This window comes from Mycobacterium sp. 1245111.1 (assembly GCF_001673405.1).
Taxonomy (GTDB): Bacteria; Actinomycetota; Actinomycetes; order Mycobacteriales; family Mycobacteriaceae; genus Mycobacterium.
On sequence record NZ_LZLV01000136.1, the window covers coordinates 56,230 to 113,262 of the forward strand.

General features: G+C 65.4%; 59 protein-coding genes (2 of these 59 cut by a window edge). 29 read left to right on the forward strand and 30 right to left on the reverse strand.

Annotation, left to right across the window (positions count from 1 at the left end):
* Window positions 1-547: the 5' portion of a TetR/AcrR family transcriptional regulator gene (locus tag A5658_RS21320; RefSeq protein ID WP_231997404.1), read on the reverse strand. Its footprint begins 143 nt before the window's first position; 547 of the gene's 690 nt are visible here — the first part of the coding sequence; the start codon lies at window positions 545-547; its stop codon lies beyond the left edge, outside the window.
* On the opposite strand from A5658_RS21320, the gene A5658_RS21325 reads away from it, so the two are divergent.
* The 5 genes from A5658_RS21325 to A5658_RS21345 all read left to right on the forward strand — a co-directional run bounded on the left by A5658_RS21325 (window position 518) and on the right by A5658_RS21345 (window position 5,144).
* Entirely contained in the window at window positions 518-1,405 is an 888-nt protein-coding gene (locus A5658_RS21325; RefSeq protein WP_067339809.1) for an NAD(P)-dependent oxidoreductase, read from the forward strand. The two genes, A5658_RS21320 and A5658_RS21325, sit on opposite strands and share 30 nt — an antisense overlap.
* 184 nt (window positions 1,406-1,589) lie before the next feature.
* Window positions 1,590-2,681 (forward strand): amidohydrolase family protein, encoded by a 1,092-nt coding sequence (locus A5658_RS21330; RefSeq protein ID WP_067339811.1) that lies wholly within the window; start codon window positions 1,590-1,592, stop codon window positions 2,679-2,681.
* 21 nt (window positions 2,682-2,702) lie between these two features.
* Window positions 2,703-3,848 (forward strand): amidohydrolase family protein, encoded by a 1,146-nt coding sequence (locus A5658_RS21335; protein ID WP_067339814.1) that lies wholly within the window; start codon window positions 2,703-2,705, stop codon window positions 3,846-3,848.
* 1 nt (window position 3,849) lies between these two features.
* Window positions 3,850-4,263 carry a Rieske 2Fe-2S domain-containing protein gene (locus tag A5658_RS21340; protein ID WP_231997405.1) on the forward strand — a complete coding sequence of 138 codons (414 nt, stop codon included), beginning with the start codon at window positions 3,850-3,852 and terminating at the stop codon, window positions 4,261-4,263.
* A 14-nt stretch (window positions 4,264-4,277) separates the two neighbouring features.
* Window positions 4,278-5,144 (forward strand): alpha/beta fold hydrolase, encoded by an 867-nt coding sequence (locus A5658_RS21345; RefSeq protein WP_067339817.1) that lies wholly within the window; start codon window positions 4,278-4,280, stop codon window positions 5,142-5,144.
* 5 nt (window positions 5,145-5,149) lie between these two features.
* Here the strand turns inward: A5658_RS21345 and A5658_RS21350 are convergent, their stop codons facing one another.
* A complete protein-coding gene (locus tag A5658_RS21350; protein WP_067339819.1) occupies window positions 5,150-5,617 on the reverse strand; it encodes a hypothetical protein in 468 nt (155 codons plus the stop codon).
* 27 nt (window positions 5,618-5,644) lie between these two features.
* Between A5658_RS21350 and A5658_RS21355 the strand changes: the two genes are divergently transcribed.
* The 9 genes from A5658_RS21355 to A5658_RS21395 all read left to right on the forward strand — a co-directional run bounded on the left by A5658_RS21355 (window position 5,645) and on the right by A5658_RS21395 (window position 13,368).
* Window positions 5,645-6,925, forward strand: coding sequence for an NADH-ubiquinone oxidoreductase-F iron-sulfur binding region domain-containing protein (locus tag A5658_RS21355; protein WP_067339822.1), 1,281 nt, complete (start codon window positions 5,645-5,647; stop codon window positions 6,923-6,925).
* Entirely contained in the window at window positions 6,922-7,218 is a 297-nt protein-coding gene (locus tag A5658_RS21360; protein WP_067339824.1) for a ferredoxin, read from the forward strand. Before A5658_RS21355 ends, A5658_RS21360 begins: the two co-directional genes overlap by 4 nt.
* Window positions 7,200-8,861: an OB-fold domain-containing protein gene (locus tag A5658_RS21365; RefSeq protein ID WP_231997406.1), complete on the forward strand. Its 1,662-nt coding sequence runs from the start codon at window positions 7,200-7,202 to the stop codon at window positions 8,859-8,861. Before A5658_RS21360 ends, A5658_RS21365 begins: the two co-directional genes overlap by 19 nt.
* A 57-nt stretch (window positions 8,862-8,918) precedes the next feature.
* Entirely contained in the window at window positions 8,919-9,782 is an 864-nt protein-coding gene (locus A5658_RS21370; protein ID WP_067340152.1) for an alpha/beta hydrolase, read from the forward strand.
* Window positions 9,783-10,601: an NAD(P)-dependent oxidoreductase gene (locus tag A5658_RS21375; RefSeq protein WP_067339827.1), complete on the forward strand. Its 819-nt coding sequence runs from the start codon at window positions 9,783-9,785 to the stop codon at window positions 10,599-10,601.
* Window positions 10,598-11,389, forward strand: a complete 792-nt coding sequence (locus A5658_RS21380) for an NAD(P)-dependent oxidoreductase (protein WP_082993338.1) — start codon at window positions 10,598-10,600, stop codon at window positions 11,387-11,389. The genes A5658_RS21375 and A5658_RS21380 overlap by 4 nt, the downstream gene beginning before the upstream one ends.
* 99 nt (window positions 11,390-11,488) lie before the next feature.
* Window positions 11,489-12,694, forward strand: a complete 1,206-nt coding sequence (locus tag A5658_RS21385) for a cytochrome P450 (RefSeq protein ID WP_067339832.1) — start codon at window positions 11,489-11,491, stop codon at window positions 12,692-12,694.
* A gap of 10 nt (window positions 12,695-12,704) precedes the next feature.
* Entirely contained in the window at window positions 12,705-12,902 is a 198-nt protein-coding gene (locus tag A5658_RS21390) for a ferredoxin (protein WP_067339834.1), read from the forward strand.
* A 97-nt stretch (window positions 12,903-12,999) separates the two neighbouring features.
* A complete protein-coding gene (locus tag A5658_RS21395; protein ID WP_067339837.1) occupies window positions 13,000-13,368 on the forward strand; it encodes a hypothetical protein in 369 nt (122 codons plus the stop codon).
* A 17-nt stretch (window positions 13,369-13,385) separates the two neighbouring features.
* On the opposite strand, the gene A5658_RS21400 is transcribed toward A5658_RS21395, so the two are convergent.
* The 12 genes from A5658_RS21400 to A5658_RS21455 form a co-directional block, all read right to left on the reverse strand.
* A complete protein-coding gene (locus A5658_RS21400; protein ID WP_156751589.1) occupies window positions 13,386-13,721 on the reverse strand; it encodes a DUF1330 domain-containing protein in 336 nt (111 codons plus the stop codon).
* Window positions 13,688-13,876 carry a ferredoxin gene (locus A5658_RS21405; protein ID WP_067339842.1) on the reverse strand — a complete coding sequence of 63 codons (189 nt, stop codon included), beginning with the start codon at window positions 13,874-13,876 and terminating at the stop codon, window positions 13,688-13,690. Before A5658_RS21405 ends, A5658_RS21400 begins: the two co-directional genes overlap by 34 nt.
* A complete protein-coding gene (locus A5658_RS21410; protein WP_369830554.1) occupies window positions 13,873-15,153 on the reverse strand; it encodes a cytochrome P450 in 1,281 nt (426 codons plus the stop codon). The genes A5658_RS21405 and A5658_RS21410 overlap by 4 nt, the downstream gene beginning before the upstream one ends.
* 108 nt (window positions 15,154-15,261) lie before the next feature.
* Window positions 15,262-15,768 carry a hypothetical protein gene (locus A5658_RS21415; protein ID WP_067339847.1) on the reverse strand — a complete coding sequence of 169 codons (507 nt, stop codon included), beginning with the start codon at window positions 15,766-15,768 and terminating at the stop codon, window positions 15,262-15,264.
* Complete coding sequence (locus A5658_RS21420; protein WP_067339848.1) at window positions 15,765-16,370, reverse strand: TetR/AcrR family transcriptional regulator; 606 nt, start codon at window positions 16,368-16,370, stop codon at window positions 15,765-15,767. The genes A5658_RS21415 and A5658_RS21420 overlap by 4 nt, the downstream gene beginning before the upstream one ends.
* Before the next feature lie 97 nt (window positions 16,371-16,467).
* Window positions 16,468-17,616 carry an acyl-CoA dehydrogenase family protein gene (locus A5658_RS21425; protein WP_067339850.1) on the reverse strand — a complete coding sequence of 383 codons (1,149 nt, stop codon included), beginning with the start codon at window positions 17,614-17,616 and terminating at the stop codon, window positions 16,468-16,470.
* An 11-nt stretch (window positions 17,617-17,627) separates the two neighbouring features.
* Window positions 17,628-18,785 (reverse strand): thiolase family protein, encoded by a 1,158-nt coding sequence (locus A5658_RS21430; protein WP_067339853.1) that lies wholly within the window; start codon window positions 18,783-18,785, stop codon window positions 17,628-17,630.
* Window positions 18,778-19,587, reverse strand: coding sequence for an enoyl-CoA hydratase/isomerase family protein (locus tag A5658_RS21435; protein WP_067339855.1), 810 nt, complete (start codon window positions 19,585-19,587; stop codon window positions 18,778-18,780). The genes A5658_RS21430 and A5658_RS21435 overlap by 8 nt, the downstream gene beginning before the upstream one ends.
* Window positions 19,584-20,801, reverse strand: a complete 1,218-nt coding sequence (locus A5658_RS28965) for a CaiB/BaiF CoA-transferase family protein (RefSeq protein ID WP_067339857.1) — start codon at window positions 20,799-20,801, stop codon at window positions 19,584-19,586. Before A5658_RS28965 ends, A5658_RS21435 begins: the two co-directional genes overlap by 4 nt.
* The gene (locus A5658_RS21445; protein WP_067339860.1) at window positions 20,801-21,559 is read right to left on the reverse strand and encodes an SDR family NAD(P)-dependent oxidoreductase; all 759 of its coding nucleotides are present in this window, start codon (window positions 21,557-21,559) and stop codon (window positions 20,801-20,803) included. The genes A5658_RS28965 and A5658_RS21445 overlap by 1 nt, the downstream gene beginning before the upstream one ends.
* On the reverse strand, window positions 21,559-22,725 hold the full coding sequence (locus tag A5658_RS21450) for an acyl-CoA dehydrogenase family protein (RefSeq protein ID WP_067340154.1): 1,167 nt from the start codon (window positions 22,723-22,725) through the stop codon (window positions 21,559-21,561). Before A5658_RS21450 ends, A5658_RS21445 begins: the two co-directional genes overlap by 1 nt.
* A gap of 66 nt (window positions 22,726-22,791) precedes the next feature.
* Window positions 22,792-24,084, reverse strand: coding sequence for an amidohydrolase family protein (locus A5658_RS21455; RefSeq protein WP_067339862.1), 1,293 nt, complete (start codon window positions 24,082-24,084; stop codon window positions 22,792-22,794).
* A 331-nt stretch (window positions 24,085-24,415) separates the two neighbouring features.
* Here A5658_RS21455 and A5658_RS21460 point away from each other — a divergent pair, with 331 nt between their 5' ends.
* The 7 genes from A5658_RS21460 (at window position 24,416) to A5658_RS21490 (ending at window position 30,178) form a co-directional block, all read left to right on the forward strand.
* A complete protein-coding gene (locus A5658_RS21460) occupies window positions 24,416-24,985 on the forward strand; it encodes a carboxymuconolactone decarboxylase family protein (RefSeq protein ID WP_067339864.1) in 570 nt (189 codons plus the stop codon).
* 33 nt (window positions 24,986-25,018) lie between these two features.
* Window positions 25,019-26,296: an aromatic ring-hydroxylating dioxygenase subunit alpha gene (locus A5658_RS21465; RefSeq protein ID WP_067339866.1), complete on the forward strand. Its 1,278-nt coding sequence runs from the start codon at window positions 25,019-25,021 to the stop codon at window positions 26,294-26,296.
* Window positions 26,280-26,603, forward strand: a complete 324-nt coding sequence (locus tag A5658_RS21470) for a hypothetical protein (RefSeq protein ID WP_067339869.1) — start codon at window positions 26,280-26,282, stop codon at window positions 26,601-26,603. Before A5658_RS21465 ends, A5658_RS21470 begins: the two co-directional genes overlap by 17 nt.
* A 3-nt stretch (window positions 26,604-26,606) precedes the next feature.
* Complete coding sequence (locus A5658_RS21475; RefSeq protein WP_067339871.1) at window positions 26,607-27,821, forward strand: amidohydrolase family protein; 1,215 nt, start codon at window positions 26,607-26,609, stop codon at window positions 27,819-27,821.
* Window positions 27,805-28,224 carry a nuclear transport factor 2 family protein gene (locus A5658_RS21480; RefSeq protein ID WP_067339874.1) on the forward strand — a complete coding sequence of 140 codons (420 nt, stop codon included), beginning with the start codon at window positions 27,805-27,807 and terminating at the stop codon, window positions 28,222-28,224. Before A5658_RS21475 ends, A5658_RS21480 begins: the two co-directional genes overlap by 17 nt.
* Before the next feature lie 71 nt (window positions 28,225-28,295).
* A complete protein-coding gene (locus tag A5658_RS21485; protein ID WP_067339877.1) occupies window positions 28,296-29,384 on the forward strand; it encodes an acyl-CoA dehydrogenase family protein in 1,089 nt (362 codons plus the stop codon).
* A 50-nt stretch (window positions 29,385-29,434) separates the two neighbouring features.
* Window positions 29,435-30,178 carry an acyl-CoA dehydrogenase family protein gene (locus A5658_RS21490; RefSeq protein ID WP_082993353.1) on the forward strand — a complete coding sequence of 248 codons (744 nt, stop codon included), beginning with the start codon at window positions 29,435-29,437 and terminating at the stop codon, window positions 30,176-30,178.
* 11 nt (window positions 30,179-30,189) lie between these two features.
* On the opposite strand, the gene A5658_RS21495 is transcribed toward A5658_RS21490, so the two are convergent.
* The gene (locus A5658_RS21495; RefSeq protein ID WP_067339882.1) at window positions 30,190-31,365 is read right to left on the reverse strand and encodes an acyl-CoA dehydrogenase family protein; all 1,176 of its coding nucleotides are present in this window, start codon (window positions 31,363-31,365) and stop codon (window positions 30,190-30,192) included.
* A gap of 180 nt (window positions 31,366-31,545) precedes the next feature.
* Here A5658_RS21495 and A5658_RS21500 point away from each other — a divergent pair, with 180 nt between their 5' ends.
* From A5658_RS21500 to A5658_RS21520, 5 genes are all read left to right on the forward strand, one after another.
* On the forward strand, window positions 31,546-32,199 hold the full coding sequence (locus A5658_RS21500; RefSeq protein WP_067339884.1) for a TetR/AcrR family transcriptional regulator: 654 nt from the start codon (window positions 31,546-31,548) through the stop codon (window positions 32,197-32,199).
* A gap of 53 nt (window positions 32,200-32,252) precedes the next feature.
* A complete protein-coding gene (locus A5658_RS21505) occupies window positions 32,253-33,092 on the forward strand; it encodes an acyl-CoA thioesterase II (protein WP_067339887.1) in 840 nt (279 codons plus the stop codon).
* 179 nt (window positions 33,093-33,271) lie between these two features.
* Window positions 33,272-34,471 (forward strand): cytochrome P450, encoded by a 1,200-nt coding sequence (locus tag A5658_RS21510; RefSeq protein ID WP_067340157.1) that lies wholly within the window; start codon window positions 33,272-33,274, stop codon window positions 34,469-34,471.
* Window positions 34,472-34,500: 29 nt separating this feature from the next.
* Window positions 34,501-35,340 (forward strand): mycofactocin-coupled SDR family oxidoreductase, encoded by an 840-nt coding sequence (locus A5658_RS21515; protein WP_067339889.1) that lies wholly within the window; start codon window positions 34,501-34,503, stop codon window positions 35,338-35,340.
* Window positions 35,341-35,368: 28 nt separating this feature from the next.
* Window positions 35,369-36,181 carry an SDR family NAD(P)-dependent oxidoreductase gene (locus A5658_RS21520; RefSeq protein ID WP_067339891.1) on the forward strand — a complete coding sequence of 271 codons (813 nt, stop codon included), beginning with the start codon at window positions 35,369-35,371 and terminating at the stop codon, window positions 36,179-36,181.
* On the opposite strand, the gene A5658_RS21525 is transcribed toward A5658_RS21520, so the two are convergent.
* From A5658_RS21525 to A5658_RS21560, 8 genes are all read right to left on the reverse strand, one after another.
* Window positions 36,182-38,587: a CaiB/BaiF CoA-transferase family protein gene (locus tag A5658_RS21525; protein ID WP_067339893.1), complete on the reverse strand. Its 2,406-nt coding sequence runs from the start codon at window positions 38,585-38,587 to the stop codon at window positions 36,182-36,184.
* Between the two features lie 3 nt (window positions 38,588-38,590).
* Complete coding sequence (locus A5658_RS21530; protein ID WP_067339895.1) at window positions 38,591-39,721, reverse strand: Xaa-Pro peptidase family protein; 1,131 nt, start codon at window positions 39,719-39,721, stop codon at window positions 38,591-38,593.
* 2 nt (window positions 39,722-39,723) lie between these two features.
* Window positions 39,724-40,962, reverse strand: coding sequence for a Xaa-Pro peptidase family protein (locus tag A5658_RS21535; protein ID WP_067339898.1), 1,239 nt, complete (start codon window positions 40,960-40,962; stop codon window positions 39,724-39,726).
* Between the two features lie 9 nt (window positions 40,963-40,971).
* A complete protein-coding gene (locus A5658_RS21540; RefSeq protein ID WP_197503184.1) occupies window positions 40,972-42,033 on the reverse strand; it encodes an amidohydrolase family protein in 1,062 nt (353 codons plus the stop codon).
* Window positions 42,034-42,208: 175 nt separating this feature from the next.
* Window positions 42,209-43,447: a cytochrome P450 gene (locus tag A5658_RS21545; protein WP_067339902.1), complete on the reverse strand. Its 1,239-nt coding sequence runs from the start codon at window positions 43,445-43,447 to the stop codon at window positions 42,209-42,211.
* A gap of 3 nt (window positions 43,448-43,450) precedes the next feature.
* Window positions 43,451-43,645 (reverse strand): ferredoxin, encoded by a 195-nt coding sequence (locus tag A5658_RS21550; RefSeq protein WP_067339904.1) that lies wholly within the window; start codon window positions 43,643-43,645, stop codon window positions 43,451-43,453.
* Window positions 43,646-43,654: 9 nt separating this feature from the next.
* Window positions 43,655-44,308 carry a TetR/AcrR family transcriptional regulator gene (locus A5658_RS21555; protein ID WP_067339906.1) on the reverse strand — a complete coding sequence of 218 codons (654 nt, stop codon included), beginning with the start codon at window positions 44,306-44,308 and terminating at the stop codon, window positions 43,655-43,657.
* 44 nt (window positions 44,309-44,352) lie between these two features.
* Complete coding sequence (locus A5658_RS21560) at window positions 44,353-45,168, reverse strand: SDR family NAD(P)-dependent oxidoreductase (RefSeq protein ID WP_067339908.1); 816 nt, start codon at window positions 45,166-45,168, stop codon at window positions 44,353-44,355.
* Window positions 45,169-45,405: 237 nt separating this feature from the next.
* Here A5658_RS21560 and pstS (A5658_RS21565) point away from each other — a divergent pair, with 237 nt between their 5' ends.
* Genes pstS (A5658_RS21565) through pstA form a run of 3 tightly spaced genes read left to right on the forward strand, consistent with a single transcriptional unit; the run spans window position 45,406 to window position 48,408 of the window.
* Window positions 45,406-46,521: a phosphate ABC transporter substrate-binding protein PstS gene (gene pstS / locus A5658_RS21565; protein WP_067339910.1), complete on the forward strand. Its 1,116-nt coding sequence runs from the start codon at window positions 45,406-45,408 to the stop codon at window positions 46,519-46,521.
* A gap of 10 nt (window positions 46,522-46,531) precedes the next feature.
* Window positions 46,532-47,506: a phosphate ABC transporter permease subunit PstC gene (gene pstC / locus A5658_RS21570; protein ID WP_067339912.1), complete on the forward strand. Its 975-nt coding sequence runs from the start codon at window positions 46,532-46,534 to the stop codon at window positions 47,504-47,506.
* Window positions 47,503-48,408 (forward strand): phosphate ABC transporter permease PstA, encoded by a 906-nt coding sequence (gene pstA / locus A5658_RS21575; RefSeq protein WP_067339915.1) that lies wholly within the window; start codon window positions 47,503-47,505, stop codon window positions 48,406-48,408. The genes pstC and pstA overlap by 4 nt, the downstream gene beginning before the upstream one ends.
* Here pstA and A5658_RS21580 read toward each other — a convergent pair.
* The 7 genes from A5658_RS21580 to A5658_RS21610 form a co-directional block, all read right to left on the reverse strand.
* Window positions 48,405-50,318 (reverse strand): serine/threonine-protein kinase PknD, encoded by a 1,914-nt coding sequence (locus tag A5658_RS21580; RefSeq protein WP_067339916.1) that lies wholly within the window; start codon window positions 50,316-50,318, stop codon window positions 48,405-48,407. The genes pstA and A5658_RS21580 overlap by 4 nt on opposite strands.
* The gene (pstS, locus tag A5658_RS21585; RefSeq protein ID WP_067339918.1) at window positions 50,318-51,454 is read right to left on the reverse strand and encodes a phosphate ABC transporter substrate-binding protein PstS; all 1,137 of its coding nucleotides are present in this window, start codon (window positions 51,452-51,454) and stop codon (window positions 50,318-50,320) included. The genes A5658_RS21580 and pstS (A5658_RS21585) overlap by 1 nt, the downstream gene beginning before the upstream one ends.
* 73 nt (window positions 51,455-51,527) lie before the next feature.
* Window positions 51,528-52,358: an alpha/beta fold hydrolase gene (locus A5658_RS21590; protein ID WP_067339920.1), complete on the reverse strand. Its 831-nt coding sequence runs from the start codon at window positions 52,356-52,358 to the stop codon at window positions 51,528-51,530.
* The gene (locus A5658_RS21595) at window positions 52,355-53,344 is read right to left on the reverse strand and encodes a cyclase family protein (RefSeq protein ID WP_067339922.1); all 990 of its coding nucleotides are present in this window, start codon (window positions 53,342-53,344) and stop codon (window positions 52,355-52,357) included. Before A5658_RS21595 ends, A5658_RS21590 begins: the two co-directional genes overlap by 4 nt.
* Complete coding sequence (locus A5658_RS21600) at window positions 53,344-54,162, reverse strand: coniferyl-alcohol dehydrogenase (RefSeq protein ID WP_067339924.1); 819 nt, start codon at window positions 54,160-54,162, stop codon at window positions 53,344-53,346. Before A5658_RS21600 ends, A5658_RS21595 begins: the two co-directional genes overlap by 1 nt.
* A 3-nt stretch (window positions 54,163-54,165) precedes the next feature.
* Entirely contained in the window at window positions 54,166-55,470 is a 1,305-nt protein-coding gene (locus A5658_RS21605; RefSeq protein WP_067339926.1) for an LLM class flavin-dependent oxidoreductase, read from the reverse strand.
* Window positions 55,467-57,033: the 3' portion of an FAD-binding protein gene (locus A5658_RS21610; protein ID WP_067339928.1), read on the reverse strand. It continues 161 nt past the right edge of the window; the window shows 1,567 of its 1,728 coding nt (coding positions 162-1,728); the start codon falls outside the window, past its right edge; the stop codon is at window positions 55,467-55,469. The genes A5658_RS21605 and A5658_RS21610 overlap by 4 nt, the downstream gene beginning before the upstream one ends.

Consider the following 57,033-nt stretch of genomic DNA (forward strand, 5'->3'; position numbering starts at 1 on the left):
GATCGACGTCACCCAGTTCGATCTCACCCGCAGCCTCGTGGCGTCGCAACACATCGACGATCTGGCGATGGCGTGATGACCAGCCAAAAGTCTCTGCGCTAATCGAGAATTCAGAAAATTTTGGCGATTCGGCCATAGCGATGCGATGCAACCGCACAATGTCGGGATCCAAGGCGCGCCGGAGCGCGCCCCGACCTATCGCCAGCAGCGCGGCTTCGAGATCGTGGCCGTCGACATCCGGAATCCAATCCCGTTCAACGCTGCGACTCAGCGCCCACGGGATGACGTCAAGGAACACCGCCCGCTTGTCGGGGAATCGCGCATAGAGCGTCCGCTTGGTGATACCCGCCGCATCGGCGATCATTTCCATGGTCGCCCGGTCGTAACCGTGATCGAGAAAAGTCGCGACGGCCGCCTCTCGCAGCTTTAGCTCCAGTTGCTCGGCCTGGGCACGCGTCGGTCGCCCACGCCGCGCTGTCGTCATGGACGAAATTATACTTGAGGGTATATTTCTCCCATGGACATTGGGTTTATAGGCTTGGGCCACATGGGTTTTCCGATGGCACGGCGCTTGCTCGACGCGGGCCACCATCTCACCGCTTTCGACACCCGCGACGAAGCCCTCGATCGACTGGTCACCTACGGCGCCCACCCGGCGTCCTCGCCCGCCGAGGTTGCCGGTCGTGCCGAAACCGTGTTGGCCAGCCTGCCGTCCCCGCAGGTGGCGCTGGAGGTGGCCACCGGAATGCAGGGCGATCGCATCCGCCGCTATGTGGACCTTTCGACGATCGGCAGTTCCACGGCAGCGCGCATCCATGATCTGCTCGCCGCGCGCAATATCGTCACGATGGACAGCCCGGTCAGCGGCGGTGTCGGTGGAGCCGAAGCGGGGACCCTCGCGTTGATGGTGTCGGGACCCCGCGCGGAGTTCGAGATGCTGCTGCCGGTGCTCGAAACCTTGGGCAGGCCAATGCACGTCGGCGAGCAGCCCGGATCGGCGCAGACGATGAAGTTGATGAACAACATCCTGGCGGCCACCGTTTTAGTGGCGACGTCGGAAGTCGTTGTGATGGGCGCGAAATCGGGTCTCGACCCCGAGGTGATGATCGACGTACTCAACGCCGGCTCGGGTGCGACGAGTGCTAGCCGCGACAAGTTCCCGCGGGCGATCCTTCCGCGCACATTCGACTATGGGTTTGCGACCGGGCTGATGGTCAAGGACGTCCGGCTCTACCTCGACGAGGCGAAGGCACTTGAGGTGCCGGTCGAGATCGCCGAGGCCGTGGCGCGGCTCTGGGAGACCACCCTGAACGACGAGGGCGCCGACTCCGATTTCACCTCCGCGATCAAACCGATCGAGCGGGTCGCCGGCGTCATTGTCGGCCGCGGCGAGGTGGGAGAATGATATTATCGCTGAAGAAGAACAGCAATTACATCGATAGGGTCCGATTATGGCCGCTATCAGGCGCAATGAATAATCGAAATGCTTACGGGAACCCTGTTGATTAGCGGTGAACCGGGATGTTAGTTTGGCTATCAGACTGCTCACAGCCTCGATGCAGTCAGCCGATTCGCGGAGGGTGGTTTAGGTGATCGAGCACCCGGACGGGACGCGCACGCCCCTGATCGACGCCAGCGTGCACATCTTCTTCTCGTCCAACAAGGAACTGCGCTCGGTCCTACGGGAGCCGTACAAGAGTCGCGGCTTCCCGGACTACGAGATGGACTGGTATGGCGCCCCGGGCGGCGAGTACGCGCCCAAAACCCGGGGGCCGGAGCGGCAGTACCCCGGCTCGGACCCGGATTTCGTTGGCAATGAACTTTTTTCGAATCGCGGCGTCGACATTGCCGTTCTGCATCCGATGGCGCGCGGCATCATGCCGGACCGTCATCTGGGCACCGCGCTGCACGCCGCCCACAACGAAATGATGGTGTCGAAGTGGTTGGAGCACAGCCAGTTCGGCGACCAGTTCCGCGGCACCATCCGGATCAACCCTGACGACATCGCGGGATCGCTCAAAGAGATCGAGAAATGGCGCTCACACCCCCGCGTCGTCCAGATCGGTGTCCCACTGCAATCGCGGGAGGTCTACGGTAAGCCGCAGTTCTGGCCGCTGTGGGAAGCCGCGGCCGACGCCGGCCTACCGGTGGCCGCGCACATCGAGGTCGGATCGGGTATCGCCAATCCGCCGACCCCGAACGGCAATACCCGCGTCTACGAGCACTACGTCAGCTTTATGGCGCTGAACTACCTGTATCACCAGATGAACATGATCGCCGAGGGCGTGTTCGAACGCTTCCCGGACCTGAAGTTCGTCTGGGGCGACGGGGCCGCCGATTTCATCACGCCGTTCATCTGGCGGATGGACACCTTCGGCCGGCCGCACCTCGAGCAGACGCCGTGGGCACCCAAAATCCCGAGCGATTATCTGCCCGGCCACATCTACTTCGTGCAGGGCAGCCTCGACGGACCCGGCGACACGGACTTCGCCGGTGAATGGTTCGGCTTCACCGGCAAGGACGACATGGTGATGTTCGGCTCGAGCTACCCGCACTGGCAGCTCGGCGACATCACCAAGCTGCCCAAGGCACTGTCCCCCGAGCAGCGGGAGAAGTTGTGCTGGCGCAACGCGGCAGAGCTCTATGGCATAGACATCGCCGTCGGCTCAGGCGCACAGTAGAGCTAGAGCGAGGAGATCGAAATGACGCTGACCCATTCACAAGAGCGCGTTCCGGCCGCAGAGCGTATCGCAGTGCGGTGCGTCGACTCGGATGTCCATCCGGTGCCTCGGCGCGGCGAGCTGGTGCAGTACATCCCCGAGCCGTGGCGCAGCAAATACTTCCTCAATCGCGAGGTCGGCGAGCAGATTTACTACGACGCCCCCGACTATGCGCACGCCTACGCGATGCGCACCGACGCCTTCCCACCGGACGGCGAATTCGCCGGCAGCGACCCGGACATGGCGTTCCGGCAACTGATCATGGAAGCGGGCTCCGACATCGGCATTCTGGAACCCGGCGCCTACCCGGCGCGAATCCCCGAGGCGCAGCACGCGATGTCAGCGGCCTTGAACGACTGGCAGGCCCACCACTGGCTCGACAGCCACAACAACTGGCACGAGCGCTGGCGCGGTTCGATCTGCGCCGCGATCGAGGAGCCCGAGGAGTCGGCTCGCGAGATCGAGAAGTGGGCCGGACACCCCTACATGGCGCAGATCCTGATCAAGGCCGAGCCGCGACCGCCGTGGGGTAACCCGAAGTACGACCCGATCTGGGCCGCCGCCACCAAGCATGACTTGCCCGTGAGCTGCCACCTGTCCCGCAGCCAATTCGACGAGCTGCCGGCCCCGCCGGTGGGATACCCGAGCTACAACCACGACTTCATGGTCACCTACTCGCTGCTGGCGGCCAACCAGGTGATGAGCCTGATCTTCGACGGAACCTTCGACCGCTTCCCGACGCTGCGGATCGTCTTCGTCGAGCACGCGTTCACCTGGATTCTGCCGCTGATGTGGCGGATGGACGCGATCTACGACGCCCGCAAGTCGTGGCTGGACATCAAGCGCAAGCCGTCGGAGTACGTCAAGGAACACATCAAGTTCACCACGCAGCCGCTCGATTACCCGGAAGACAAGACGGAGCTGACCCGGGCGCTGGAGTGGATGGAGTGCGAGAAGATCCTGTTGTTCTCCTCGGACTACCCGCACTGGACCTTCGACGACCCGCGCTGGCTGGTCAAGCATCTGCCCAAGCATGCCCGGGATGCCGTGATGTACAAGAACGGCATTGCGACATACCACCTTCCGGAGACGGTTCCCGTCCTTGAGGGCCAAGTCCGGGTGCTCTGAATTGCCGGAAGAAGTCACCCGGCCCCAAATCCCGCACGATCAACCCCGTCTCGCCCAGGGCCGCGAGCACGTCGTTGCCACCGTCGACGAGATCCCTTCGGGCAAGCACAAACTCGTCCCGATCGGCCGCCATGGTGTCGGAGTGTACAACGTCAACGGCACGTTCTATGCGATCGCCAATTACTGCCCGCACCAAGGCGGTCCGCTGTGCTCGGGGCGCGCCCGGGGGCGAACCGTCGTCGACGAGACCGCGCCCGGTGATGCCGTGATGGTGCGCGACAAGGAATACATCTACTGCCCTTGGCATCAATGGGGTTTCGAGTTGGCGACCGGCACGACCGCGGTCAAGCCGGAGTGGAGCATCCGCACCTATCCGGTGCGTGTCGTCGGTAACGACGTCCTGGTGCAGGCCTGACAACGGGAGAATCGGTGTCTTCTATCGAGATTAACGGTGGCAATGTCGTCTACGAAATCCTCGGTGATTCAGGCGATCTCATCGCGTTGACGCCAGGTGGCCGGTTCAGCAAGGAGATCCCCGGGCTGCGTCCGCTGGCCGAGGCACTGGCCGCCGGCGGGTACCGGGTGTTGCTGTGGGACCGGCCCAACTGCGGCGCGTCCGATGTGCAGTTCTACGGGCAGAGCGAATCGCACATGCGCGCCGAGACCCTGCACGAGCTGGTGACCGGGCTGGGCTTCGACCGGTGCATCCTGGCCGGCGGGTCCGGTGGCGCACGGGATTCCATGCTGACCACGATGCTCTACCCCGAACTGGTAGAGAAGCTGGTGGTGTGGAACATCGTCGGCGGCATCTACGGCACCTTCGTGCTCGGCTCCTACTACATCGTGCCCAGCATTCTCGCCGTGCGCGGCAGCGGGATGGCCGGCGTGGCCAAGGTCCAGGAATGGCAGGAGCGCATCGCCGAGAATGCGGCGAACGAAAAGCGGATCCTCGACTTCGACTCCGACGAGTTCCTCAAGCTGATGCTGCGCTGGCTCAACGCCTTCGTTTCCAAACCGGGGCAGACGATTCCGGGTGTCGACGACGAGATGTTCGATCGGATCAAGGTCCCCACCTTGATCATTCGTGGCGGCGAGAACGACATGGACCACCCGAAGCGGACCTCGCTGGAGGTCAGCTGCTTGATCAAGGGATCCAAGCTCATCGACCCGCCGTGGCCGGAGGACGCCTGGGAGCGTGCATCCGAAGCCCGGGCGCAGGGCAAAGTGAAGCACTTCAACATGTTTGACACCTGGGTGCAAGCCGCCCCGGCGATCCTGAAGTTCCTGGGATCCTGATGCGGCTACACCGTGTGGATGCGGACCTCGCAGTTCAGCGACGCCTCCAACGCCGTATGGATCCGGCTTTCCGGGATGCGATCGAGATCGTCTTCACGCAAAGTCACATCGACGATGTCGAAGCCGTCGTCACCGGGTGTCCGAACGATGTCGCCGGTGAGACCGAACCCCGCCAGCACGCCGTGCGCGTCGTCATCGGTGCCCCGGCTGACGAAAGTGACCACACCCGGGACCGGGGCGGTCGGAAAAGCCTTGCTACACAGCTCAATCGCCACCGCCTGGGCGGAGCCAGCGTCGGCGGAGCCGATCAACAACTCCACCTCACGACGGCCGGCGGGCATGGCCCCGAGGTCTTTCTCGATGACCCCGCCGCGCCCGACGCTCTCGAGGAGCACCGCCATGCCGTCGGTTAGCTGCGCAGGCGTCAGGACGTTGTCCGGGTCGACGTTGACGCGCACAACTGCGGTTCGCATGTCCGCAAGCCTAACGGGGGTCAACTGATGGAGACCAGCGCGGCACCAGCGATCAGCATCGGCACGTCGCCCGGCTTGACGCCCAGGCTGTTGATCCGGGGTGGTCGGGAAGACAGCACTGCCTACGTCGGGTATCAGCCCTTGGCGAACGCCGACCAACTGCTCGGCGAGGTCGGGTCAAGTGGACTGCTCGGTCGGGGCGGGGCGGGCTTCCCGTTCGCGGTCAAGGCACGCGCGGTCCGCGACAACGGACGCGCCGCCGGTGGCGCCGTCGTCGTCGCCAACGGCGAAGAGGGAGAACCGGCTTCGATCAAGGACCGGTGGTTGCTGCGGCACCGCCCGCATCTAATCCTCGACGGTCTGCGGCTGGCCGCGTCGATGGTGGACGCCGACCGGGCCTACGTCTATGTGTCCGACGCGGAGTCGGCGCGCAGTGTGCAAGACGCGCTGGCCGAGCTGGGCCCCGACGCCCTCGGCATGCTGGAAGTGCACGTGCATAACGTCGAGCCGGGCTATGTCGCCGGTGAGGAAACGGCCGCCGTCCGCGCGCTCAACGGTGGGCCGGTCAAACCAATGGACAAGCCGCCGAGGCCTTTTCAGGAAGGCGTCGGCGGCCTGCCAACGCTGGTGAGCAATGTGGAGACGCTGGCCGGCCTGCCGTTCGTCCAGCGGCATGGGGCCGCGGAGTTCCGCACGCTGGGCACATCGTCGTCGCCGGGCAGCTTCCTGGTGACGGTGACCGGCGCCGGGCGCGGACCAGGGCTCTACGAGGTGCCGCACGGCCTGGCGTTTACTGAACTTCTTGCTCTGCATGGTGTTTCGTCCGAGCACGTACGAGGTGTGCTGATGGGCGGCTACTTCGCAGGCCTGCTCGACCGCGCCGTCCTGGACGCCACGCTGGACCACGAGACGCTGGGCAGCCTCGGCAGCGGCCTGGGCAACGGCGCGATCACGGTGATCACCGACGACTGCCCGCTCGCTGTCGCGGCATCCGTGCTGGCGTACTTCGACCGCGAGAATGCCGGCCAGTGCGGCTCCTGTTTCAACGGGACCGCGGCGATGGCAGCCGTCGCCGGGGCCCTGCGCGACGGGGTCGCTACCGAGGAGGACGTGGCCCGGCTGCGGCGGTGGTCGGTCGTGCTGCGTGGGCGCGGCGCATGCGCGACGCTGGATGCCGCCACCAATATCGCAGCTAGCCTACTGGCGAAGTTTCCCGACCTCGTCCAAGCTCACCTCGACAGTGGCTGTCAGACATGCCAATTGGGCGCCTTCCGGGCCGACCGCCCCTATCAGGTGGAGGCGTTGTGAAAATTCGTCTGGACCGCACGATCTGCGACGGCTTCGGGCTGTGCGCCAAACACGCGCCGGAGTACTTCTCTCTCGACGATTGGGGATACGCGTCACTGGAAGGCGGCGGCGAGGTCGCCGAGGGCGACCGCGATGCCGTGATGCGGGCGCTGCTGGATTGCCCCGTGCACGCGATCACCGAGTGGGGCGAACACCGTGAGGCCACCCCGCATGAGCGGTCGGTCGGTGCCGACGACGCCGCGGAACACTTGAAGACCGAAGCGAACGAAGCAGAGTGGGGGTTCACCCGTTGACCGGCCGTCCGCTGCCGTTGATCACCGATGACAACGAGTTCTTCTGGAAATCGGGCGCCGACGGCAAGCTGCGTTTGCAGGAGTGCAGCGATTGCTCGGCGCTGATCCACCCACCCGCGCCCGTCTGCCGATACTGCCGCTCACACCACCTCGGTGTGCGGGCGGTGTCGGGTCGCGCGACGCTGGCCGGGTTCACCGTCAACGAGCGATTCAGCCTGCCCGGGCTTCCGGCGCCCTACGTCGTCGCCCAGGTCGCCATTGCCGAGGATCCCCGAGTTCGGTTGACCACCAACATCATCGACTGCGACCCCGAGGAGTTGGAGTTAGGCCAGCAGGTCGAGGTTGTCTTCGAGCACGACGACGACGTCTGGCTGCCGCTGTTCCGCCTCGTCGACGGCGCGGAGCCCGCTGCGTTGCCGGTCGACGAGATCGCACCGGAGCGCTTCGGTGAATACGTGCGGCCGATGGTCACCACCGAGAAATTCGAAGACAAGGTCGCCCTGACCGGAATCGGTATGTCGGAGATCGGCCGGCGGTTGATGGTGCCACCGCTGTCGCTGACGATCGCGGCCTGCGAAGCGGCGATCGCCGACGCCGGCCTGACCATCGACGACATCGACGGCCTCTCAACGTATCCCGGTGGCGGCTTTTTCGGTGGCTTCACCGAAGGCGGGGTCACGGCGCTGGAAGCCGCGATGGGCATCCGCCCGGCGTGGCACAACGGGGGCATGGAGACCTTCGGCCCCGGCGGCTCGGTGATCGCCGCGATGCTCGCCGTCGCCGGTGGTTTGGCCCGGCACGTGTTGTGCTTCCGGACACTGTGGGAAGCCACCTTCAACGAGCAGATGAAGCAGGGCAAGATCGTCCCGTCCGGCGGTCGCCGAGCCGACTGGCTGCTGCCGTTCGGTGCCACCTCCGCGGCACACACGTTGGCGCAGAACGCCCAACGTCACTTCCACCGCTACGGCACGACCAAGGAGACGCTGGGCTGGATCGCGTTGAACCAGCGCGCCAACGCCCAACTCAACCCGACAGCGGTGTACCGGACGCCGATGACCATGGACGACTATCTCAACGCGCGTCCCATCACCTCACCGTTCGGGCTTTACGACTGCGACGTGCCCTGTGATGGTGCCATCGCGGTGATCGTGTCCGCCGTCGACGCCGCGCAGGACACCGCCAAGCCACCGGTGTACGTCGAGGCCGTCGGGACCCAGATCATCGAGCGGATCGATTGGGACCAAAGCACATTGACCCACGAGCCGCAGGTACTCGGGCAGGCAGCGCACCTGTGGACACGTACCTCGCTGAAACCACAGGACGTCGACGTCGCCGAGCTGTACGACGGGTTCACGATGAACTGCCTGTCCTGGATCGAAGCGCTGGGATTCTGCGGTATCGGCGAGGCGCGCGACTTTCTCGACGGGGGTAAGAACATTTCGCGTGACGGTCAGCTGCCGCTGAACACCCACGGCGGTCAGCTGTCGCACGGCCGCACTCATGGCATGGGCCTGATGCACGAGGCCATCACGCAGTTGCGCGGCGAAGCCGGCGACCGCCAAGTCACCGACGCCCGTGTCGGCGTGGTCAGCAGTGGCGGCCTGACACCGAGCGGAGTACTGCTCTTGCGGGCCGATCGGTGACCCGCCGGCGATCCGACCGTGCGCCGCATGAGCGGCGCCGGTGAGGAGGAGCGGCGTATGACGCGGGTACAACCGCGGCTCGTCATCGTCGACGGCGTGCCGATGTCGGCGTTGGTCGCCGAGGCGCCGGACCCGCGGGCAGTCATCGTCGCCATTCACGGGGGCGGCACCACCGCACTGTATTTCGATTGCCCCGGCCATCCGGAGTTGTCGCTGTTGCGCACGGGAGCGCAGCACGGGTACACCGTGGTGGCGATCGACCGGCCCGGCTACGGCAGCTCCGCCGCCTACCCCGATGCGGTGGCCGAACCCGGGCAACGGGTTCGGTTGGCCTATGGCGTGGTCGATCGGGTGCTGGGCGAAAACCCCCGCGGCGCCGGGCTTTTCCTGATGGCTCACTCGGGCGGCTGCGAGCTCGCGATGCGGATGTCCACCGATGCGCAGCGCACCGACCTGATCGGCATGGAGCTGTCCGGCACCGGCCGGCGCTATCACCCGGCGGCACGCGAAATCCTGAAGAAGGCCACCCGCGAGCACCGTCCGTCAGGGATGCGTGAGCTGTTGTGGCATCCCCCGGAATTGTATCCGCCCGAAATGCTCAGCGGCGCAACTGTTTACCCCGGGGCTCCCCCCTACGAGGATCAGATGGTGTCCAACTGGGCGCGTCAGGACTTCCCGGCTCTGGCCCCGGGCGTGCGGATTCCCGTGCAGTTCAGCATTGCCGAGCACGAGAAAGTCTGGCAGTGCGATGCGGCGGCTCAGACCGAGATCGTCTCGATGTTCGCCAATGCGCCAACGTTTCAGGTCAACGAACAGCCCGGGGCCGGGCACAACATCAGCGTCGGCCACACGGCCGCCGCGTACCACGCAACGGTGTTTTCCTTCGCCGACGCGTGCGTGAGCGCATTGGAGACACGCTAAATGGACGTCGGATTCATCGGCCTTGGCAGCCAGGGCGGACCGATGGCGGGACGCATCCTCGAAGCCGGTTTCCCGACCACCCTATGGGCCCGGCGGCCGGCGTCTCTGGAACCGTTCGCCGACACCGCCGCCAAGGTGGCCGGATCACCGGCAGAACTCGGCGCCGCCAGCGACCTCGTCTGCCTGTGTGTGGTCGGCGACGCCGACGTGGAGCAAGTCGTCACCGGCGACAACGGCGTACTGGCCGGGCTCAAACCAGGTGGTGTGATCGCCATCCACAGCACAGTTCACCCCAAAACCTGCCACGAATTGGCAGAAAGAGCTGCGGCACAGGGTGTCTCGGTGGTCGACGCGCCAGTCAGCGGTGGCGCACCGGCGGTCGCCGAGGGGCGGCTATTGGTGATGGTCGGCGGTGACGACGACGTGGTCGAACGGTGCCGCCCGGTATTCGCGAGCTATGCCGACCCGATCGTGCACCTGGGCGCGCTGGGGTCCGGGCAGACCACCAAGCTGCTGAACAACCTGCTGTTCACCGCGAACCTGGGCACCGCGGCCACCACGCTGGCGCTCGGCGAGGCGCTCGGCGTCTTACCCGAACGCCTCACCGAGGTCATCTCCCGGGGCAGCGGAAACAGCTTCGCGCTCAACGTACTTGGCGGTGACACCGCCGGCTTGGCCCGGCTTGCCGACATGGCCGGCAGCCTGCTGCAAAAGGACGTGCGCCTGATCGCCGACGTCGCGGGCGCCGCAAAGGTGGCCGGCGGGGCCGTGCTGGACGCCGCGGACGCGACGCTGTCGCTCATGGAACATCCACGGTGAGAATCGGATTCATCGGCGCGGGACGAATGGGGCGCCCGATGGTGAGCCGCCTCGTCGAGGCCGGCCACCACGTCCGCGCGCTCGGTCGATCCGACGAGAAGCGCTCGGCGATCACCGAGTTGGGCGCGGATGCGGTCGCCGACACCGCCGCGGTGAGCGCGGATGCGGAGGCGGTGGTGCTCTGCGTGTTCACCGACCAGCAGGTCCGGCAGATCTGCCTGGCCGACGATCTGGTGGCGGCTATGGCGCCAGACTCAACCCTGGTGCTCCACACCACCGGAAGCCCACGCACCGCCCAGGACATTGCCGAGCGTGGCGTCGAGGTGGTGGACGCACCGGTGAGCGGTGGCCCGCACAATGCGGCTGCCGGCGCACTCACCCTGTTCGTCGGTGGCGGCGACGACGCGGTGGCCAACGTGCGGCCGATGTTGAGCTGCTACGGGGACCCGATCCTGCATGTCGGCCCGCTCGGAACGGGCCAGAAGGTCAAGCTGGTCAACAACGCGTTGTTCGCGGCGCATATCGGGCTGCTATCCGCCTCGGTCGAGTTGGCGGCGCGGCTCGGCGTACCGGAATCCGCACTGCTCAACGCGCTTCCTCACGGCAGCGCAGCAAGCCGGGTGCTGGACATCGTCGCTGCCGGCGGATCGGTGGCGTCATTCATCGAAACGGCCGGCGAATTCGTCGGTAAGGACGTCGAGGTTGTCCGACACATCGCGGCTGAGCTGGGCTCCGACCTCGGCGCGCTGGACGACGTCATCGAAGCCGTAATTCCGGTGCCCAGATGAGGTCTTTTCGACACGAGACGAACCGTCTACCGTTAGCGTTACAGTCGAGCATTCCGTCGTAACGTTCTACGCCGCCAACCAGGCGGTCAGGAGGGTGTCATGACCAAGCCAAAGGTCGTCTTCGATCCGTTCTCCGAGGAGTTCTTCACGAACCCCTTCGACATCTACCGGCGCATGCGCGAAGACGCACCGCTCTACTACGACGAGAAGGAAGACTTCTACGCGATCACGCGTCACGAAGACGTGGCGGCGGCGTTGAAGGACCACGAGACCTACTCGTCGAGCCGGGGCTGCGACCTGGCGATGGTGCGTAAGGGCCTGTCCCCGGAAATGCGGTCGATCATCTTCATGGATCCGCCGGACCACCGTGCCATGCGCAGCCTGCTCAACAAGGCGTTCACCCCGCGGGCAATTCAGTCGCAGCTCGGCGATGTGCACGAAGTGACGGACAAATATCTCTCGGCGGTCGACCCAGACAACTTCGATGTCGTGCAGGACTTCTCCGGTCCGTTCCCGGTGGAGGTCATCACCCGGATGGCAGGTGTGCCCGAGGAATACCGCCAGCAGGTGCGGCATTGGATCGACGTCAGCCTGAGTCGCGAGCCCGGCCAGATCGAAACCAGCGAAGCCGGCATGCAGGCCAACGTGGAAACCGCGATGTACTACTACGGCCTGATCGGGGAACGCCGCGAGAACCCGCAGGACGACATGATCAGCCGGCTGATCGCGGCCGAAATCCCCGGCGAGGATGGCACCATGCGCCGCCTCGACGACATCGAGATCACCAGCTTCGCCACGCTGCTGGGTGGCGCGGGCGCGGAAACCGTGACCAAGTTGATCGGCAGCGCCGCAGTTCTTTTCGCGCGCAATCCCGGCGAATGGCAGAAGCTTCTGGACGACCGCAGCAAGGTGCCGGCGGCCGTCGAGGAGCTACTCCGTTACGAAGGTCCGGTGCAGTACAACGTCCGCTACACCCTGAAAGAGGCACACACCAGCGGCGGCACCATTCCGGCCGGCAAGCCGGTGTTCGTGATGAACGCCGCGGCCAACCGCGACCCCGACGCATTCACCGACGCCGATACCTTCAACATCGACCGCGACCAGACCGAAGCCCAGCACCTCGGCCTCGGTTACGGCATCCACAGTTGTCTCGGCGCCGCGCTGGCCCGGATGGAAAGCCGGATCGCGCTGGAGAAGCTGCTCGACTTCATGCCTCGCTACGAAGTGCAGTGGGACGGCTGCAAACGCGTCACCATGCAGAACGTCGCGGGCTGGCTGAACGTCCCGGTGAAGGTATTGCAATGAGGTGGACTGAGTGACAAAAAAGATCGAAGTCGACTGGGGGCTCTGCGAAAGCAACGGCGTCTGCATGGGCATCATTCCCGAGGTGTTTCAACTCGAGGACGACGACACGCTGACCGTGCTGCAGGACGAAGTCACGCCCGAGAACGAAGCGCAGGTGCTTGACGCGGTCCGCCAGTGCCCGCGACAGGCCATCTCGATCCGCGAGTAGCACCGGGCCGTCACCCGGCGCGAACCGACGCGCGAGCATTAAGAATTCATCAAGCGGGCGCGGCTACTTTCGGTTCAGCAAATCGAAAGGAAGCGCCATGAAGAATGCAATCGCCGGCGCCCTGCTGGCCGGCAGTGTCGCCGTCACCGGTGCGGGGATCGCCCAAGCCGAACCCTTCGCCGCGCAGCCGCATTCCTGGTGTCCCGGGCAGGCACTGCCGTTCGGAAACATTCAGTGGAATATGAGCGTCTGCCACACCTGGTATGAAGTTCCGTTCGGGCAAGGAAACGTGCGGATGGTCGATATCCACGGGCAACCGTTGGACAGCTTCATCTCGGCAGACATCCCGGCGCCGATGCTCACGCCGCCGCCACCACCACCGCCCAAGCCGCCGCACCCCTTCTGCACACCTCGCGGGGCGTTGATCATCATCCCGCCGATCTGCGACGAGATCGGCGTGTACTGAGGCGAAACTGCTGAGGCTCAGGCGAATCCGGAGATGATCACCGCATTGCAGTCGGCCGCGGCCTGACGCAGCTTCGCAGCCGCCTGGTAGGCGTCGGACTCGTACCATGCTCGCGCGGCGTCCACGGATTCGAATTCCAGCACGACGGTCTGGTCACCGTGCCAGGTGCCCTCGATCGTTTCGGGCTTGGTGTCCACCGCGAGGATGTTGCACCCGCCCATCGCTGAGCCGGCGGCTCGGCCGTAGGCCTTCATGCCTTCGGGATCCTTGATGGCCTCGGTGAGAATGACGTAGCCCTTGGGCACTGGCGAACTCCTTGCTATTTCTCGCTGATCGCTTGTTCGGGACAGCATTGGATGGCTTCCTGGGCGGCCGCTTCCAAGTCCGCGGGCACTTCGGAGTCGACGGCGACTGCATAGCCGTCATCGGTGAGGCTGAACACGTCGGGACAAAGCGTGAGGCACATCCCGTGTCCGCGACAGCGCTGGTCGTCTACCCAAACCTTCATGCCGGCGTGAACTCCAGATGCAGTTCCGTGAGCCCACGCAGGATGTAGGTCGGAACATATTGGTAGCGGCGGTCATTGGCCGGTCCGTGATGCTCCTCGCTGACCCGAATGTCCGATGTACGGTCGAGCAGCCGCTCGAGAGCCACCCGCGTCTCGGCGCGGGCCAGCGGCGCCCCGGGGCAGCTGTGGATGCCGCGCCCGAACGAAATGTGTTGGCGGGCATTCTTTCTGGCCGGGTCGAAGGTGGTGGGGTCCTCGAAGCGACGCGGGTCGCGGTTGGCGGCGGCCTGCACCACCATCACCGTGGTGCCCGCGGGCAAGTCGACGCCGCCGACATTGACCGGTCGCCGGTTCAGCCGGAAGTCACCCTTGACCGGGCTCTCGTGGCGCAGCGACTCCTCGATGAAGTTCGGCAACAGGCTACGGTCTTTGCGCAATTGGGCCTGAATGTCCGGACGCTCCACCAGCGTCTGCAGCGACGCGCCCAGCAGCCGCACGGTGGTCTCCTGACCCGCCGAAAAGACGTTGGCCGCCACGCGAGCCACGTCTCCGACCACTGGCGTCGAACCGTCCGGATAGGTGGCGGTGGCGAGCCCGGTCAGCACGTCCTCGCGGGGGTTCGCGCGACGGTCGTTGACGTAGTCCGAGAACAAGCCGTAGAGGAATTCCAGCGGGCTGTGCGCCAGCGACTCCTTGCCCGTGCCACCGACGCCACCGCCGGAATGCTCACGGATGCCCTTGACGAATTTGTCACGGTCCTCCATCGGCACGCCCAGCAGGTCAGCGATCACCAGCAGCGTGAACGGGCTCGCGAAGCCCTTGATGAACTCGCCGCGTCCGGGCGCCAGGAAGTCGTCGAGCGCCTGGTCGGCCAGCACCCACATGGCGTCCTCGTTTTCTTTGAGGCGCTTGGGAGTGATCAGCCGCATCAGCAGCGAGCGGTGGTTGGTGTGGGTCGGCGGGTCGAGCGTCGGCAGCTGGTCACTGAACGGCAGTTCGTCGCGGTGCTGCTCGATCAACTCGGTGATGTCACCGTCACCGTGACCTTCCAGGCTCACCGGGAAACCGGGGAACGGTCCGGTCACCGAGTTGCACGACGACCACGTCTCGGCGTCATTCAAGACCGCGCACGCTTCTTCCCACCCGGTCACCATCGTGACGTCGTGGTGCTTTTCCTTGGTCACCGGGCATTGCTGCCGCAGTGCCTCGTAGTAGGGATAGGGGTCGGCGATGAGATCGCTGCCCCGGAAGAAGTCCTTATCGGTGAAGTCGTTCACCATCTCGCACCGTTCCAATCTCGTTCATGAGAATGAGCCTCTCAGAGATGGATATTAGATTTCCACAGAGCAGGCCGCGACGTCAACGCGGGTGTGGGCGTGGGCTAGCTAGCCCGCCGGGACCAGATCGGCCTGAACCGAGGGGCTCGACATCACTCGGCTGCGAAAGACCTCGATCGGTCCGATCTCAGGCGCGGATATTCCAGCTGCCGCAAGTGCCTGCCCTTTGAATGCCTGGGCCGCCGCGCTGAGGCGGTGTTCGACCAGGCCGACGTGTGAGTCGAGTTCGACCGGCCAGTTCCGTCCCCAGAGCGTGACCTCGGTGGCGCCCTGATCGAGGGCCAGCAGGACGCCCTGCCGGACCCGCGGATCGCAGTCGAACAGGTCGGCGGCGGCGGCCAGGGTTTGCGGCGGCGGCCGATGCGCGGCGGTCGCCAACGCGTGCTCGAGGTCGAGGACCTCGACGCCGAGGATCCGCAGTGGGCGATCGTCGGGATGGTCGGCGACCAGAACCGTCACGTCCCAGCCCGCCATCGCGCGGTCGAACAACCAGCCGCCGGCAAACCTGACCACGTCGGCGACATCCGTTGCGACGACGTCGAGGCGATATCTCACGCCGGATCCGGCGGCGCCATGTCCCGGGCCAACGACTCCGAGTACTCCTTGAAGACCTCGGTTAGCGGTATCGACGGATTGATCAACCATGTCGTCTCCATTCCGGTGATGAACGCAAGAATTTGCACTGCCTTGACGGTCACGTCCATGTCCATCCGGAATCGGCCCGCTCGCTGCCCCTTCCGGATGAGTTCGGTGATGATGTCGATCGCGCCCTGGTAGCGGGCGGTGAGACGGTCGTGCAGCGGCGCGTCCGGGTCGACGTTCTCCGCCAGCAGCACGCTGTAGGTACCGATCAATTCGGGCGACCGGTAATACCGGTCCGCGACGGCGGCGATCTCGGAGATCAGGTCGCCGGCCCGGTCGGCGTGTAAGTCGTCGTCGGCATCGCGAATGTCCAACACGGCATGCAGAAGCTGCTCTTTGGACTCGAAGTGATGCAACAGGCCGGCCGGGCTGACCCCGGCCTCACCGGCGATCTGGGCCAGCGTCGTATTGCGCCAGCCATTGCGGGTCAGCAACCGCTGTGCCACGGCCAGGATCCGTTGTTTGCGATCATCGCCTTTGGCCCGCAGCGAGTCGTACGGCCGTGTCTCGGGCACCGCACTCCTTCGTCCCAGCCAACCAACCAACTGAACACACAGTAGGTTGGTTGGGGTCGCTGTGACAAGGGTCTCAGTTGGTCGAATTTCGCCGGGCCTACAGGCCGAGGGACTTGGCGATGATCACCTTCATCACTTCGCTGGTGCCGGCGTAGATGCGCGCCACCCGCGCATCGGTATACAGCCGGGCGATCGGATACTCCATCATGTAGCCGTAGCCGCCGAAGAGCTGCAAGCAGCGATCCACCACCCTGGCCTGCATCTCGGTGCAGAACAGCTTCACCCGAGCCGCGTCGGCCGCCGACAACTCACCGTCGACATGCAGCGCGACCGCGCGGTCCAGCATCGCCTGGCCGGCCTCGACTTCGGTTGAGCACGCGGCCATTTCGAATTTGGTGTTCTGAAACGATGCGACGGGCTGGCCAAAAGCCTTGCGGTCCTTGGTGTAATCGATCGCCGCGGCGATCGCCGAACGCGCCTGAGCCACCGATCCGACCGCCACCGTCAGGCGTTCCTGCGGCAGGTTGTGGCCCAAGTAGCCGAACGCCTCGCCCTCCTCACCCAGGACGTTCTCGACGGGGACGCGCACGTCGACGAACGACAGTTCCGCGGTGTCCTGGACCTTGCAGCCCATCTTCTCCAGTTCGCGGCCTCGGGTGAAACCCTCCATGCCGTCCTCGACGACGAGCAACGTCAGGCCCTTGCGCCGGTTGTCGGGATCAGTGGCGGTGCGGGCCACGACGATGACGAGGTCGGCCTGCATGCCGCCGGTGATAAATGTCTTGGCGCCGTTGACAATCCAATGGTCACCATCGCGCACGGCCGTGGTGCGCATCCCAGCGAGATCCGATCCGGTTCCCGGCTCGGTCATCGCGACGGCGGTGAGCAGCGTCCCGTCGGCCAGGCCGGGGAACCACCGCTTGCGCTGTTCGGAGTTGGCGTAGTGCAGGAAGTACGGCAGGATAACCTCGAGTTGCGTACGGACCGTCGACAGCGTTACCAGCGCCTTGGCGGCCTCTTCCTGCAGTACGACGTTGTAGCGATAGTCGGGCATTCCGCCGCCGCCGTACTCCTCGGGAATCGCCATCCCGAGCATCCCGAGTGAACCCATCTTCTTGAAGACGTCGCGGGGCATCCGCCCGCCCTTCTCCCACTCGGGGTAGGCCGGCACGACCTCCTTTTCGATGAAGTCTCGGGCCAGCGCGCGAAATGCCTCGTGGTCCTCGGTGAATAGGTCTCTGCGCATGAATTTTCCTGTCAGGCAACAAGTTCGACGATGGTGGCGTTGGCCGTGCCGCCGCCCTCGCACATGGTCTGCAATCCATAGCGGATCCCGTTGTCGCGCATGTGATGTGCCATCCGGGTCATCAGCACCGCGCCCGATGCGCCGAGCGGATGGCCCAGGGCGATGGCTCCGCCGAGCGGGTTCAACCGATCCGGGTCGGCACCGGTTTCGGCGAGCCACGCCAACGGGACGGGCGCGAAGGCTTCGTTGACCTCGAACACTCCGATATCGGAGATCGAGACGCCGGCTTTGGCGAGCACCTTCTCGGTGGCCGGAATCGGACCGGTGAGCATCAAGACCGGGTCCGCCCCGGTGACCGCGCCGGCGACGTAGCGCACCAGTGGGGTCAGGCCGAGTTCGACCGCGATGTCCGACGTGGTCACCAGCAAAGCCGCTGCCCCATCGGAGATCTGAGAGGAGTTGCCGGCATGGATCACACCCGCCTCGTCGAACGCCGGCTTGAGGCCCGCCAGTTTCTCCACCGACGTGCCGCGCCGAATTCCTTCGTCGGCGGTGACAACAGCGGTGTCGTCCCCGGAATCCGTGAAGACCGGGGCGATCTGATCGGCGAAGGCGCCATTGTCCTGTGCGGCCGCGGCCCGCTCGTGGGACAGCGCGGAGTACTCGTCGAGCTGTGTGCGGGAAAAGCCCCACTTCTTGGCGATCATCTCCGCCGAAATACCTTGGTTGAACGAGAAATCGTCATAGCGGGCAAGCACTTTGGGACCGTATGGCTGACCGATGGCGCGGGCCGAGCCCAACGGCACCCGGCTCATCACCTCGACTCCCCCGGCCACCACGACGTCCTGCTGGCCCGACATGACCGCCTGCGCCGCGAAGTCGAGCGCCTGCTGGCTCGACCCGCAGGCCCGGTTGATCGTCGTGCCCGGGATGTGTTCGGGCCAGCCGGCCGCGAGCACCGCGTACCGGCCGATGTTGCTGGACTGGTCGCCGACCTGCGAGACACAGCCCCACACCACGTCGTCGATCACGTTCGGGTCGATGCCGGTGCGCTCGATCAGTTCGGTGAGTACCACGGCCGACAGGTCGGCGGCGTGCATGGCCGAAAGGCCACCGTTCCGCTTGCCGACCGGCGTCCGCACCGCCTCGACGATGACTGTTTCACGCATTCTTCTGCTCCGCTCTCTTGACCGCCCACTGTCCCGTGAACGACGGGTCGCGCTTCGCGGCGAACGCGGCATAGGCCTCCGCCGAATCCGCAGTGGCGAAATTACCGACCTGCGCTCGCGCTTCGTTGGCCAGGGCGTCGCGCATGGTCCGGTCGGCGCCCTCGTTCAACAATGCCTTGCTGTGCGCCAACGCGATCGGCGGCCCGGCGGCCAGCCGCTCGGCGATATCGGCGACGAAGGTGTCGAGCTCGTCGGCGGCAACTGTCCAGGTCACCAGGCCCAATCCCTGCGCCTCGGCGGCGCCGATGGTCTCGGCCAGCAGCACGAGCCGCTTGGCCTGTTGTAGGCCAACGATTTTCGGCAGCAGCCACGAGCCGCCGAGGTCTACCGACAGCCCGCGTTTGGCAAAGATCTGTGAAAACGTCGATTCCGGGGTCGCCACCACCAGGTCGCACCCGAGGGCCAGATTCCAGCCGGCTCCGACCGCGACACCGTTGACCTTCGCGATCGTCGGCTTCGACAACTCGTGCAGCGCCAACGCGACATCGGTCAGGCGGCGCAGTTTGTGGACGGGATGGCTGTCGTCGGGCGTCGAGATGTCGGCCCCTGAGCAGAAGGCGCCCTGCGCGCCGGTCAGCACGACCGCCCGGACATCCGCGTCCTTGCCCGCGTCAATGAGAGCCTGAGCCAACGCAATCCACAGTTCTCGGTTGATCGCGTTCTTACGGCGTGGCCGGTTCAGCGTCAGCGTCCGGACTCCGTCGCGGTCGCTGCACAGCAGCACGGGCTCGTCAGCGGTCACGAGTACGCCGGCCCGACTACGCCCTGTCCGCGCAGTGCATCGATCTCGTCGGCGCCGAGGCCGAGGTCGGCGAGCACCGCATCGGTGTGCTGCCCGAGGCCGGGTACCGCACCCATCGGAGGCTGGTAGCCCGCGATCACCGGTGGCGGCAGCAAGGCCTGAATCGGCCCGGCGGGGGTTTCGACCTGGCGCCAACGGTCGCGCGCCGTCAATTGCGGATGGGCCAGCACCTCGCTGGGCAGGTTGTAGCGGGAATTGCCGATCCCGGCGGCGTCCGCCGTGTTCTGCACGTGATCCAAGTCGTGCTGTGCACACCAGGCACCGATGGCCTCGTCCAAGATGTCGCGATGAGCGCAGCGGCCGGAGTTGCTCGCCAGTCGTGGGTCGTCGGCGAGGTCGTCGCGCTGGATGATCTGCCGTGAAAGTCGTTGCCATTCGGCATCGTTGGTGGTGCCCAGCACCACGGTCTGGCCGTCGGCGGTGCGGTACGCGCCGTAGGGCGCCACCGCGGGTGAACTCACACCCAGCGGCTGCTGGTCGATTCCGGAGTGCTGGGTGTAGGTCAGCGGATACCCCATGTAGTCCATCATGGTGTCGAACAGGCTGAGCCCGACAGTGTTGCCGTGCTGCGCCGGTGTCGATTTCGCATCGCGGGAATACAGCAGCGCCAGGATCGACAGCGCCGAATACAACCCGGTGCTGATGTCGGCCATGGCTGGGCCGGGTTTGGCCGGCATGCCGGGATTACCGGTGATGGCGCAGGCACCGGACTCGGCCTGGACGAGTAGGTCGTAGGCCCGTTTGTGCGACAGCGGTCCGCCGGGGCCGTACCCGTCGATCTCGACGGCGATGACGTTCGGGTGGCGTTGCTCGAGCTCTGCGGCGGAGATTCCAAGCCGAGACACCGCGCCGGGGGCGAGGTTCGACACCAGGACATCGGCCCGGTCGAGCAGTCGGTGCAGGATGTCCAGCCCCGCTTCGGTTTTCAGGTCGAGTGTCACCGACTCTTTGCCGCGGTTGGCCCAGACGAAGTGGGCGGCAAGGCCGTTCACGACTTCGTCGTAGTAACGCGCGAAGTCGCCGCCCTTGGGGTTTTCGACCTTGATCACGCGCGCGCCGAAGTCGGCCAGCACACGGGTGCACATCGGCGCGGACACCGCTTGCTCCAAAGCCACGACGGTGATGCCCGTCAGCGGCCCTTGGCGCTCGGACATCACATGACCATGCCGCCGTCCACCGGCAGCACCTGTCCGGTGATGTAGGAGGCGGCGTCGGAGGCGAAGAAGACGAACGCGCCGGCAACTTCTTCGGGTTCGGCCCAGCGCTTCAACGGAATGCGGTTCATCATGTTGGCCGCGAACTTCTCGTTGGTCCGGATGGTCTCTGTCATCCGCGTAGCCGCAAGCGGCGCAAGGGCGTTGACCATGATGTTGTTGCGCGCCTGCTCGCGTGCCAGCGACTTGGTGAAGCCGATGATGCTGGCCTTGGCGGCCGAGTAGTTCACCTGGCCCAGCGTGCCGGTGATCCCGGCCGAGGAGACCACGTTGATGATGCGGCCGGTGCCGTCGGTGGGCACCGACTTCAGGGCGGCCTGCGCGCAGTGCACGGCCCCCATCAGGTGGATGTCGAGCACCTTGTAGAAGCTCTCGTCGGTGAGGTCGGCGAACATCCCCGGCGCGGTCACCCCGGCGTTGTTGACCAGGATGTTCAACACTCCGCCGGAGAGCGCGGCCGCTTGCGCCACCGCGGCCTCGGCCGCCGACCGGTCGCGCACGTCGAGCGCGGTGCTCTCCGCTTTACCGCCGGCTGCGGAAATGTGTTCGGCGACAGCCGAAGCCGCGTCGGCATCCACATCGCTGACCAGAACCGCGGCACCCGCGGCGGCCAATGCCTCGGCGACGGCGGCGCCGATCCCGGTGCCGGATCCGGTGACCAGTGCCGAGCGACCACTCAGGTCGAACAGCGATCTCATCAATAGCTCCTCGGCATTCCCAGCACGTGCTCGCCCAGGAAGTTGAGGATCATCTCCTGACTGACCGGTGCGATCTTCATCAGCCGTGACTCGCGGAAGTAGCGCGACACGTGGTACTCCTCCGAATAGCCCATTCCTCCGTGCAACTGAAGCGCCCGATCGGCCGCCCCGAACCCGGCGTCGGCGCACAGGTATTTGGCGGTATTCGCTTCGCGGCCACAAGGCTTCCCATGGTCGTAGAGCCAGGTGGCCTTGCGCAGCACCAGTTCCGCGGCGTCGAGCCGGGCGAGCGAGTCGGCCAGCGGGAACTGCAGACCCTGATTCATGCCGATCGGGCGGTTGAACACGACACGCTCGTTGCCGTACTTGACGGCCTTCTCCAGCGCGACCCGCCCGATGCCCAGCGCCTCGGCGGCGATCAACATCCGCTCGGGGTTGAGGCCGTCGAGGATGTACTTGAAGCCCTGTCCCTCCTCGCCGACGCGATCGGAGACCGGCACGATCAGATCGTCGATGAAGACCTCGTTGGAGCTGACCGCGTTGCGGCCCATCTTCTTGATCGGCCGGATGTCGACGTGGTCGCGATCGAGGTCGGTGAGGAACAGCGTCATGCCGTCGGTCTTCTTAGTGACCTCGTCGAACGGGGTGGTCCGGGTAAGCAGCAGGATCTTCTCGGACTCCAGCGCCTTGGAGATCCACACCTTGCGCCCGTTGATCCGGTAGGAGTCGCCTTCGCGTTTGGCGAACGTGGTGATCCGCGAGGTGTCAAGGCCCGCACCGGGTTCGGTGACGCCGAAGCATACGTGCAGATCGCCGTTGACGATGCGGGGCAGCGTCCTGGCCTTCAACTCCTCGGAGCCGTGCTTGACGACGGGCTGCATGCCGAAGATGGTCAGGTGAATCGCGCTGGCGCCGTTCATCGCCGCACCCGAACGCGACACCTCCTCGAGCAACAGCGTGGCCTCGGTGATGCCGAGCCCGTGCCCGCCGTACTCCTCGGGGATCGTCATGCCGAGCCAGCCGCCCGTGGCGATCGCGTCGTAGAACTCCTGCGGGAATTCGTGCGCGAGGTCTTTTTCCATCCAGTACTGGTCGTCGAACTTCGACGCCAGCTCGGCGACCGACTTGCGGATCAGCTCCTGGTCATCGGTCAGCTCGAAGCTCATCCCACCGCCGGCCACTGCGAAATCTCCTTTTGAATCAGTCACCGGCAGTCGAAGTCCGGTGGCTTGTCAGTCCTTGTTGCCCGTCAACTCCTTGGCGCTGGCGGCCCAGTCGGCGAAGTTGGGCCCGCCGTGCTCGTGCTTCGACAGCGCCCGGATCGAGACATCGTGGCCCTCGGCCGCTTTGCGCAGCGCACCGACGGTGGCCTGCGCCTCTGAGATGTGGCTGAACGGGTCGAAAGAGTACCAGCGCATCGCGTTCTGGTACGACATCTTGTTGATCTCGTCGTCGGGAACGTTGTTCAGCGACAACACATCCCAGAGTTCCTCCGGTGCACCCGGCCACATCGAGTCGCTGTGCGGGTAGTCGGCCTCCCAACAGATGTTGTCAATGCCGATCTCGTTACGCAACGCCACCCCGACCTTGTCGCTGATGAAGCAGGTCAGGAAATGCTCGCGGAACACCTCGCTGGGCAGCTTGCCCTTGAAGTCCTGATGCGTCCACGTCGAGTGCATCTCGTAGGTGCGGTCTGCACGCTCGAGGAAGTACGGAATCCACCCGGTGCCACCCTCGGACAGGGCGATCTTCAAATCCGGGTACTCCTTGATCGGCTTGGACCACAACAGATCCGCCGCGGCCTGCACGATGTTCATCGGCTGCAGCGTGATCATCACGTCCATCGGCGCATCGGGAGCTGTGATCGCCAGCCGGCCCGAGGACCCGATGTGCACATTCATCACAGTGTTGGTGTCGCACAACGCGTCCCATAGCGGCTTCCAGTAATCGTTGTGGAAACTCGGGTAGCCCATCGCGGCCGGGTTCTCGGTGAAGGTCAGCGCGTGCACACCTTTCTTGGCGACGCGACGCACCTCTTTCGCGCACTCTTCGGCATCCCAGATCACCGGGATCGCCATCGGAATGAACCGGGCCGGGTACGCGCCGCACCACTCCTCGATGTGCCAGTCGTTGTACGCCTGCACCAACGCGATGGAGAAGTCATGGTCTTCGGTGGCAAACAGCCGACCCGCGAAACCCGGGAACGACGGGAAACAGATCGACGCCAGGATTCCCCCGGCGTTCATGTCCTTGATCCGCTCGTCGACGTTGTAACAGCCGGGCCGGATCTCATCGAGACCCTGCGGCTCCAGGCCGTACTCCTCTTTGGGACGACCCGCGACCGCGTTCAGCGCGACATTCGGGATGATCGTGTCGCGGAACTGCCAGGTGTCGGAGCCGTCCTCGTTGTGCACCAGACGCGGCGCATCGTCGATGTACTTCTTCGACAGGTGGTTCTTGAACATGTCGGGTGGCTCGACGGTGTGGTCGTCGACGCTGATCAAAATCATGTCGTCTTTGTTCACTGCCTGGTCCTCTCCGTCGGGGGCGTTCGGGGCCCACCTAGGTCATCGGCTCGCGGTTAACTCGTGATTGTTGCGAACCTGTGGTCAACCCGTCGGCGAATCGCTGTCGTCGCCGACTTCTCCCGTGTTATGAAAACTAGCTTCTCGGTTCGCGAGAATCAACATGCCAAGGCTACCTCCAGCCCGGTACGTATCGGGTCACCCCCATGAATCTAGCCACCCGGCTCCTTCCGATCGATGCAGGTGAACCCCAGATATTGACCAATCCGGGAGTTCGTGGAAACCTATTGATCAAATTTGAGAATATGATTCTCTTACCCGAGGAGCCCGTATGCGTCTGTCCCCGTTGCCGGCGGAGGAGTGGGACGAGGCTGCCCGCAACGCTGTGTCGGTGATGCTTCCTGAGGAGCGGCGCAACCCCGACGGCGCGGGCAACGTGCTGTCGACGTTGGTCCGTCACCCGAAACTGACTCGCGCCTATCTGAAATTCAGTACCTACCTGCTGTACGGCTCGACGCTGCCGCCGCGTATCCGTGAGCTGGTGATCCTGCGGGTCGCGCATCGGCGCGACTGCGCCTACGAGTGGGCGCATCACGTGGAGATGGGCGGGGACGCAGGGCTGACCGACGCCGACATCGAGGCCGCGCGGGCGGGCCAGTCGACGGACGCATTCGACAGCGCGGTGCTGCGGGCCGTCGACGAGCTCGACGAGAAGAGCAACATCTCCGATCAGACCTGGGCGGCACTCGGCGAGTGGCTCGACGAGCAACAGCGGATGGATCTGGTCTTCACCGCCGGCAACTACATCGCACTTGCGATGGCATTGAACACTTTTGGCGTCGAGGTCGAGGACCGCGCCGGCGACGACGCAGAGCGAAGCTCTGAGGAGAAGCGGCGCTAAAGACCGCGCCGGAACACAAGAGAGGTAAGGACGTTGGCACACTTTCCCAAGCCGGCCGCCGGCAGTTGGACAGAGAATTACCCCGATCTGGGGACCGCGCCGGTGGATTACACCGACTCGATCGACCCCGCGTTCTTCGAGGCCGAACGCGAGGCGGTCTTCAAGAAGACCTGGCTCAACGTCGGCCGCGTCGACCGACTCCCCCGCACCGGCAGCTATTTCACCAAGGAGCTGCCGTCGGCGGGCAAAGGGACGTCGGTCATCATCGTCAAGACCAAGGACGGCTCGGTCAAGGCGTACCACAACGTGTGCCGGCATCGCGGAAACAAGTTGGTGTGGAACGACTTTCCGAACGAGGAGACCTCCGGCACCTGCCGCCAGTTCACCTGCAAGTACCACGCGTGGCGTTACAGCCTCGACGGTGACCTTGCCTTCGTGCAGCAGGAAGACGAGTTCTTCGGCATCGACAAGGCCAACTACGGCCTGGCGCCCGTCCGTTGCGAGGTGTGGGAAGGCTTCATCTTCATCAACTTCGACGACAACGCGGCACCGCTGGTCGACTACCTCGGACCGCTGGCCAAGAGCATCGAGGGCTATCCGTTCGGCGAGATGACCGAGACCTACTCGTACCGTGCCGAAGTCGGCAGCAACTGGAAGCTGTTCATCGACGCGTTCGTCGAGTTCTACCACGCGCCGATCCTGCACCAGGGTCAGTACACCAAGGAAGAAGCCGCCAAGATCCAGAAAGTCGGTTACGAGGCGCTGCACTACGAGTTGGCCGGCCCGCACAACCTGCAGTCGACCTGGGGTGGGCAGGCGCCGCCGGCCGACATGTCCATGGTCAAACCGATGGATCAGGTGTTGCGCAGCGGGCTGTTCGGTCCCTGGGACAAGCCGGAGATCATCGAAAACCTGGAACTTCCACCGGGTGTCAATGTGAAGCGGGTGCCACAGTGGGGCATCGACTCGTGGCTCTTCTACCCGAACTTCATGCTGCTGATCTGGGAGCCGGGCTGGTTCCTGACCTACCACTATTGGCCAACCGCCGTCGACAAGCACATCTTCGAGTGCACGTTGTACTTCGTTCCGCCGCGTAACGCGCGGGAACGGCTGGCCCAGGAGCTGGCCGCGGTGACGTTCAAGGAGTACGCGCTGCAGGACGCCAACACCCTGGAAGCGACCCAGACCATGATCGGGACCCGGGCGGTCAAGGAGTTCCTGCTCTGCGACCAGGAAGTTCTGATCCGCCACCTGCACAAGACCACGGGCGACTACGTGAAGGAGTACCAAAACAATGGCGTTACCGTCTGAATTCGCCGATCTAGAGCCATATCTCGACTGGGATCTGGCCACCGAGCCCGAGCGCTACGCCAAGCGGCTGGCCTCCTCGATGGCCGAGATGCAGGCGTTCTACGACGTCGCTTTTCCCATGCTCAACGATGTCATCGAATACTGCGATAAGTTCCCGTTGGACGATCTGCCCGAGGACGCGAGGACGTTGATGCACATCATGCAGTCGCTGGTCATGGTGTCGTTCCCGATCGAAGCCTGGAAGCAGCCGCGGGTGCCCGACAGCGGGGCCGCCTGGGTCGAGTTGCTTCGGGAGCCGGTGATCTAACTGGTGCTCACGCTCAAGGCTGCCGGGCTGTTCGACGTCGACGCCGGTGAGATCGTCTCGCCGGGCATCCTGCGCGTCGAGGGAGACCGAATCGTCGGTATCGGTGGTGAGCCTCAAGGTGACGTCGTCGATCTCGGCGAATCGATCCTGCTGCCCGGCCTGATGGACATGGAAGTCAACCTGCTGATGGGCGGGCGCGGGGAGAAGCCCGCACTGTCGTCGGTGCAGGACGATCCACCCACCCGGATGTTGCGCGCCGTCGGCAACGCCCGCCGGACGCTGCGGGCCGGGTTCACCACCGTGCGCAACCTCGGGTTGTTCGTCAAGACCGGCGGTTATCTGCTCGACGTCGCGCTGGGCAAGGCCATCGACGCGGGTTGGATCGACGGGCCGCGGGTGGTTCCGGCGGGACATGCGATCACCCCGACCGGTGGGCACCTGGATCCGACGATGTTCGCCGCGTTCGCGCCCCATGTGATGGACCTGACCGTCGAGGAGGGCATCGCCAACGGGGTCGACGAGATCCGCAAGGCGGTGCGCTACCAGATCAAGCATGGCGCCGAGCTGATCAAGGTCTGCTGCTCCGGTGGTGTGATGTCGCTGACGGGACCGCCTGGGGCCCAGCACTATTCGGACGAAGAGCTGCGCGCGATCGTCGACGAGGCGCACCGTCGCGGAATGCGAGTGGCCGCGCACACGCACGGGGCCGAGGCGGTCAAGCACGCCGTCGAAGCGGGGATCGACTGCATCGAGCACGGGTTCCTGATCGACGACGAAGCGATCGCGCTGATGGTCGAGCGTGGCACGTTCCTGGTGTCGACGCGGAATCTGGCCGAGGGCATGGATGTTTCGCACGCTCCACCGGAACTGCAGGCCAAGGCCGCCGAGATGTTCCCGAAGTCGCGTACCTCCATCTTGGCCGCCTACGAGGCGGGGGTGAAGATCGCCGTCGGCACCGACGCGCCGGCCATACCGCACGGTAAGAACGCCAACGAGCTTGTCACGCTGGTCGAGTGGGGCCTGCCCCCGCTGGCGGTGTTGCGGGCCGCAACCACCACCGCGGCCGAGCTGATCAACGTCACCGACCGCGGCCGGCTAGCCGAGGGGCAGCTCGCCGACATCATCGCGGTACCGGGAGATCCGTTGTCCGACATCGCCGTAACCCAACATGTGAGCTTTGTGATGAAAGGCGGCAAAGTTTATGTCGGACCGAATTGAGGACCTCGTCGAGATCCAGCAACTGCTGGCTCGGTATGCGGTGACCATCACGCAGGAAGACATCGACGGGTTGGTCGCGGTCTTCACCCCGGACGGCACCTACAGCGCATTCGGCGAAACCTATTCACTGGACCGATTTCCGATGTTGGTCGACGCCGCGCCGAAGGGCTTGTTCATGACGGCCACCCCAGTGATCGACCTCGACGGTGACACCGCAACCGGAACTCAGCCGCTGTGCTTCATCGACCACGCAACGCACGACATGCGGATCGGGTACTACAAGGACAACTACGTGCGGACCGCGGACGGATGGCGGCTGAAAACCCGTGCAATGACCTTCATTCGGCGCAGCGGAGTGCACGACTCGGGTAGGCCACACGCGATCGGACGGCCGCCTGCGTGACGCCGATGCCGGATGAATCCGGAGGTGGGGGCACCTCCCGCTCGCGGGGGAGAGTCGCGCCATCAACCAGCGTGAACGTGGCGCAGTTCCGGACCGACCTGCGGGCCTGGCTCGACGAGCACGACCTGACGCCAGGGCCGGATCACTCGCTGGAAGGTCACATGCGGCAGATGGCCCGCGTCAGCCGGGCACTCTATGACGCCGATTGGATGCGCTACGGCTGGCCGGTCGAGGTGGGCGGGCTGGGCGGTCCCGCGATACTGCGGGCGGTCGTCGGCGAAGAAGTGGTGGGCCGCCGCCTCGCCGAACCAGGCCCCTATTCGATGCTCGAAGTGCTGACCCCGACGATGATCGACTATGCGCCACCAGGGCTCGCCGCGGAGATGGTGCCACGCCTGCTGCGCGGCGAAGAGCAATGGTGCCAAGGCTTTTCCGAACCCGGCTCCGGCAGCGACCTGGCATCGCTGTCGACGCGCGCGGTGCCGGACGGGGACAACTGGGTCGTCACCGGGCAGAAGGTCTGGACAAGCTACGCGCAGTTCTCCACCCGGTGCATCCTGCTCACCCGCACCGCGCCCGGCTACGACGGCATCACCGCATTCTTCGTCGACCTGGACACGCCGGGCATCACCGTCCGCCCGCTGCGCACCATGCATGGGGTCGACGAGTTCTGCGAGGTCTACTACGACGACGTGGTGGTGCCGGCCGACCGCATGCTCGGCCAGCCCGGCGACGGCTGGCGACTGGCGATGGACCTGCTGCCCTACGAACGATCCACCTGCTTCTGGCAACGGATCGCCTACCTGTACTCGCGGTTCGACGCGCTGATCGCGGAGGCCGACAATCCCGACGAATACGAGCTGGGCGCAGCATATCTCGCGCTGCACACGCTACGTTGCCGGTCTCGAGCGACCCAGCACCAGCTGGCCGACGGCGAGTCATTGGGCCCGCAGACCTCTATCGACAAGGTGCTCTTGGCGGGAGCCGAGCAGCGGCTCTATGACACCGTGCGCGATCTGCTCCCCGGCGTGATCGAGTTGGACGACAGCCCGTGGCGGTCCGAATTCCTCTATTCCCGGGCGTCGACCATCTACGGCGGCACCGCGGAGATCCAGCGCAACATCATCGCGCGCCGGCTGCTGGATCTGGGCAAGGAGTGAGTGTGGACAGCGAATCCTTGCAGCTGCTGGAGGACGGCCTGCGCAAGACGATGACGACCGCGTCGGGCCAGCAGCTCGACGCCGCGCTGGCCGAACTGGGCTGGCTCGAGATGCTCGACGAAATACCGTATACCGCAGTTCCTTTGGTGTTCAGGCTGCTCGGCGAGACCGGTGCGCACGCGCCCGTGCTCAACGACGTCGTGTTGCGTGCGGCCGGCCGCGAGGGCGGCGGCACGGTGCCGTTGCGATACACCGGTGACTCCTGGGTTGTCTGGGCCCGGACCGGTGGGCCGAGCTCGGTGCTCGGCGATGACTTGCCGATACACCCTGTGGGCGAAGGCGATTCGGCGCCGATGGGGCCGGGCCGGCACGCTCTTGGCTGGTGGCTGGTCGGCGCCGGGCGGGCGATGCTGGCGCTGGCTCGCCAGCATGCGCTGGACCGCACGCAGTTCGGGCGGCCCGTCGCGTCGTTCCAGGCGATCCGGCACCGGCTGGCCGAGACGCTGGTCGCGATCGAAGGCGCGGAGGCCACACTGGTGGCTGCCGCGGCCGAGCCCGACGAACTGAGCTTTCTGCTCGCCAAGGCCGCCGCCGGCCAGGCGGCGTTGACCGCGGCGCGTCACTGCCAGCAGGTGCTCGGCGGTATCGGCTTCACCGCGGAGCATGAACTGCAGCGACACATCAAACGCGCGCTGGTGCTGGACGGCCTGCTCGGCAGTTCACGCGAGCTGACCCGCGAGGCCGGAGCAGCATTGCGCGACAAAGGGTTTGCGCCACGGCTGACGCAGCTCTAGCTCGTCGGCAATCAGTTTCGCGGCAGGCCGAGAATCCGCTGGGCGATGATGTTCCGCTGGATCTCCGACGTGCCGCCGGCGATGGTCGCCGCGAAGGTGCGCAGGTAGCGGTCGAACCAGCTTCCGGAGTGCGCATCCAAGTTCAGCGGCGCGTACGGGCCGGTGAGCGCGGGGTGGACGAGCCCGTCCACTCCACTGGCGCCCAAGACATGCTCGGTCGCGGACTGCACGGCTTCGGATCCGAGCAGCTTGAGCACCGACTGGCTCGCCACGTCGTCCTCGCCGCGAGCGGCTCGCGCCAGGGTCACCGAGCCCAACAACCGCAGCGCCTCGTAATCCATCACCATGGTGGCGTAGCGATCACGTTCGCGTTCGCCGAAGGGTTCGAAATCGGCTGTCATTTCCTGCAATTGGTCGGCGTAGCCCATCCAGAGCATGTTGCGCTCGTGGCCGAGCGAACCGTTGGCCACTCGCCAGCCGTCGTTCAGCGGGCCGACCAGGTTCTCGGCCGGCACGCGCACATCGGTGAAGAACACCTCGTTGAAATCCACGTCGTCGCTGGCAGCGGCCGAGGCGAACGGCCGGCGCGTCACGCCCGCAGTGTCGGTCGGGATCAGCAGCACGCTGATCCCCTGGTGCTTTGGCGCAGTCGGATCGGTCCGCACGAATGTCAGCAACACGTCGGCGTCGTGGGCGCCGGACGTCCATACCTTCTGCCCGTTCACGATGAAGTGGTCTCCGTCGCGAACCGCGGCCGTTCGCAGCGAGGCCAGATCGGAGCCCGCACCCGGCTCGCTCATGCCCAGTGACGCGGTGATCTCGGCCCGCAGGATCGGCACGGCCCACTGCCGCTTCTGCTCCGGCGTTCCGAAGGACAACAATGACGCGGCGATGATGCCGACGCCCTGCGGGTTGAAGCTCTGGTAGATGCGGCGCCGCGACAACTCCTCCGCGTGGACATACTGCTGCAACACAGTGGCATTGCGGCCGCCGAACTCGGGCGACTGGCCGGGCAACAGCCAGCCGTGGTCGAACAGCAGCCGCTGCCATCGCCGAGCCCACGGCGGCACGTCGGACGACGACCGCGAACGTCGCACCACGTCGGCGTCGTCCGGCAGATACTCGTCGAGAAAGGCCGCGAATTCGGTACGGAATGCTTCGACGTCCGCATCGAAGGTCAGTTGCATGTGCGCTCCGTAATTCGCATTCCGCTTCCCAGCGGAGCGGTAAGAGAATACTATTCTCGCCAAGAGAAAGTTACAATCTCAGACACGTCGTCCCGCGAGGGGGAGAGCACACCAATGACACGGCGTTCTCCGGTACAGTCCAATCATGTTCTCCCCTCGCGGCAATCATCTGAGCCGCCCGTGACCAGCCCCAGCGAAGAGCCGGCTTGGAAACAGCGCGCCGTCGAGCGGTCGATCAAGACGGCGAAGCTGCGGGCCGCGCAGCGCGTCCAACGCTTCCTGGATGCGGCGCAGGCCATCATCATCGAGAAGGGCAGCACGGACTTTACCGTCCAAGAGGTCGTCGACCGCTCCCGGCAGTCGCTGCGAAGCTTCTACCTGCAGTTCGACGGCAAGCACGAACTGCTGCTCGCGCTCTTCGAAGACGCCCTGAGCCGGTCGTCGGATCAGATTCGCGCCGCCACCGCCAACCACACCGACCCGATCGAGCGGCTGAAAGTCGCGGTCGAGCTGCTGTTCGAGGCGTCTCGCCCGGACCCGACCGCCAAGCGGCCGCTGTTCACCGACTTTGCTCCGCGACTGCTGGTCTCCCACCCCGAGGAGGTCAAGGTCGCGCACGCGCCGCTGGTCACTTTGCTCGCCGAGCTGATGGAAGCCGCCGGCGAGGCCGGTGAACTGCGGTCGGGCATCAACGCCAAGCGGATGGCCGCGATGACAATGCAGACCGTGATGTTCATCGCGCAATCCAGCGGCGGATCCGACGACGCGACCGTGCATCCGATCACCGCCGACGAGGTCTGGGACTTCTGCTCGCGAGGATTCATCGGCAAATAAACCGGTCGAGAATCGGCTTACCGGCAAGTGAGAACCTCAATTACACTGGCCGCGTGCTTGATCTCTGGACGGACCTGCTCGGCTGCCTGAATCCACACCGCCTCGGCGGCCCCGCCCACGCCGACGGTGTCCTGGAGTTCGAGGGCGTCAGCCAGCAATTGGACTACCACCGGGTGTTCGGCGGCCAGTTGCTCGGGCAATTCATCCGCGTCGCGGAACTGGCCTCCCCGGGAAAATCGGTCAAATCGTTACACGCGGTGTTCGCCCGCGAGGGGCGAGCCGCCCAGTCGGTCCGCTACCGGTCGACCCCCCAGCACGAGGGCCGCTCGTTTGCCTCGCTGACCATCACCGCCGAGCAGCCGCATGCCGTGCTGGCCAGCAGTGCGGTGTCCATGCACGGATGTGAGGACGGCCCGGAAAACCAAGACTGCGAATCGGTTTCGACGCTGCTGGACGAGACGCACCGGGTGGAACTCGACCTGATCCCGTGGGAGACCCGCAGCGCCGACGACCTCAGCGCCACCACCACCGGCCCGCCGAGATTCGAGGTGTGGATGCGGACCCCGGCCGTCGACACCGAGCTCGCGCCGGCCCTGGCCGCGTACGCCACGGACCTCACGCTGATCGGGACGGCGCTGCGCCCGTTCGAAGGGTTCAGCCATCGGGGCAACGGAACGCAGTTCACCTCCGCCGTCACCTCGCACACCGTCTGGTTTCACCGGTCATTCCGCACCGACCGATGGCTGCTGCTGCGCCAGCACAGCCCGATGCTGGCACATGGCCGTTGCTTCGGCCGGGGCGACATCCTGACCGAGGACGGCTCGCTGGTCGCGTCGTACGCGCAGGAGGCACTACTGCGCTTTCGCAGCAGCGGCGAATCGCCCGGCGCATGACGCGAAAGTGTTCGCATATCGCACACATTTGGCAGCTTGGAGAAGCTAATTCTCGCTATCGCAGAATGCTAGCTAGCGAAAATGGATCTTACGTTGACACCCGCAGCCGGCTGATGACAGAGTTGCCGCAGATTCGGCAGCGCCATCCCTCATGCGCGCGCGGCGAGAGGCGAGAACCTGTGACAGTGACTGCACCCGACGGCGTCTACTACGACCCGTACGACGTGGAGATCAATGCCGACCCCTACCGGGCATTCCGGGCGATTCGCGAAGAAGCCCCGCTCTACTACAACGAGCAGCACGACTTCTACGCGCTGAGCCGATTCGCCGACGTCGACCGAGCGCTGGTCGACCACGAAACCTTCAGCTCGGCCCGCGGCGCCATCATCGAACTGATCAAGGCCAACATCGACATTCCGCCTGGCGTAATCATCTTCGAGGACCCGCCGATCCACGACGTGCACCGCAAGCTGCTGGCGCGGATGTTCACCCCGCGCAAGATCAACGACCTCGAGCCAAAGATCCGCGAATTCTGTGCGCACAGTTTGGATCCGCTGGTCGGCGGTGACCGCTTCGACTTCGTCGCCGACCTCGGCGCCCAGATGCCGATGAAGGTAATCGGCATGCTGCTCGGCGTTCCCGAGGAGTACCAGGAAGCCGCGCGCGACAGAGCGAACAACCAAATGCGCACCGAGGCAGGCAAACCCATGGATGTCTCGTCCCCGATGGACAACGGCGAGTTCTTCGCCGAGTTCATCGACTGGCGCGCCAAGCACCCCTCCGACGACATCATGACCGATCTGCTCAATGTCGAGTTCGTCGACGAGAAGGGCGTCACGCGTCGGTTGACCCGCGAGGAACTGCTGACCTACATCAGCGTGGTGTCCGGCGCAGGCAACGAGACCACCACCCGACTGATCGGTTGGGCCGGAAAGGTGTTGGCAGAGCACCCCGAACAACGACAGGAGCTGGCCGAGAACCCGGCCCTGGTCCCCGCGGCCATCGAGGAGCTGCTGCGCTTCGAGCCACCCGCGCCGCACGTGGCTCGCTACGTGACGCGGGACGTCACCTACTACGGGCAGACGGTGCCCGAGGGCAGCGCGATGATGATGCTGATCGGCGCCGCCAACCGCGACCACCGTCAATTCCCGCCTGACGGCGATGTTTTCGACATTCACCGCGAACCCCGTCAGCACCTGTCCTTCAGCGTCGGCACCCACTACTGCCTGGGCTCGGCACTGGCCCGGCTGGAGGGCCGGATCGCGCTGGAGGAGATCTTGAAGCGCTTCCCCGAATGGCAGGTCGACCTCAGTCGTGCCGCATTGTCTCCGACCTCCACCGTGCGTGGATGGGACACGATGCCCGCGGTCATCGGTTGAACAATCACAAGTAAGGAAACGAGGTAACGATGGCGGGTCGAGTCGAAGGCAAGGTCGCGTTCATCACGGGCGCGGCGCGAGGTCAGGGCCGTGCCCATGCGGTGCGATTGGCCCAGGAGGGTGCCGACATCATCGCGGTCGACATTTGCAAGAAGATCGACACCGTCGATCTGATCGCCGCGTCCACGCCGGAGGATCTGGCCGAAACCGCCGACCTGGTCAAGGGCCACAACCGTCGGATCTACACCGCCGAGGTCGACGTCCGCGACTACGACGCGCTTAAGGCCGCCGTGGACACCGGCGTCGAGCAGCTCGGCAAGCTCGACATCATCGTCGCCAACGCGGGCATCGGCAATGGCGGGCAGACGCTGGACAAGACCAGCGAAACCGACTGGACCGCGATGATCGACATCAATCTCGGTGGCGTGTGGAAGACCGTGAAAGCCGGTGTGCCGCATATCCTCGCCGGCGGCAACGGTGGCTCGATCATCCTCACCAGCTCGGTCGGCGGCCTCAAGGCCTACCCGCACACTGGTCACTACGTGGCGGCCAAGCACGGTGTGGTCGGCCTGATGCGGACGTTCGCCGTCGAACTCGGCGCGCAGAACATCCGGGTGAACTCCGTGCACCCGACCAACGTCAACACCCCGCTGTTCATGAACGACGGCACGATGAGGCTGTTCCGGCCCGATCTGGAGAACCCGGGACCGGAAGACATGAAGGTCGTCGGGCAGCTGATGCACACCCTGCCGATCGGCTGGGTCGAGCCCGAGGACATTGCCAACGCGGTCTTGTTCCTAGCGTCCGACGAGGCGCGTTACATCACCGGCGTGACGCTGCCCGTCGACGGGGGCAGCTGCCTGAAGTAGCGGCGCGCCTATCGGCTACCGTCGCGCCATGAGCAGATTTGAAGGCAAGGGCGCCGTCATCACCGGTGGCGCAAACGGCATCGGCCTCGCGACCGCAACTGAATTAGCAAGGCGCGGAGCACGTCTCGTGCTCGCCGACGTCGACAAGCCTGCGCTCGAGCAGGCCGTCGCACATCTACAGGGGCAGGGCTTCGAGGCTCACCCGGTGATGTGCGATGTCCGATCGCTCAAGGAGATGACACACCTGGCCGACGAGGCGTTTCGGCTGCTCGGGCAGGTCGACGTGGTGTTCAGCAACGCCGGCATCGTGGTCGCAGGCCCGATCGCGCAGATGACCCACGAGGACTGGCGCTGGGTGATCGACATCGACCTGTGGGGCTCGATCCACGCGGTCGAGGCGTTCCTGCCCCGCCTGCTCGAGCAGGGTACCGGCGGCCACGTCGCCTTCACCGCGTCGTTCGCCGGCCTGATGCCCAACGTCGGCCTGGGCGCCTACAGCGTCGCGAAGTATGGCGTGGTGGGGTTGGCCGAGAACCTGGCCCGCGAGGTCAAAGACAACGGCATCGGAGTCTCGGTGCTGTGTCCGATGGTCGTCGAGACCAAGCTGCTGTCGAACTCCGAACGGATCATGGGCGCCGACTACGGGCTGGCGTCAACGACTGCGCCCGCGCAACCGGACACCTTGAACGTCGACGAGGTCGCCCGTCTGACCGTCGACGCGATTGCGACCAACCGGCTTTACGTGCTCCCCCATTCGGCTGCCCGCCGGTCGATTCGCAAGCGATTCGATCGCATCGACCAGACCTTCGACGAGCAGGCTAACGCGGGCTGGAGTCACTGACTAGGTGCTTGCGGCCTTTCGCACCGTGCCCGGGACCTCGCCGATCACGCCCTCGGCCTCCAGCTCCGCGATTTCGCCTGCGCTGAGCCCGATTTCGGTCAGCAGCTCGTGGTTATGCTGGCCGAGCAGCGGCGCCGGGTGTCGATGGAACCGGTCTGGTCCGGCCGAAAACCGCACCGGCACAGTGCTATGCGGCGTCACCTTATTGACCAGATGGCCCACGTCTTCGAAGAAGCCGCGGAACTGCAGCTGCGGGATCTCGGTTTGGCGATGCGGCTGCATCACCTTGGCGACCGGAACGCCGGCGTCCCACAGGCAGCGCACGATGTCGTCGCCGCCGCGACTTTCGCACCACGCGCCGAGATGCCGGTCGATCAGGTCGTGGTGTGCGTGTCGTCCCTCAGCTGTCGAGAGAGTCGGGTCGAGCGCCCATTCTAAACCACCCAGTGCGGTGCAGAGCCCGGCCCACTGTGCGTCGTCGGCGACCGCGATGGCGACCCAACTGTCGAGGCGCCCGAATTCGTCGACATCGGCTGTGCGGTAGACGTTTTGCGGTGCCGCCGCCGGGCCGCGGTTGCCGGCGCGTTGCAGCAGCGTCCCGTAGGCGGAGTACTCGATGACCTGTTCAGCGGCGATGTTCAGTGCCGCGTCGATCATCGCGGCCTCGATCATGACGCCCTTGCCGGTGGTGCGCCGGAACTCCAGAGCGAGCAGCAGCGCATTGGCGGCATGGATGCCGGCGTTCGGGTCGCCGATCGAGTAGGGCTCGTAAGGGTTGCGGTCGGGGTAACCGGTCAGCCAGCTCACCCCGGACGCGGCTTCGATGACATAGGCGAACGCCGGGTTGTCCCGCCACGGGCCGTCCAGCCCGAACCCTGGCATCCGCAGCAGAATCGCATCCGGCCGAATCGCTTGTACCGCTTCGAAGTCCAGTCCCATCTGGTCGAGCACACGGGGAGTGAAATTCTCCGCCACCACATCCGACGTTGCGATCAGGCGGCGCAGGATATTGCGGGCCGCATCGGTTTGCAGATCGAGGGTGACGCCCTTCTTATTCGTGTTCAGCGCGGAGAAGATCGGCGACTTCTCCCACCACCGGTCCTCGGTGACCGGGATGCCGGCAATCAGTCGGGCGCCATCCGGTTTACGGGTTGACTCGACGTGGATCACGTCAGCACCGAGCATCGCCAGGAAGTGGGTGCAGCTCGGACCGGCCCAGAAGGTGGTGAGATCCAGTATTCGTAAACCCTCGAGCGGCAATTGTTCTGAAGGACTGCCCGACTTTGGGCGTTGCGGGGCGGGCGGCGTCACATGTCGGTACTGCGCGGTGTGCTCGCCGAGTCGCGGGGCCGGTTGCGGCGCGGCGAGAGTCGCGGGCTGCATTCGGTACGGGGGGCCGGGCTGGGTGAACCCGTCGCGGGGGTTGACGACGAACGAGCCGCGGTGCTGGAAATGCTCGAGCTCGGTGATGTTGGCGCCGTTGGCCACTGGCGCATTGGGGATTCGGAAGGCGGTGGCGAGCTCGCGGATGTCGTCGGCGTTCTGGGTTTCGAACCAAGCGTAGATCTCGGCGGCTTTTTCGTTGGCCATCTCGGTGATCGAGAGCGGTGAGTCCTCGTCGATCCAGTCCTGCTGCCCGATCATCGCGCACAGGTCGAACCACTGCTGCGCTGTCCCGCAGCCGACATCGACCAAACCGTCTTTGGCGCGCGCAATTCCGGGGATTGTGAGCTTGCGGGCGTCCCGCCATGGCCGTCCGAGCATCTGGAAGAACGTGACCGGATAATAGGTGAGCCCGAGGATCTGCGCTTCCAGCATCGACAGGTCGAGAAGTTCCCCGGCTCCCGTCTCGCGCTGCCGCAGCCGGGACGTGAGCGTCGCGGCGCTGGCATAGGCGCCGGCAAGGTAGTCACCGACTTGCCCGCCGACGAATACCGGTGCACGGTCGGCAGATCCGCGGCCCAGACCGACGATGCCGCCGGACCATGCCTGCAGGGTGAACTCGGTCGCCGGACGATCGCGCCACGGGCCTTCCAGCCCGAACGGGGTGATCGACGTGACGATCAGGTGTGGATGCGATTCGCGCAGCAGCTGCGGGGTGAACGACTCGGCCACCGTGGATCCGCGTGACCACACCACCGCGTCGGCGGCGGCCAGCACGTCGTTGACGAGGTCAGCGTCTCCCGCTTGGGCGACCACGCTGTGCTTGCCGCCGGCCAGGAAGCCGAACAAGGCGCCGTCGCCGTCGATGGCCGCGCCCGAAGCAGACCATCGTCGCAGCGGATCTCCCTGTGGCGACTCGACTTTGATCACCCGGGCGCCACCGTCGGCCAGCAGCTTGGTGCAGTACGCGCCGGCGATTCCGGTAGAGAGGTCGACGACGGTGTAGCCGTGTAACGGAGCCACGGCCTAGGTGCCGACGGCGATATGGGCCGACGGACTCGACGTGAGGACCTCGGGGCCGTCGGGAGTGATCAACACCGCCTCTCGTCCGAACACGGCGCCGACCCCGGACTGCCAGACGTAACCCGTGACGGCCAGCACCATGCCCGCCTCGATCCGCTCGCCGGCGGCGGTCGCCGGCAGATGTTGCGACACCACCGGTGGGTCGAATCCGAGACCCAGCCCTCGCGCGATCGGCATCGGCGGCAGTTCTTCACCGGCGGCCTGATAGGCGGTAAGGAGGTCGATGGCCGGCGCGCCGGGCCGACATGCCTCATACAGCCTGTCCCACAACGCATCCCAGCGTCGATACAGATCGCCCGCGCCCGGAACGTCGCCGACGGGCCACGTCCGGCCGACCTCGCCGGTGTAGCCGCCGTCGAGAACTCCGGACGACAAGGCCACCAAGTCGCCGTCGTGGACCAACCCGTCCGGGTTCGCCCGCCGCCACGGGTGGTCACGCGCGGTCACCCACGCGGCGTCCTGGGTGGACGGGGTGCTTACCCCGCCGGCCGCCATCGCCTCCAACAACACGCCGGCCAATGCCTTCTCGCTGACACCCGGCCGTAATTCGGCTACCGCCGCGGCCAGTCCGAGTTCGGCCACCCGGATGGCCTCCCGGAGTGCGACCACTTCCTCGGGTGTCTTGATCCGTCGCGCCGCGCGCATCGCCAGCTCACCGTCGACCAGCTCGGCGTTCGGGAACGCCATCGGCAGCAACTGCGCGAATCCTGGCGAAAGAGCGTCGGTGCCAACACGTTTCGCTTCAGCTGCACCGTCGATCCGTTGCAGGTTGGCGATGGTGTTCATCGGGTTCCAGGAGATGCCGTAGAGGTTCTCGTGCGGGATGTCTTCGGGCACACCCTCATCCCAGGTGCTGAGCAAGTGGATCGCTCCGGTCGCCCGCACGACGACGCAGGTCGGCCCGAACGGCCGGGTGCCGGCCACCCAGAGCTGCGGCGCGCCGGACACGTAACGAACGTTCGCCTGGCGGCCAAGCACCAGCACGTCGAGATCATGCTTGTCCATTTGCGCCAGAGCGCGTTCGCGACGACCCGTCCGCAAAGCGCGGTCGTCGGCCAGAACCTCAGTACTCATGCTCAGCGCTCTCCGTACGGGGCATAGGGATAGTCGGTCAACCGGATATGCCCGTCCTCGGTGACGACGACGATCTCCTCGCTGCGGTACCCGCCGGTGCCGTCTTCCCACACCACCGGTTCCAGCACCATCACCATGCCCGGCTCGAGGACGAAACTCTCGTCGAATTCATCGCCGAGATCGGTTCCGATCATGGGTGTTTCGGCGGCATTGACGCCGATGCTATGGCCGAGGTAGAAGTGCGGCAGCCACGGCCTAGTACCGCCGTTGACTTTGGTCGCCGCTCGGCCGAGGTCCGCGACAGTGGCACCGGCGCGCACCACGCCAAGCACGGCATCCATGATTTCCTGCCACTTGTAGTACTGCGCGTGCTGTCGGGGCGTCGGCTCGTCACCGACGACCCAGGTGCGGCCGAAGTCGGAACAGTAACCCTGATAGGTGATGCTGACGTCGGTCCACAGCACGTCGCCGGCGGCAAGTTCACGCTCAGTTGTCAACAGCGGCAACGCCAGATCGCCGTGAGTGGTCCACACCCCGTCGGCTTTGAACTTGGGCATCACCTGCCAGATCGGTTCCAGCATGCTGGCCATCGCGCCGAGTTCGAAGGTGCGCCTGGTGAATTCCGCGGAGAGGTCGATCTGCCTGATTCCGGGCGCGAGCGCGGCCTGCACGTCCACCATCGCCGTGTCGGTGATTTTTACCGCGGTCTGGATGCACGCGATCTCGTCCGGGGTCTTGATGAGCTTGGCGGTCCCGACGACCTGAGCGGCGTCGGTCGGCGGACCGGACCGGAACAGCTGTGACTGGGCACGCCGCATGGCCCCGGTTAGCTCGTCGACCGCGATCACCGCTGTCGACGGGACGAGTTGCTGCACAATCCGGACGAAATGCTCGACGCCCTCGTCGAATTCGAGGTAGACCGGGCCGTGCAGATGATCGGTCGGCAACCCGGATTCCGAGGACGCACCCTCGCGAAACGGGAGGAACAGGTGCGGGTGCGGGTCGTCGGCGAGCACCACCGCGACCGGTCGTTCGACATACGACAACCCGGCATCTCCCAGCGGCCAACTCACTCCGGTCGCATAGACAACGCTGTTGTTCCCCAACAAGATCAACGCGTCGACGCCGCGGTCGGCCATCGCCGTACGCAGTCGCGCGCCGGTCTCGCGGCGCATCCGCTCGATGTCCGGGGTCTCCGGGATGTCGAGCGCGGACGAGGGCGAGGGTAAAAATGTCGTCATGCAGTGGTCCTACAGACCCAAGAACTTGGTGATATTGCCGCTGACGATCTTGACCGCATCGTCGGCCCCGACGGCTTCCACGACGGCGGCCAACGACTTCTCAGAATAGCCGAAAGTGCTTTCGTTGTGCGGGTAGTCGCTGGACCACATCACCTTGTCCACACCGATCTGGTCGATCAACTGCAGTCCCAGCGGGTCGACCATGAACGAGGCGCTCATGTGGGTGTCCCAGTAGTGGCGCACGTCGTGCTGCAACGGCCGGTTGAACATGTGCTGATACGACGCCACCAGGTGCTCGGCATCCTGCAAAGCCCATGGCACCCAGGAGATTCCACCTTCGAACCAGCCGATCCGCAGGCTCGGGTGGTCGTCGAGAATACCGGTGAACAGGTACTTGGCGAACTGCTCGCGGAAGCCGTCGATGTTGATCATCATGCCGACCACGACGCTGTTGAACTGACACGGAGTTTTCGGCGGCGTTTCACCGATGTGGTGGGTAATCGGTAGCCCGGCGGCTTCGATCTCGTCCCACACCGGCTTCATCGCGGTGCTGCCGTAGTCGATGACATTGCCGTCGTCGTCCTTGCCGGGATTCAGCGGTAGCAGGAAGGTCTTCAATCCCAACGACTTCAGTTCGCTCAGCGTCTTTTTGGCGCCTTCGGGATCCCACCAGTTGATCAGTCCCGCGCCGTAGAAGTGACCGTTCGACCGCTCCTGTAGCTCTGCGATGTACTCGTTGTAGATCCGGAATGCCAGTTCCCGAAGTTGCTTGTCCGGGTAGTGGAAGAGGGCCAGAATCGCGTTGGGAAAAGCGAGTTCCTTCTCGACGCCGTCCTCGCGCAGCTCCTGAATCCGGGCCTCGATGTTGGTGCTCGCCGCCCCGGGCAGGTCGTCGTACTGCATCAGCACGGCGCTGAAATCACCCGGCAGGAACGACTGTCCCTTTCGGCCCACCTGGTAAGCGCCGTCCTCGTACCAGATTCGCGGCGCCTTGTCTTTGAGCTCGTCGGGGAAGCGGTTGTAGAAGATGTCGTCGGCGATCGAAATGTGGTTGTCCGCAGAGAAAACCACAGTGCCGTCGGGCAGTCCGGTCTTGGTGCCGTCGGCCTGACCGTGACGATCCTTGGGCGCGCCAAAGCCTCCGGGCGGGTAGAGCGAGACCGTGCTGGTTTGAGGCGACATCACTGGCCCTCCAATCGGATCGGGTTTTCGGAAGTGGTGAGCCCGGGTCGGCTGGTGAGGGTATTCACCAGGTCACCGGTAGTTCGTAGACGCCGTAGGCGAGCCGGTCGTGTTTGAGCGGAACGTCCTCGATCGGCACGGCGAGTTCCAACGTGGGAATGCGGCGAAGCAGCGTGTGGAAGACGATCTGCAGTTCGGCGCGGGCGAGCTGCTGGCCGACACACTGGTGCCGGCCGTAGCCGAACGCGATGTGCTGGCCCGCACCCGAGCGGTGCAGGTACAGCCGGTCCGGTTCGCTGAACTCTGATGCGTCCCAGTTCGCCGGCGCGTTGTCGATGATGATGCCTTCACCGGCCCGGATGACTTCGCCCGCGATCTCGATGTCCTCGGCGGCGACCCGGCGCTGCCCGTTCTGGATGATCGACAGGTAGCGCAGTAGTTCTTCGACCGCGTTGGCGATCACGTTCGGGTCGTCGGTGTCACGCAGAACCGCGGCCTGGTCGGGGTTCTCGAGTAGAGCGAGCACGCCCAGGCCGATCATGTTGGCGGTGGTCTCGTGCCCGGCGATCAGCAGCCCGGTGCCCAACTGGGCGGCTTCCTTGACGCTGAGCTCGCCGGCCTTCACCCGCTCGGCCAGGTCCGACACCGCGTCCTCGGCCGGGTTCTCCATCTTGGCCTCGACGAGCTGCGCAAGGTATTTGTGCAGGCTCATCGCGCCTTTCATGGTGTCCTCGGCGGCGGCGTACCGCGCGAGGCCGACATTGGCGTGATGCTGGAACATCTCGGCGTCTTCGTACGGCACCCCCAGCAGCTGGCTGATCACCAGCGAGGGCACCGGCAGTGCGAGCGCGCTGACGATGTCACCGGGCTTCGGACCTGCGAGCAACGCGTCTATGGCGTCGTCGGTGATCTGCTGGATCGCCGGCCGCAGACCTTCAACCCGCCTGAACGTGAAGGGCTTTGACAGCATCCGCCGAAAACGGGTGTGCTCCTCGGCATCCGACGTGAAGACCGATCGGGGCCGCTTGTGCACCGTCGACAGCATGCCCTCGTTCCAATGCGGGAAGCCGGGTCGGCGATCGTCGACGCTGACCCGGGAGTCGGCGAACAACGTGCGCGCCTCCTCGTACCCGGTGATGAGCCATGGCGTGCTGCCGTCCCAGATCGTGACCCGGGACAGCGGCCGCGCCTGGGCCAACTGCATCACCTCCGGCGGTGGGGCGAAGGGGCAGCCGGCGGCGCGCTCCATCGGATAGTCGGGGGCGATCGCCTCAGTTGTGTTGCCGGTGAGCGTGTCTGACACTTCTCACTCCTCGATGTGGATGGCCAGTGCGGGGCAACCTGCCTCGGCCTTGCGGGCATTGTCCGCCTGTTCGGCGGGTGGGCTCTCGTCGAGCACGATGACGACGCCGTCGTCATCGCGCTGGTCGAAAATTTCCGGCGCATGCATCACGCAGTTGCCCGATGATGCGCATTTGTCTTGTTCCACAGAGACTTTCATGTCAACTCTTCACTCGTGCGGGGTGACCGGCGCCAGCCACAGCCCGACCACCGCGTCGATGAGGCGCGTCCCGGCGGCGCCCCAGGACGTCCACGGCGCGGATGCGCCTGCGGCCAAAGCACGTTCGCGATCGGCGCAGGTGTGCACCAGCAGGTTGCGCGCCATCAGGTTGCGTTCCACCCGAACGTCGACCGGGAGCTCGGGCAGACACCGGTTGATTCCGTCGATCACCTGGACCAGGGACTCAGATGACAGCGCGTCTTTGACGACGATGCTGTAGTAGGTGGGGTCGGTCATCACCTGTGCGGCGAAACGTGCGTACCAACTGGGGGTGCCCAGCGCCGCCAGGTGATCGGTCAGCGGACGCACCAGGCAGGCGACCCAACGGCGCGGGTCCTGCGAGCCGCCGGTCTGCGAGACCATGTCTTCCCGCAAACGTTCGATGGGCTCGCGGTGCCGCTGCTCGATGGCCCGCACCAGGTCGGTCTTGGTGCCGAAGTGGTAGCCGACCGCCGCGTTGTTCCCTTGCCCGGCGGCCTCACTCACCTGCCGATTGGAGACTGCGAAGACGCCGTGTTCGGCGAACAGCCGCTCGGCGGCGGTCAGGATCGCCTCCTGGGTGGTGCTGGCCCGCTCGCTACGCGCGGCCCTCGCAGTGGTCACTCGGCCAGTCAACGCGCTCACACGGATTAAGTCAAGCGATTGATTTAATTGGCCTGCTCGCTGCGACGGCGGACGACCTTTCCGGCCACCGTGCCACCGTCGACCGGCAACACCGTGCCGGTCACGTAGCGGGACCGGTCGCCGGCCAGGTACAGCGCCGCCTCGGCGATGTCGTCGGTGGTGCCCTCCCGCTTCAGCGGCCGATCGGCGCGCATCTGCTCGCGGATGGCGTGCTCGAAGCGCGCCAGTTCTTCGGGCGACTTGTCCGAGGTCGTCGTCTGCAGCAGTGGGGTGGGGATATTGCCAGGCGCGATCGCGTTGACCCGAACCTCGTAATGCGCCAGCTCAATCGCCGACGACTTGGTGAACATGATGACCGCAGCCTTGGAGGCGCGATACGTCATCACGCCGCCGCCGGCCTGGATCCCGCCGATCGACGACATGTTGATGATCGACCCGCCGCCGGTCTGCGCCATCTGGCGCGCCGCGTCGCGGGTGCCGGCCATGACGCCCAGGACGTTGACCGCCATGACGCGTTGGAAGTCGGCGAGGTCGTCGGAAAGGAAGCTGCGATGCATCTTGCTGGAGACGCCGGCGTTGTTCACCATCACGTCGAGACCACCGAAGGTCGCGACCGCGTGCGCGACCAGCGCGCTTACCTGCTCGGGGTCGGAGACGTCGACTAACCGAAAATCCACGTCACGGCCCAGCTTGGCGGCAAGGCCCTCACCGCGGCCACGTTCGACGTCGGCGATCACCACCCGGGCGCCCTCCGCCGCGAACTTCTCGACGATCCCGGCACCGATCCCGGAGGCACCGCCGGTGACGATCGCGACCTTGCCGAGCAGTTCGTTGACCATGCATTGAGTTAATAAGCGCGGCGTTGCTTAAGTCAAGCGATTGATTTACAACGTCCACAGCCGACTCCCAAACGCCGATGCTACGTTCGGCTTGGTGAGCCCGTTTGTTTACCTCGAATCCTCATGGCGTTGGCCAAGAGCAGCAACGCTTCCGTATGCCGCGACTCCTCCGTGGCCCGTCCTGAGCCAGCGGCGCAGTGGATGTAGCCGTCAACCCGACCGTTCAAAGGAACTGATTTGAGACTCAATCGATTTGGCACCACGGTGGGCGTGCTGGCAACCGGCGTGCTCGTGCTGTCAGCATGTGGCAACAACAACAACGCCAGCGAGGGCGGCGCGACGACCTCGGGTGCGTCGTCGTCGAACGTGCACTGCGGCGGAAAGCAGACGCTGAAGGCCAGTGGATCGACCGCGCAGGCCAACGCGATGGCCCGCTTCGTCAACGCCTTCGAGCAGGCCTGCTCGGGCCAGACGCTGAACTACACTGCCAACGGCTCGGGCGCCGGGATCAACGAGTTCGTCGGCAACCAAACCGATTTCGGCGGCTCGGACGTCGCGTTGAGCGACGACGAGCACGCCAAGGCCCAGGAGCGGTGCGGTTCGCCCGCATGGGATCTGCCGACGGTGTTCGGGCCGATCGCGGTGACCTACAACATCAACGGCGTCAGCTCGCTGAACTTGGACGGGCCGACGACCGCGAAGATCTTCAACGGGACGATCAAGACATGGAACGACCCGGCCATCACCGCGCTCAACAGCGGAACGACGCTGCCCGACCTGCCGATCCACGTGGTGTTCCGCAGTGACCAGTCCGGCACGACCGACAACTTCCAGCAGTACCTGGACGGCGCCTCCGACGGCGCGTGGGGCAAAGGCCACGGGAAGTCGTTCAACGGCGGTGTCGGCGAGGGCGCCAAGGGCAACGACGGCACGTCGGCGGCGATCAAGAACACGCCGGGTTCAATCACCTATAACGAATGGTCGTTCGCCCAGGCGCAGAAGCTGAACGAGGCGAAGATCGTCACCCCGGCCGGACACGACCCGGTGGAGATCAGCGCCGACTCGGTCGGCAAGACCATCGCCGGCGCGAAGATCAAGGGCCAGGGCAACGACCTGATCCTCGACACGCTGTCGTTCTACAAGCCGACCCAGGCGGGCGCCTACCCGATCGTGCTAGCGACGTACGAGGTGGTCTGCTCGAAGTACGCGGATAGCCAGGTCGGCACAGCCGTCAAGGCATTCCTGCAGGCCACCATCGGTCCCGGCCAGAACGGGTTGGCGGACAACGGCTACATCCCGATCCCGGACGCCTTCAAGTCCCGCTTGTCGACTGCGGTCAACGCCATCGCCTGACCAAGTCCACATGTCCACCGCGACAGCGCCCGCGCCCCCGCTGCGGGCCAGCGACGCAACTCAGGTGCGGGTAGGCGACCGACTGTTCAAGTCGGTCGCCGCCCTCGCCGCCTCGACGATCACGATCGTGATCGGCCTGATCGCCATCTTCCTTCTGGTCCAAGCCATTCCGGCCCTGCGCGCCAACCACGCGAACTTCTTCACCAGCGCACAGTTCAAGACCACCAACGGCAGCAACCTGGCGTTCGGCATCCGTGACCTGTTCATGGTGACCCTGCTCAGTTCGCTGTGGGCCATGGCATTGGCCGTCCCGACCGCGATCGGGATCGCGATATTCCTGACCCAGTACGCGCCGGCACGATTGGCGCGCCCCTTCAGCGCCATCGTCGACCTACTCGCCGCGGTCCCGTCGATTGTCTTCGGGCTCTGGGGAATCTTCGTGCTGGCACCGCAACTCGCACCGATCGAATCCCTGCTCAACCACAAACTGGGCTGGCTGTTCCTGTTCAAGGCCGGCGATGTGTCGCTGGCCGGTGGCGGCAACATCTTCACCGCCGGCGTGGTTCTTGCCGTGATGGTCCTCCCCATCATCACCTCGGTATCGCGAGAAGTCTTCCGCCAGACCCCGACTAGTCACACCGAAGCTGCGCAGGCGCTCGGTGCGACGAAGTGGGAGGTAGTGCGGATGGCCGTGCTGCCGTACGGCCGCAGCGGCGCGGTCGCCGCGTCGATGCTCGGGCTGGGTCGCGCACTCGGCGAAACGGTGGCGGTGCTGATCATCCTGCGCGCTTCGGCGTCTGCGGGCCACTGGTCACTGTTCGACGGTGGTTACACCTTCGCATCGAAAATTGCTTCTGCGGCAAGCGAATTCAGCGAGCCACTACCGACCGGGGCTTATATCGCGGCCGGATTCGTGTTGTTCGTGCTCACGTTCATCGTCAACGCGGTCGCGCGCGCCATCGTCGGCAGGGCGGTGAAGGTATGAGCGCCCCGGCCATCGATCGACCGATCAAAGTCTCGGCCGTTCAGTCGATCAGCCTCCGGCGGCGGATCAAGAACGGCATCGCCACAACGCTTTTCGCTCTCTCGTTCGCGCTGGCTCTCGTGCCGCTGGTCTGGGTGCTGTGGATCGTGATCGAGCGCGGCTCCTACGCCATCGTGCAGCCCGGCTGGTGGAGCCATTCGCTGCGCGGCGTCCTGCCCGAGCATTTCGCCGGCGGTGTTTATCACGCTCTGTACGGCACGGTGATTCAGGCCGCGGTCGCCGCGGCCATCGCCATTCCACTGGGGTTCATGACCGCCGTGTACCTGGCGGAGTACCGTTCCGGCCAGCTCGCCAAAGTCACTACGTTCATGGTCGACGTGCTGGCCGGGCTGCCCTCGATCGTGGCGGCGCTGTTTATCTTCAGCCTGTGGATCGCCACCATGGGATTTCAGCAGAGCGCGTTCGCGGTGTCGCTCGCGTTGGTCTTGCTGATGCTGCCGGTCGTGGTGCGATCCACCGAGGAGATGCTCAGGCTGGTGCCGCAAGACCTGCGAGAAGCCAGCTATGCCTTGGGAATTCCTAAGTGGAAGACGATCATGCGCATCGTCGTCCCGATCGCGATGCCGGGCATCATCACCGGGGTGCTGCTGTCGATCGCCCGGGTGATGGGTGAAACCGCGCCGGTCCTGGTGTTGGTCGGTTACAGCCGGTCGATCAACTTCGACATCTTCAACGGCAACATGGCGTCGTTGCCGTTGCTGATCTACTCCGAGCTAAACAACCCCGAACACGCTGGCTTTCTGAGGGTTTGGGGTGCGGCGCTTACGCTGATCATCGTGGTGGCAGCGGTGTACCTGACTGCCGCGCTGGCCAATCGGTTGATCGCCCTGCGCCGTCGCTAGCATCCGGCGACGCGGAGCTTGGCCACCCTGTCGTTGCCGCGGTCGGCGACGTAGACGTTGCTGTCTTTGTCCAGCGCCAGCTGCAGCGGAGTGTTGAGGCCGTTGAGCGGCAACGGAGTTGGAGCATTCGAATTGGGCGGCAGCTTCAGCACCTGGTTGTTGTCGTGCTCGCTGACGTAGACGTTGCCCGCAGCGTCGACGACGACACCCCATGGCACGCTGATACCGGTGAACGGCAGCGCGGTCTGCTCGCTGGAACCCGCGGGCAGCTTGAGCACCCGGTTGTTGTCGGAGTCGGTGACGTAGACGTTGCCGGCACCGTCGACCGCAACTCCGTCGGGGTTGTTGAGACCAGTGAACGGCAGCACGGTGGGAGTGTTGGTGCCGGCCGGCAGTTTCACCACCCGGTCGTTGCCCCGGTCGGCGACGTAGACGCTGCCGCCGCTGTCGACCGCGATGCCTTCGGGGTAGCTGAGGCCGCTAAACGGTAGCTGCGTCTGGTTATTCGAGCCGGCAGCCATCATCACGACCCGGTGGTTGAAGTCCGTCACGTACACCGTGCCCGCCGAGTCCACGGCCACTGCCTGCGGCTGATACAGGCCGGTGAACGGCAGCACCGTCGGGGTATCCGAACCCGGGGCCAACTTCACCACCCGGCCGTACATGCCCTGGTTGGTGACGTACACCGCGCCGGTCGAATCGACCGCGACGCCACCGGGCGACAGCCGGAAGTTGAGCCCGTTGAACGGCAGGATGTTCTGTCCGCAGGACTCGCCCGCTGGTCCGCTGTGCGGGCGGACCACGTAGCCGAACACCGCGACCAGCAGTACGGCGACGGCGCCGAGGATCATCCAGAGTTTGCGGCGATCGCGTCGCTGTGGGTCAGGAGCGCTGAAGTCGGGATGCTGCCGGCTCGCCCGTGATCCGTTGGACGGCGGGTGATAACTCCAGTCGCTTGCGCTGGCAGGAGCCGCTACCCGGCTCCAGGCCTCAGCGGGGCGAATCATGGTGTGCGCGTTAGCTGCATCCTCGGTGTGCTGCAGGATGCTTTCGGCCTGATGTTGATCGGGTGCGGTCAGCGCCTGCAGGGCGGCGTTGGCAAGCTCGCCGGCGCTGCGGTACCGATCCTCTGGATTCTTGGCCATGCCCTTGGCGACGACCTGATCCAGCGCTGCCGGCACGCGACCGGGCCGCAACTGACTGGGCCGCGGGGCGGGCTGCATGAGATGCGCGTGGACCAGTCGCTCGATGCTGTCGGCGACGTATGGCGGTGTGCCGGTGAGGCATTCGCCGAGTACACAGGCCAGCGAGTAGATGTCGGACCGGTAGGTGACCTCGCTGCCCCCGAACCGTTCCGGGGCCATGTACTTGTAGGTCCCCATCGCCATCCCGACCTGAGTCAGCCCGGGATCGGTTCCGGCGCGGGCGATTCCGAAGTCCACCAGGTACACGAAGTCGTCTCCGGTGAGCAGGATGTTTTCCGGCTTCACATCGCGGTGCGTGACGCCGTTGGCGTGCGCGGCATCCAACGCAGCGGCCACCTGGCGCACGATCGCCACGGCGCGGGGCGGGCTCATCGGGCCGGTTCGCTTCAGCACGGCCGCCAGGTCGGCGCCGTCGATCAGCCGCATGTCCAGGTACAGCTGGCCGTTGATCTCGCCGTAGTCGTGGATGGGTACGACGTGCGGCTCGGTCAACCGTCCGGCGGCGCCGGCCTCCCGCTGCATCCGGGCTCGAAACACCGGATCGTCGGAGAACTCCGGCGATATCAGCTTGAGGGCGACGACCCGGCCCTTGCGGGTGTCCTCGGCTTCGTACACCTCACCCATGCCGCCGCGGCCGAGCAGGCGAGTCAGCCGGTACGGGCCGAACCATGACCCCACCCGGGTATCCGATTGGCGGTAGCTCATCATGAGATACCGTTCACGGCCGCTGACAGTTTCGTCTGAAACGAGCTGGGCATGGGGATGTAGCCGTATTGATCCAAGCCGTCCTGCCCGGCCCCAATGGTGGCTTGCATGAAGGCTTTTACCGCTGCGCCGGTCGATGAGTCCGGATACTTCGAGCAGACGATCTCATACGTGGCGAGCACGATCGGGTAGGCGCCGGGTTGCGAGGGTTTGTAGAACGATGAGGTGTCGACCACGAGATCGTTTCCCTCCCCGGCGAATTTGGCTCCGGCGATCGTCTTGCCCACCGACTCGGTGGTGATCGTCACCGGATCCGGGCCGGCCGAGGTCACGATCTGGGCCATGCTCAGTTGGTGGCCGACCGCGAACGACCATTCGTTGTAGGTGATCGACCCGTTGGTGGACCGCAGCGCCGCCGACGTGCCCTCGTTACCGATGGCACCCTGGCCGACGCCGCCGACGAATGTCTCGTCGGTGCCTTTGCCCCAGGCACCGTCGGAGGCGGCATCGAGATACTTCTGGAAGTTGTAGGTCGTGCCGGACTTGTCGTCGCGGAAGACCACGGTGATGGGCGTCGACGGGAGCTTGGCGTCGGCGTTGAGCGCCTTGATGGCCGGGTCGTCCCATGTGGTGATGGTGCCGTTGAAGATCTTCGCGGTGGTGGGCCCGTCGAGGTTCAGCGTGCTCACGCCGTCGACGTTGTAGGTCACGGCGATCGGCCCGAATACGGCGGGCAAATCCCAGGCGGGTGAGCCGCAGCGCTGCTGGGCCTTCTCGGGCTCGCCCTTCGCCGGATCGAGCGGCTTGTCGGAGCCGCCCAGATCGGTTTCGTTGTCAACGAACTGCTGCACCCCTTTGCCGGAGCCGTTGGCGTTGTAGTCCAGGGTGTAGCCGGGGCAGGCGCGGATATAGGCGTAGACGAACTGCTCGATCGCGTTGGTTTGCGCGGTCGAGCCGCTGGCCTGCAGTTTCTTCTTACCGCCGCAGTGGACCGGGACCGATGACGGCCCGGACCCGGACGTTGAGGTGCTGTTGCTACTGCCGCACGCCGACAGGGCCAAGGCGCCGGCGACCAGCAAGCTCAGCATCGCTGTACACCGGGCGACCTTCACGGCACTCCTCTCGGGGGCTGTCATCAGTTAACAGGAAACCGCGCCGAGCTTAATAAAAAATGAATGCCAGCTTGGTGCTAGCTTTGCGTGCCGCGCTTCAGCCCTCGATTTCGGCGAAAAAGCCCAGCAAGAGGGCGTTGACGTCGGCTGGCTGCTCCAGCTGCGGACAGTGGCCGGCGGCGTCGATGACGGCCGATCGGCCTTGGGGCATCTGGTCGGCGATTTCCTTCGCCCAGCCGGTCGCCAGCAACTTGTCGGCGGCACCTTCGACCACCAACGCCGGGACGCCGACCCGCTGGTACGGCCGGGTGCTCGACGGCGGAGGCGGCGCTGCGGTACCCGGCCGGCGGAAGCGAGCCGCGGCCAGTGCCTCCCAGGCGCCGGGGGCGATGCTCGACTCGTAGCGGCGCCGGACATAGTCCTCGTCGGCCGGGTACTTCGGATCGTGGAACAGCGCTTCGACGATCAGGCGCATGGCGGGCAGGCTGGCGTCGTAGTCGTAGAGCGCCTGCATGTGTTGGTTGCGCTGGATTTCGCCACCGCCGCAGATCGCCACCAGGCTGCGCATCGGCAGCATCGGTGAGTCAGAGGTGGCGTCGACGAGCAGGTTGATGGCACCCATCGAGTTCCCGACGAAGTGGGCCGAGTTGACACCCAGCTCGGCGCAGAATCGGGCGACGTGCCGGATCCGCATCCCGCGACCGTCGTTGAAATCGATCACCTTTGCCGACTGTCCGAACCCAAGCATGTCCGGTGCCAGCACCCGATATCGCTCGGCCAGCGCGGGTATTGTTGCTTCCCAACCGATTTCGGAGCTGACCCCGAACTCGCCGCCGTGCAGCAGTATCACCGGATCGCCATGGCCCGCTTCCAGGTAGTGGGTGACGAGGCCGTCGATTACCGCTGTCCTACTGTGGATCTCGGTCATTTGATCGCGATCGGATTGACGGGAGAGCCCACCGCGCCAGTAAATCTCAGCGGCGGGGCGACGAGCTGGAATTCGTAGACACCGTCGGCGGCGCAATCCGCGGCCAACGCGTTGAGATCCCAATACTCGCCGAGCATCAGTCCCATGTCGCGCAGGCACAGCATATGCATGGGCATGAAAGTGCCCTTGACAGCGGAGATCGGGTCTTCGACCATCAGGTTGTCGGCTGCCACCGCGGCGACGTCGTGGTCGTGCAGCCAGGACGCGCACAGCCAGTCCAACCCCGACCCGGGTTCGCCGCCGTTGCCGGTCTCCAAAAACCGCGCCCACCAACCGGTTCTGACCACGACGATGTCACCGCGTCGGATCGTCACGCCCTGCGCCCGCGCCACGTCGTCCAACTCACCGGCGGTGATGGGATTGCCGAGTTCGATGAACGTCTCCACGCCGCGGTGACGGGCGACGTCGAGCAGCACCCCGCGCGACGTGATGCCCTTGCCGTCGACCTTGTCAATGCCGCAGTGCCGCGCGCCGAAGCTGGTCACCGAGTCGGCGGGGAAGCCGTTGTACAGCTTGTCCTCGTAGTACACGTGCGAGAGCGCATCCCACTGGGTGGCGCATTGGAGCGGCATGACGATCATGTCGTCGTTGAAGCGAAACAGGTCGTCCTGGAAATACTTTCCCATGTCCTGGGCGCTGGGATTGCCCACCCAGTCCGGGCCGAAGCGAGCCACCGAGTACGCGTCGCCGCCGTCGACGGTCATCGTGTGGATCGGGTTGTGCCGGAACTTGAACGCTCCCTGCGGACCCGAGGATCCGAAGTCGACGCCCAGCGGGAACACCTTGCCGTGCTTGACCAAACTGGCCGCCTCGGCGACCTTGTCCGCGGTGATGAAGTTCAGGGTGCCAAGTTCGTCGGCGTCGCCCCACCGACCCCAGTTGGACACCTCGCCGGATACCCGGCGAAAATCGGTCAGGCTGGCCACTATGCTTGCCCTTCCTCGAGTTCACGGGCGACCGCGGCGCCCAGATTGCCCCCGTCCACCCACAGTACTTGGCCCGAAATATAGCTGGCGGCTTGGCTATTCAGGAACACCAACGCGGCCGCCTGCTCCTCGGGATCGGAGACCCGGCCCAGCGGCTTGGGGATGTCGTCGAGAAAATTCTGGCCGTAGGCGCCGCGCAGTTGGTCGAGGATCGGGGTTTCGGTGACCCCCGGGCCGGTGCAGTTGATCCTGATGCCGCGGCTGCCGAGCGCGTTGGTCTTGCTCATGGTGTACAGGATGATCGCTTCTTTGGACAACCGGTAGCCCCCATCGGCCAGGGCGTCGGGATTGCTTGTGCACCAGTCGATGCCGTCGGCCATCGTCCGGGTTTTCAACAGCCCACTGGTGACGTGTTGGTTGTCCCGATATGCCTTGGCCGCCAACGACGAGACGCTCACGATCGACGATCCGGCCGGCATCTTGTCGACCAGCGACTCGGTGAGATGCCGCAGGCCGAGGAAGTTGATCGTCACGACGCGCAGCGGATCGCCGATCCCCGAGGACACCCCGGCGACGTTGAACAGCGCGTCGACCGGTCCGCCCACCGATGCCACCGCGATGTCGATGGACGCCGGCTCGGTCAGGTCGACGGTGTAGAACTCCGCGACCGCGTCGCTCGGCAATTGCTTGTCCACGCCGACCACGTGCGCGCCCAGTTCGGTGAGCTGGCGTACGAGGTGCGCCCCGATGCCCGACGCACACCCGGTGACCACCGCACGCCGACCGTCGTAGCGCCACAGCTCGTCGATGCGCGCCAACGACTACTTCTTCTGCTCGTCTTTGAGTCGCTGCGCGGCCTGGACACGGCCCTCGTTGATTTCGGCCATCGCCTCGGGAATCTCGCTCGCGGTGAACTTTCCGCCGCGACCGGTGGGCAGGCCACCAAATGAGTAGCTCTCGTCGAACTTCGGCGCGGTCGGCTCGGGACGGCGCGACTCGATCTTTTCCACGACCGGTTCCAGGCGCTTGGCTTTCTCGGCGACCGCCTTCTGGTCGCGCTCGATGAACTCGGGCAGCACCTCTTTGCCCATCAACTCGATGGACTCCATGGTGCCCTCGTGGCTTCGGGGGTTGAGCAGCAGGATGATCTCGTCGACCCCGCTGTCCTCGTAGCCGCGCAGGAACTCGCGGACCGTCGACGGCGAGCCGATCGCGCCGCGCCCCGGGCCGTACGCCAGCGTCGGATCCTTCTCGCACTCTTCGAGATAACGCTTCCAGACGCCCGTGCGCCCGGGGGTGTGCACGCCGGTCATGTAGTAGTGCATGATCCCGAACGAGAAGAACCCGCCGCCCATGCCGAGCCGCTGCACGGCCTGCTCGTCGGTCTTGGCGACCATCATCGAGAGGTCGCCGCCGATCGCGAGGATGTTCGGGTTGATCGCGGGAGTGACCGGCACGCCGCTCTCTTCGAGCTCCTTGTAGTAGCCGTTGACCCGCTCGGTCAGCGGTCCGGGCCCCGTGTAGGCGAAACTCAGTGCGCCGAGGCACTTCTGAGCGGCCATCTGCACCGACGCGGGCCGGGTGCAGGCAACCCAGACCGGCGGGTGCGGCTTCTGCAGTGGCTTGGGAACGACGTTGCGGGCCGGCATCTCGATGTGCTCACCCTTGAACCCGGTGAAGGGTTCCTCGGTCATACAGCGGATCGACACCTCGAGTGCCTCTTCCCACTGCGCGCGTTTGTCGGCGGGGTCGATGTTGAAGCCGCCGAGCTCGCCAATCGAGGAGGATTCACCGGTGCCGAATTCCACTCGCCCGTCGGAGATCAGGTCGAGGGTGGCGATGCGCTCGGCAACCCGCGCCGGATGGTTGACCGCAGGCGGCAGGTGCATGATGCCGAATCCCAGCCGGATGTCCTTGGTCCGCTGGCTGGCGCCGGCCAGGAACATCTCGGGCGCGGTGGAGTGGCAGTACTCCTCGAGGAAGTGGTGCTCGGTCAGCCAGACCGTGGAGAACCCGGCCTTGTCGGCAAGTTCGACCTCGTCCATTGCGTCCTTGAGCAGGATGTGCTCGTCGTCGTCCGACCATGGACGGGGCAGAGCGAATTCGTAGAACAGTGAGATCTTCAACTGGTACCTCCCGGAACAATCGATCGTGTTGAGCTTTGGCTGACAAGGTGTTTGGCCGCGACGTATCCGAACGTCATCGCGGGCCCGATGGTGGCGCCCGCACCGGCGTAGCTTCGCCCCATCACCGCCGCCGAGGCGTTACCCACGGCATAGAGTCCGCGGACCACGCTGTCGTCGGCCCGCAGGACCCGCGCGTGTTCGTCGGTGCGGAGACCGCCCGAGGTGCCCAGGTCGCCCAGAACGATCCGGAATGCGTAGTAGGGCGGCTTCCCCAGCGGATGCAGATTGGGATTGGGCAGCGTGGGGTCTCCGTAGTAATTGTCGTAGATGCTGTCACCCCGGTTGAAGTCGTCGTCGTGGCCCTTGTGCGCCAGATCGTTGAAACGCGTTGCGGTGCTGCGTAGTTGGTCGGCCGGCACGCCGATCTTGCCGGCGAGTTCGTCCCAGGTGTTGGCCGACTTGACCACGCCGGACTCCAGCCATGCCTTCGGGATCTTGCGGCCGGTCGGGACCGGGGCGAACGGGATCTTCGGGATCGGCAGGTGCCCCGCCACGACGTATTTCAGGAACGACCGGTGGTCGGTGATCAGCCAGCACGGGATGTGGGTGACGCCCGATTCCTGTCCCTCGATCATCGCGTGACCGAAGTCCATGTATGGCGCCGCCTCGTTGATGAAGCGCTTGCCCGCGCCGTTGACGATGAACTGCGACGGCATCATCCGCTCGTTGAGCATGAATTGCATTCGGCCGTCGGGCCATTGGATGGCCGGGAACCACCATGCCTCGTCGAGCATGTCGGCGGCGCCGCCGACCTGCTGGCCGGCTCGGATGCCGTCGCCGGTCGCGGCGGGGTTGCCGAAGCTCCAATCCTGGTCGACCGCCGGCTGGTGCTCTTTGCGCCATGCCATGTCGTGGTCGAACCCGCCGGTGGCGACGATCACGCCGCGCGTGGCGCCGATCCGGTGCGGCGTATCGCCTTTCATCACGACGGCGCCGACCACCGATCCGTCGTCGGCGGTGATCAGTTGCGTCATCGGCGCATTCAGCCAGAGTGGGATGCCGCGGTCTTTGAGAGCTAGCCGCAGTCGCGCGGCCAGCGACTGGCCGATGGCGGCCATCCGGTCCCCGAAGACGCGGGCTCGGATCATCCGCCACACCAGCTTCACCAAAACGGCCTTGCCGGCCCAGGATTGACGCACTTGGTAGAACGAGCGAAGTTCTTTGGGCCCCAGCCAGATTCCACGCGGCGCCAGCGCCAACGGGGCGAGGAGGTTTTGCTCCTCGTCGGCCAGCACGCGCAGGTCGATCGGCGGGACGTTGATGGTGCTGCCGAGTTCGGATCCGCCGGGCAGTTCCGGGTAGTAGTCGGCGTACCCGGGCTTCCAGACGAATTCCAGCCACGGGCTGAGCTTTTCGAGGAAGTCCATCATCTCTGGCGCCGAGTCGACGTACTGTCGGATCCGCGCATCGCTGACCAGTCCGTCGGTGATTCGTCGCAGGTAGTCGACCACCTCGTCGGGCGGGGGTGAGTAGCCGGCCCGACGCTGCGCCGGCGCGCCCGGC

Bases quoted from the DNA above. Each gene is read 5' to 3' on its own strand.
- A5658_RS21520 (WP_067339891.1), top strand. From the start codon at position 35,369: ATGAGCAGATTTGAAGGCAAGGGCGCCGTCATCACCGGTGGCGCAAAC.
- A5658_RS21355 (WP_067339822.1), top strand. From the start codon at position 5,645: ATGGAGACCAGCGCGGCACCAGCGATCAGCATCGGCACGTCGCCCGGC.
- A5658_RS21550 (WP_067339904.1), bottom strand. From the start codon at position 43,645: ATGAAAGTCTCTGTGGAACAAGACAAATGCGCATCATCGGGCAACTGC.
- A5658_RS21325 (WP_067339809.1), top strand. From the start codon at position 518: ATGGACATTGGGTTTATAGGCTTGGGCCACATGGGTTTTCCGATGGCA.
- A5658_RS28965 (WP_067339857.1), bottom strand. From the start codon at position 20,801: ATGTCCGAGCGCCAAGGGCCGCTGACGGGCATCACCGTCGTGGCTTTG.
- A5658_RS21495 (WP_067339882.1), bottom strand. From the start codon at position 31,365: ATGCAACTGACCTTCGATGCGGACGTCGAAGCATTCCGTACCGAATTC.
- A5658_RS21460 (WP_067339864.1), top strand. From the start codon at position 24,416: ATGCGTCTGTCCCCGTTGCCGGCGGAGGAGTGGGACGAGGCTGCCCGC.
- A5658_RS21590 (WP_067339920.1), bottom strand. From the start codon at position 52,358: ATGACCGAGATCCACAGTAGGACAGCGGTAATCGACGGCCTCGTCACC.
- pstA (WP_067339915.1), top strand. From the start codon at position 47,503: ATGAGCGCCCCGGCCATCGATCGACCGATCAAAGTCTCGGCCGTTCAG.
- A5658_RS21530 (WP_067339895.1), bottom strand. From the start codon at position 39,721: ATGAGTACTGAGGTTCTGGCCGACGACCGCGCTTTGCGGACGGGTCGT.
- A5658_RS21450 (WP_067340154.1), bottom strand. From the start codon at position 22,725: ATGAGCTTCGAGCTGACCGATGACCAGGAGCTGATCCGCAAGTCGGTC.
- A5658_RS21400 (WP_156751589.1), bottom strand. From the start codon at position 13,721: ATGCTGTCCCGAACAAGCGATCAGCGAGAAATAGCAAGGAGTTCGCCA.
- A5658_RS21445 (WP_067339860.1), bottom strand. From the start codon at position 21,559: ATGAGATCGCTGTTCGACCTGAGTGGTCGCTCGGCACTGGTCACCGGA.
- pstS (WP_067339918.1), bottom strand. From the start codon at position 51,454: ATGACAGCCCCCGAGAGGAGTGCCGTGAAGGTCGCCCGGTGTACAGCG.
- A5658_RS21350 (WP_067339819.1), bottom strand. From the start codon at position 5,617: ATGCGAACCGCAGTTGTGCGCGTCAACGTCGACCCGGACAACGTCCTG.
- A5658_RS21370 (WP_067340152.1), top strand. From the start codon at position 8,919: ATGACGCGGGTACAACCGCGGCTCGTCATCGTCGACGGCGTGCCGATG.
- A5658_RS21470 (WP_067339869.1), top strand. From the start codon at position 26,280: ATGGCGTTACCGTCTGAATTCGCCGATCTAGAGCCATATCTCGACTGG.
- A5658_RS21515 (WP_067339889.1), top strand. From the start codon at position 34,501: ATGGCGGGTCGAGTCGAAGGCAAGGTCGCGTTCATCACGGGCGCGGCG.
- A5658_RS21385 (WP_067339832.1), top strand. From the start codon at position 11,489: ATGACCAAGCCAAAGGTCGTCTTCGATCCGTTCTCCGAGGAGTTCTTC.
- A5658_RS21560 (WP_067339908.1), bottom strand. From the start codon at position 45,168: ATGGTCAACGAACTGCTCGGCAAGGTCGCGATCGTCACCGGCGGTGCC.
- A5658_RS21580 (WP_067339916.1), bottom strand. From the start codon at position 50,318: ATGAGCTACCGCCAATCGGATACCCGGGTGGGGTCATGGTTCGGCCCG.
- A5658_RS21405 (WP_067339842.1), bottom strand. From the start codon at position 13,876: ATGAAGGTTTGGGTAGACGACCAGCGCTGTCGCGGACACGGGATGTGC.
- A5658_RS21395 (WP_067339837.1), top strand. From the start codon at position 13,000: ATGAAGAATGCAATCGCCGGCGCCCTGCTGGCCGGCAGTGTCGCCGTC.
- A5658_RS21480 (WP_067339874.1), top strand. From the start codon at position 27,805: ATGTCGGACCGAATTGAGGACCTCGTCGAGATCCAGCAACTGCTGGCT.
- A5658_RS21375 (WP_067339827.1), top strand. From the start codon at position 9,783: ATGGACGTCGGATTCATCGGCCTTGGCAGCCAGGGCGGACCGATGGCG.
- A5658_RS21490 (WP_082993353.1), top strand. From the start codon at position 29,435: ATGACGACCGCGTCGGGCCAGCAGCTCGACGCCGCGCTGGCCGAACTG.
- A5658_RS21425 (WP_067339850.1), bottom strand. From the start codon at position 17,616: ATGCGCAGAGACCTATTCACCGAGGACCACGAGGCATTTCGCGCGCTG.
- A5658_RS21535 (WP_067339898.1), bottom strand. From the start codon at position 40,962: ATGACGACATTTTTACCCTCGCCCTCGTCCGCGCTCGACATCCCGGAG.
- A5658_RS21430 (WP_067339853.1), bottom strand. From the start codon at position 18,785: ATGCGTGAAACAGTCATCGTCGAGGCGGTGCGGACGCCGGTCGGCAAG.
- A5658_RS21335 (WP_067339814.1), top strand. From the start codon at position 2,703: ATGACGCTGACCCATTCACAAGAGCGCGTTCCGGCCGCAGAGCGTATC.
- pstC (WP_067339912.1), top strand. From the start codon at position 46,532: ATGTCCACCGCGACAGCGCCCGCGCCCCCGCTGCGGGCCAGCGACGCA.